The 55,110-nt window shown below is 65.8% G+C and carries 53 protein-coding genes, 1 tRNA gene and 1 pseudogene (1 of these 55 only partly in view); 30 read left to right on the forward strand and 25 right to left on the reverse strand.

Translation table 11 applies throughout. From position 1 onward, the window contains the following. Positions 1–217: 217 nt before the first annotated feature. Entirely contained in the window at positions 218–1,261 is a 1,044-nt protein-coding gene (locus IOC82_RS04620) for an AI-2E family transporter (protein ID WP_290545007.1), read from the forward strand. 212 nt (positions 1,262–1,473) lie between these two features. Then, positions 1,474–2,241 carry a hypothetical protein gene (locus IOC82_RS04625; protein ID WP_290545008.1) on the forward strand — a complete coding sequence of 256 codons (768 nt, stop codon included), beginning with the start codon at positions 1,474–1,476 and terminating at the stop codon, positions 2,239–2,241. A gap of 7 nt (positions 2,242–2,248) precedes the next feature. On the opposite strand, the gene IOC82_RS04630 is transcribed toward IOC82_RS04625, so the two are convergent. Next, positions 2,249–2,965 (reverse strand): GntR family transcriptional regulator, encoded by a 717-nt coding sequence (locus tag IOC82_RS04630; protein WP_290545009.1) that lies wholly within the window; start codon positions 2,963–2,965, stop codon positions 2,249–2,251. 99 nt (positions 2,966–3,064) lie between these two features. Between IOC82_RS04630 and IOC82_RS04635 the strand changes: the two genes are divergently transcribed. The 16 genes from IOC82_RS04635 to IOC82_RS04710 all read left to right on the forward strand — a co-directional run bounded on the left by IOC82_RS04635 (position 3,065) and on the right by IOC82_RS04710 (position 17,812). Next, positions 3,065–3,655 carry an amino acid synthesis family protein gene (locus IOC82_RS04635; RefSeq protein WP_290545010.1) on the forward strand — a complete coding sequence of 197 codons (591 nt, stop codon included), beginning with the start codon at positions 3,065–3,067 and terminating at the stop codon, positions 3,653–3,655. Continuing rightward, positions 3,648–4,472, forward strand: a complete 825-nt coding sequence (locus IOC82_RS04640) for an alpha/beta fold hydrolase (RefSeq protein ID WP_290545011.1) — start codon at positions 3,648–3,650, stop codon at positions 4,470–4,472. Before IOC82_RS04635 ends, IOC82_RS04640 begins: the two co-directional genes overlap by 8 nt. Positions 4,473–4,475: 3 nt before the next feature. Next, on the forward strand, positions 4,476–5,513 hold the full coding sequence (locus IOC82_RS04645) for an LLM class flavin-dependent oxidoreductase (protein WP_290545012.1): 1,038 nt from the start codon (positions 4,476–4,478) through the stop codon (positions 5,511–5,513). Between the two features lie 5 nt (positions 5,514–5,518). Continuing rightward, positions 5,519–6,985 carry an aldehyde dehydrogenase gene (locus IOC82_RS04650; RefSeq protein WP_290545013.1) on the forward strand — a complete coding sequence of 489 codons (1,467 nt, stop codon included), beginning with the start codon at positions 5,519–5,521 and terminating at the stop codon, positions 6,983–6,985. Between the two features lie 180 nt (positions 6,986–7,165). After that, entirely contained in the window at positions 7,166–8,950 is a 1,785-nt protein-coding gene (ade, locus tag IOC82_RS04655) for an adenine deaminase (protein ID WP_290545014.1), read from the forward strand. 223 nt (positions 8,951–9,173) lie between these two features. Continuing rightward, entirely contained in the window at positions 9,174–9,821 is a 648-nt protein-coding gene (locus tag IOC82_RS04660) for a DapH/DapD/GlmU-related protein (protein ID WP_290545015.1), read from the forward strand. Between the two features lie 7 nt (positions 9,822–9,828). Then, the gene (phnG, locus tag IOC82_RS04665; RefSeq protein ID WP_290545016.1) at positions 9,829–10,284 is read left to right on the forward strand and encodes a phosphonate C-P lyase system protein PhnG; all 456 of its coding nucleotides are present in this window, start codon (positions 9,829–9,831) and stop codon (positions 10,282–10,284) included. Continuing rightward, positions 10,277–10,867 (forward strand): phosphonate C-P lyase system protein PhnH, encoded by a 591-nt coding sequence (phnH, locus tag IOC82_RS04670; protein WP_290545017.1) that lies wholly within the window; start codon positions 10,277–10,279, stop codon positions 10,865–10,867. The genes phnG and phnH overlap by 8 nt, the downstream gene beginning before the upstream one ends. Next, positions 10,867–11,958 (forward strand): carbon-phosphorus lyase complex subunit PhnI, encoded by a 1,092-nt coding sequence (locus tag IOC82_RS04675; RefSeq protein WP_290545018.1) that lies wholly within the window; start codon positions 10,867–10,869, stop codon positions 11,956–11,958. Before phnH ends, IOC82_RS04675 begins: the two co-directional genes overlap by 1 nt. Beyond that, entirely contained in the window at positions 11,955–12,791 is an 837-nt protein-coding gene (locus IOC82_RS04680; protein ID WP_290545019.1) for an alpha-D-ribose 1-methylphosphonate 5-phosphate C-P-lyase PhnJ, read from the forward strand. Before IOC82_RS04675 ends, IOC82_RS04680 begins: the two co-directional genes overlap by 4 nt. Next, on the forward strand, positions 12,788–13,558 hold the full coding sequence (gene phnK, locus IOC82_RS04685) for a phosphonate C-P lyase system protein PhnK (protein ID WP_290545020.1): 771 nt from the start codon (positions 12,788–12,790) through the stop codon (positions 13,556–13,558). Before IOC82_RS04680 ends, phnK begins: the two co-directional genes overlap by 4 nt. Positions 13,559–13,560: 2 nt before the next feature. Next, on the forward strand, positions 13,561–14,241 hold the full coding sequence (phnL, locus tag IOC82_RS04690; protein ID WP_290545021.1) for a phosphonate C-P lyase system protein PhnL: 681 nt from the start codon (positions 13,561–13,563) through the stop codon (positions 14,239–14,241). A 1-nt stretch (position 14,242) separates the two neighbouring features. Next, the gene (locus IOC82_RS04695; protein ID WP_290545022.1) at positions 14,243–14,935 is read left to right on the forward strand and encodes a DUF1045 domain-containing protein; all 693 of its coding nucleotides are present in this window, start codon (positions 14,243–14,245) and stop codon (positions 14,933–14,935) included. Then, positions 14,932–16,071 (forward strand): alpha-D-ribose 1-methylphosphonate 5-triphosphate diphosphatase, encoded by a 1,140-nt coding sequence (locus IOC82_RS04700; RefSeq protein ID WP_290545023.1) that lies wholly within the window; start codon positions 14,932–14,934, stop codon positions 16,069–16,071. The genes IOC82_RS04695 and IOC82_RS04700 overlap by 4 nt, the downstream gene beginning before the upstream one ends. Continuing rightward, positions 16,071–16,676 (forward strand): phosphonate metabolism protein/1,5-bisphosphokinase (PRPP-forming) PhnN, encoded by a 606-nt coding sequence (phnN, locus tag IOC82_RS04705; protein ID WP_290545024.1) that lies wholly within the window; start codon positions 16,071–16,073, stop codon positions 16,674–16,676. The genes IOC82_RS04700 and phnN overlap by 1 nt, the downstream gene beginning before the upstream one ends. Then, positions 16,673–17,812, forward strand: coding sequence for an alpha-D-ribose 1-methylphosphonate 5-triphosphate diphosphatase (locus IOC82_RS04710; RefSeq protein WP_290545025.1), 1,140 nt, complete (start codon positions 16,673–16,675; stop codon positions 17,810–17,812). Before phnN ends, IOC82_RS04710 begins: the two co-directional genes overlap by 4 nt. On the opposite strand, the gene phnE (IOC82_RS04715) is transcribed toward IOC82_RS04710, so the two are convergent. The 7 genes from phnE (IOC82_RS04715) to IOC82_RS04745 form a co-directional block, all read right to left on the reverse strand. Further along, the gene (gene phnE, locus IOC82_RS04715; protein WP_290545026.1) at positions 17,809–18,627 is read right to left on the reverse strand and encodes a phosphonate ABC transporter, permease protein PhnE; all 819 of its coding nucleotides are present in this window, start codon (positions 18,625–18,627) and stop codon (positions 17,809–17,811) included. The genes IOC82_RS04710 and phnE (IOC82_RS04715) overlap by 4 nt on opposite strands. 1 nt (position 18,628) lies before the next feature. Beyond that, positions 18,629–19,519, reverse strand: a complete 891-nt coding sequence (gene phnE, locus IOC82_RS04720; RefSeq protein WP_290545027.1) for a phosphonate ABC transporter, permease protein PhnE — start codon at positions 19,517–19,519, stop codon at positions 18,629–18,631. A gap of 62 nt (positions 19,520–19,581) precedes the next feature. Next, positions 19,582–20,490, reverse strand: coding sequence for a phosphonate ABC transporter substrate-binding protein (gene phnD / locus IOC82_RS04725; RefSeq protein WP_290545028.1), 909 nt, complete (start codon positions 20,488–20,490; stop codon positions 19,582–19,584). Between the two features lie 41 nt (positions 20,491–20,531). Next, entirely contained in the window at positions 20,532–21,341 is an 810-nt protein-coding gene (gene phnC, locus IOC82_RS04730; protein ID WP_290545029.1) for a phosphonate ABC transporter ATP-binding protein, read from the reverse strand. A 98-nt stretch (positions 21,342–21,439) separates the two neighbouring features. Continuing rightward, on the reverse strand, positions 21,440–22,621 hold the full coding sequence (locus IOC82_RS04735; RefSeq protein ID WP_290545030.1) for a ceramide glucosyltransferase: 1,182 nt from the start codon (positions 22,619–22,621) through the stop codon (positions 21,440–21,442). A 54-nt stretch (positions 22,622–22,675) separates the two neighbouring features. Further along, positions 22,676–23,731 carry a glycosyltransferase family 1 protein gene (locus IOC82_RS04740; RefSeq protein WP_290545031.1) on the reverse strand — a complete coding sequence of 352 codons (1,056 nt, stop codon included), beginning with the start codon at positions 23,729–23,731 and terminating at the stop codon, positions 22,676–22,678. Beyond that, a complete protein-coding gene (locus IOC82_RS04745) occupies positions 23,688–24,512 on the reverse strand; it encodes a UDP-2,3-diacylglucosamine diphosphatase (protein WP_290545032.1) in 825 nt (274 codons plus the stop codon). The genes IOC82_RS04740 and IOC82_RS04745 overlap by 44 nt, the downstream gene beginning before the upstream one ends. 164 nt (positions 24,513–24,676) lie before the next feature. Between IOC82_RS04745 and IOC82_RS04750 the strand changes: the two genes are divergently transcribed. Next, the gene (locus tag IOC82_RS04750) at positions 24,677–25,111 is read left to right on the forward strand and encodes a hypothetical protein (RefSeq protein ID WP_290545033.1); all 435 of its coding nucleotides are present in this window, start codon (positions 24,677–24,679) and stop codon (positions 25,109–25,111) included. Positions 25,112–25,315: 204 nt separating this feature from the next. Here the strand turns inward: IOC82_RS04750 and ppk2 are convergent, their stop codons facing one another. The 7 genes and pseudogenes from ppk2 to IOC82_RS04785 all read right to left on the reverse strand — a co-directional run bounded on the left by ppk2 (position 25,316) and on the right by IOC82_RS04785 (position 33,399). Continuing rightward, positions 25,316–26,221 carry a polyphosphate kinase 2 gene (gene ppk2, locus IOC82_RS04755; protein WP_290545034.1) on the reverse strand — a complete coding sequence of 302 codons (906 nt, stop codon included), beginning with the start codon at positions 26,219–26,221 and terminating at the stop codon, positions 25,316–25,318. Between the two features lie 24 nt (positions 26,222–26,245). After that, the gene (locus IOC82_RS04760) at positions 26,246–27,844 is read right to left on the reverse strand and encodes a CYTH and CHAD domain-containing protein (RefSeq protein WP_290545035.1); all 1,599 of its coding nucleotides are present in this window, start codon (positions 27,842–27,844) and stop codon (positions 26,246–26,248) included. Between the two features lie 250 nt (positions 27,845–28,094). Then, positions 28,095–28,171: transfer RNA gene (locus tag IOC82_RS04765), tRNA-Arg, on the reverse strand. 105 nt (positions 28,172–28,276) lie between these two features. Beyond that, positions 28,277–29,194, reverse strand: coding sequence for a CarD family transcriptional regulator (locus tag IOC82_RS04770; RefSeq protein ID WP_290545036.1), 918 nt, complete (start codon positions 29,192–29,194; stop codon positions 28,277–28,279). A gap of 424 nt (positions 29,195–29,618) precedes the next feature. Next, entirely contained in the window at positions 29,619–29,957 is a 339-nt protein-coding gene (gene fdxA / locus IOC82_RS04775; RefSeq protein ID WP_290545037.1) for a ferredoxin FdxA, read from the reverse strand. Between the two features lie 117 nt (positions 29,958–30,074). Further along, positions 30,075–30,338, reverse strand: a pseudogene (locus IOC82_RS04780) (RNA-binding S4 domain-containing protein); the annotation flags it as partial. After that, the gene (locus tag IOC82_RS04785) at positions 30,325–33,399 is read right to left on the reverse strand and encodes a helicase-related protein (RefSeq protein ID WP_290545038.1); all 3,075 of its coding nucleotides are present in this window, start codon (positions 33,397–33,399) and stop codon (positions 30,325–30,327) included. The pseudogene IOC82_RS04780 and the gene IOC82_RS04785, both read right to left, overlap by 14 nt. Before the next feature lie 665 nt (positions 33,400–34,064). On the opposite strand from IOC82_RS04785, the gene rpmB reads away from it, so the two are divergent. Both rpmB and IOC82_RS04795 read left to right on the forward strand, forming a co-directional pair. Further along, on the forward strand, positions 34,065–34,361 hold the full coding sequence (gene rpmB, locus IOC82_RS04790; RefSeq protein WP_290545039.1) for a 50S ribosomal protein L28: 297 nt from the start codon (positions 34,065–34,067) through the stop codon (positions 34,359–34,361). 67 nt (positions 34,362–34,428) lie between these two features. Further along, complete coding sequence (locus IOC82_RS04795) at positions 34,429–35,070, forward strand: DapH/DapD/GlmU-related protein (protein ID WP_290545040.1); 642 nt, start codon at positions 34,429–34,431, stop codon at positions 35,068–35,070. 5 nt (positions 35,071–35,075) lie between these two features. Here IOC82_RS04795 and cobT read toward each other — a convergent pair whose 3' ends face one another. The 3 genes from cobT to IOC82_RS04810 form a co-directional block, all read right to left on the reverse strand. Next, entirely contained in the window at positions 35,076–36,962 is a 1,887-nt protein-coding gene (cobT, locus tag IOC82_RS04800; RefSeq protein WP_290545041.1) for a cobaltochelatase subunit CobT, read from the reverse strand. Between the two features lie 10 nt (positions 36,963–36,972). Then, the gene (gene cobS, locus IOC82_RS04805) at positions 36,973–37,962 is read right to left on the reverse strand and encodes a cobaltochelatase subunit CobS (protein WP_290545042.1); all 990 of its coding nucleotides are present in this window, start codon (positions 37,960–37,962) and stop codon (positions 36,973–36,975) included. A gap of 79 nt (positions 37,963–38,041) precedes the next feature. Next, positions 38,042–38,644 carry a J domain-containing protein gene (locus IOC82_RS04810; RefSeq protein WP_290545043.1) on the reverse strand — a complete coding sequence of 201 codons (603 nt, stop codon included), beginning with the start codon at positions 38,642–38,644 and terminating at the stop codon, positions 38,042–38,044. A gap of 62 nt (positions 38,645–38,706) precedes the next feature. On the opposite strand from IOC82_RS04810, the gene IOC82_RS04815 reads away from it, so the two are divergent. Beyond that, positions 38,707–38,988 (forward strand): BolA family transcriptional regulator, encoded by a 282-nt coding sequence (locus IOC82_RS04815; RefSeq protein ID WP_290545044.1) that lies wholly within the window; start codon positions 38,707–38,709, stop codon positions 38,986–38,988. Here IOC82_RS04815 and IOC82_RS04820 read toward each other — a convergent pair. Genes IOC82_RS04820 through IOC82_RS04835 form a run of 4 tightly spaced genes read right to left on the reverse strand, consistent with a single transcriptional unit; the run spans position 38,970 to position 43,050 of the window. After that, the gene (locus tag IOC82_RS04820; RefSeq protein WP_366935646.1) at positions 38,970–40,058 is read right to left on the reverse strand and encodes an NAD(P)/FAD-dependent oxidoreductase; all 1,089 of its coding nucleotides are present in this window, start codon (positions 40,056–40,058) and stop codon (positions 38,970–38,972) included. The genes IOC82_RS04815 and IOC82_RS04820 overlap by 19 nt on opposite strands. Beyond that, positions 40,045–41,331, reverse strand: coding sequence for a CNNM domain-containing protein (locus IOC82_RS04825; protein WP_290545045.1), 1,287 nt, complete (start codon positions 41,329–41,331; stop codon positions 40,045–40,047). Before IOC82_RS04825 ends, IOC82_RS04820 begins: the two co-directional genes overlap by 14 nt. Further along, positions 41,328–42,464, reverse strand: a complete 1,137-nt coding sequence (aroB, locus tag IOC82_RS04830) for a 3-dehydroquinate synthase (protein WP_290545046.1) — start codon at positions 42,462–42,464, stop codon at positions 41,328–41,330. Before aroB ends, IOC82_RS04825 begins: the two co-directional genes overlap by 4 nt. After that, positions 42,457–43,050, reverse strand: a complete 594-nt coding sequence (locus IOC82_RS04835; protein ID WP_290545047.1) for a shikimate kinase — start codon at positions 43,048–43,050, stop codon at positions 42,457–42,459. The genes aroB and IOC82_RS04835 overlap by 8 nt, the downstream gene beginning before the upstream one ends. A 105-nt stretch (positions 43,051–43,155) precedes the next feature. Between IOC82_RS04835 and IOC82_RS04840 the strand changes: the two genes are divergently transcribed. From IOC82_RS04840 to IOC82_RS04855, 4 genes are all read left to right on the forward strand, one after another. Then, a complete protein-coding gene (locus IOC82_RS04840) occupies positions 43,156–43,299 on the forward strand; it encodes a histidine kinase (RefSeq protein WP_290545048.1) in 144 nt (47 codons plus the stop codon). Continuing rightward, positions 43,289–44,209, forward strand: coding sequence for a site-specific tyrosine recombinase XerD (locus tag IOC82_RS04845; RefSeq protein ID WP_290545049.1), 921 nt, complete (start codon positions 43,289–43,291; stop codon positions 44,207–44,209). The genes IOC82_RS04840 and IOC82_RS04845 overlap by 11 nt, the downstream gene beginning before the upstream one ends. Positions 44,210–44,265: 56 nt before the next feature. After that, the gene (locus IOC82_RS04850) at positions 44,266–45,219 is read left to right on the forward strand and encodes an acetyl-CoA carboxylase carboxyltransferase subunit alpha (protein ID WP_290545050.1); all 954 of its coding nucleotides are present in this window, start codon (positions 44,266–44,268) and stop codon (positions 45,217–45,219) included. 69 nt (positions 45,220–45,288) lie between these two features. Next, positions 45,289–46,770 carry a multicopper oxidase family protein gene (locus IOC82_RS04855; protein ID WP_290545051.1) on the forward strand — a complete coding sequence of 494 codons (1,482 nt, stop codon included), beginning with the start codon at positions 45,289–45,291 and terminating at the stop codon, positions 46,768–46,770. Positions 46,771–46,837: 67 nt separating this feature from the next. Here the strand turns inward: IOC82_RS04855 and secA are convergent, their stop codons facing one another. Then, positions 46,838–49,570 (reverse strand): preprotein translocase subunit SecA, encoded by a 2,733-nt coding sequence (gene secA, locus IOC82_RS04860; RefSeq protein WP_290545052.1) that lies wholly within the window; start codon positions 49,568–49,570, stop codon positions 46,838–46,840. A gap of 341 nt (positions 49,571–49,911) precedes the next feature. Here secA and IOC82_RS04865 point away from each other — a divergent pair, with 341 nt between their 5' ends. The 3 genes from IOC82_RS04865 to IOC82_RS04875 are packed head-to-tail and all read left to right on the forward strand — an operon-like array spanning position 49,912 to position 52,622. Next, positions 49,912–50,922, forward strand: a complete 1,011-nt coding sequence (locus tag IOC82_RS04865; protein ID WP_290545053.1) for a peptidylprolyl isomerase — start codon at positions 49,912–49,914, stop codon at positions 50,920–50,922. A 40-nt stretch (positions 50,923–50,962) separates the two neighbouring features. Next, positions 50,963–52,222, forward strand: a complete 1,260-nt coding sequence (gene argJ / locus IOC82_RS04870; protein ID WP_290545054.1) for a bifunctional glutamate N-acetyltransferase/amino-acid acetyltransferase ArgJ — start codon at positions 50,963–50,965, stop codon at positions 52,220–52,222. A 1-nt stretch (position 52,223) separates the two neighbouring features. Next, positions 52,224–52,622: a (deoxy)nucleoside triphosphate pyrophosphohydrolase gene (locus tag IOC82_RS04875; RefSeq protein WP_290545055.1), complete on the forward strand. Its 399-nt coding sequence runs from the start codon at positions 52,224–52,226 to the stop codon at positions 52,620–52,622. Between the two features lie 49 nt (positions 52,623–52,671). Here IOC82_RS04875 and IOC82_RS04880 read toward each other — a convergent pair whose 3' ends face one another. Further along, the gene (locus tag IOC82_RS04880; protein WP_290545056.1) at positions 52,672–53,514 is read right to left on the reverse strand and encodes a methyltransferase domain-containing protein; all 843 of its coding nucleotides are present in this window, start codon (positions 53,512–53,514) and stop codon (positions 52,672–52,674) included. Then, positions 53,514–54,338 carry an inositol monophosphatase family protein gene (locus IOC82_RS04885; protein ID WP_290545057.1) on the reverse strand — a complete coding sequence of 275 codons (825 nt, stop codon included), beginning with the start codon at positions 54,336–54,338 and terminating at the stop codon, positions 53,514–53,516. The genes IOC82_RS04880 and IOC82_RS04885 overlap by 1 nt, the downstream gene beginning before the upstream one ends. A 149-nt stretch (positions 54,339–54,487) precedes the next feature. Between IOC82_RS04885 and IOC82_RS04890 the strand changes: the two genes are divergently transcribed. After that, positions 54,488–55,110 carry the 5' portion of a ComF family protein gene (locus IOC82_RS04890; protein ID WP_290545058.1) on the forward strand. The gene runs 82 nt beyond the window's last position, so 623 of the gene's 705 nt are visible here — the first part of the coding sequence; it begins with the start codon at positions 54,488–54,490; the stop codon falls past the right edge of the window.

Raw genomic sequence — 55,110 nt, forward strand, 5'->3', positions numbered from 1 at the left:
CGGCCAAAAACGCTCATGAACTTCATCATTCGCACAACCCTTCGGGCTTCCGTCCGGCTCATGCTGACCCCCAAAAAAGGGCCAGCCTACCGGACAGATCGTGTGCTACTTAAACCGGTCATATCGTGTGCTACCGACAGACCCGCCCCGCCGGCCTTGCCAAAGCGGGGAATGTGTCCTCTCATGCGGCCCGTTGCACAATAACGGGAGCAGCGGCATGGGAGAGGGCGGCAGCGGGACGGCGGGGCGTTCCGCCATCGGGGGCATGCTTCTCGTATGCACCGTCATCATCGTGCTCGCCGCGCTGTCCTGGGGCGAGATGGTGTTTGCGCCCGCCGCCTTCGCGGTGTTCATCGTGATGGTGGTTTGGCCGGTGCAGGCCTGGCTGCAGCAGCGCATGCCGCGCATGCTGGCGATGCCGATCACCATCGTGGCGACGCTGGTTTGCATCGCTTTCCTGCTCCTGCTCTTCGCCTGGGGCATCAGCGTGATCGGGCAGTGGCTGGTGGGCAATGCGGCGCGATTCCAGGCGATCTACCAGGCCGCCACAGACTGGCTCGAAGGCCATGGCGTGGTGCTGGCGGGGGCCCTGTCCGACAGCTTCAACATGGGCTGGGTGGTGCGCTTCGTGCAGTCGCTGGCGGCGCGGCTCAACGGGCTCGCCGGCTTCGCGACGCTTGTCTTCGCCTTCGCGGTGCTGGGGCTTCTCGAGGCCGAGGACCTCGCCAGCCGCCTCACCAAAGCGGGCCGCCGCTTCGGCGGGGTGGACGTGGTGGCGGCGGGGCGCGAGACAGCGCGGCATTTCGGCAAATACATGCTGGTGCGCAGCATCGCCAGCGTGACCACGGGGGCCGCCGTGTGGCTGGTGGCCTGGGGCGTGGGGCTGGAGCACCCCGCGGCCTGGGCGGCGATCGCCTTCACACTCAACTACATTCCCTTCCTCGGGCCGCTGGTGGCCACACTGCTGCCCACCGTCTTCGCGCTGCTGCAGTTCGAATCGCTGCAGGTGGCGGCGGTCGTGCTGGTATCGCTGACCGCGGTGCAGTTCGTGATCGGCAGCTACCTCGAGCCGGTGTTCACCGGCTCCACCCTGTCGATCTCGCCCTTCGCGGTGATGTTCGTGGTCTTCCTGTGGAGCATGCTGTGGGGGCTGACGGGCGCCTTCATCGGCGTTCCTGTGCTGGTGGCGGCGATGACGGTGTGCAAGCAGATACCGGCGATGCGCTGGCTCATTGTCATGCTGTCCGGCGGCAAGGGTTAGCGCCGCCCGGTCCGGGCGCTTACGCGGTGACTTCGCGGCGAGGTTGCACCAGCGGATGTTCCGATCAGGCGGAATCACCTAATCGGTTAGAACATGCGCAAGATCAAGAGCTTGAGCATGATCCGCGAGAGTGGGTTCCACTTTTGCGGATCATGCGTTAGGATTGGGCGGGTTTTCGATCTTCCGGACGGGAGAGGGCCATGGGACCTGCAATGACGATCGGACGCCGGAAGTTCGGCGGTTTGCTGGCGGGGGCGGCCACTGCCGCGTTCGGCGGTGCGGGCCCGGCGCGCGCCGCGGGGCCTGACGCCGCCGGCGCCATCAACGGCATGCTGGACGCATTGCAAACCGCCGGGGCGCTGTCCTTCACCGCCGCCATGAGCCGGGACCGGTGCCGGCGGTGCCTCGCCGCCGACGCGAAGTTCGGCGCCTCGGTGGCGAAGTACGGGCTGAAGACGCTGGGCAGCCGGGCGAGCGTGGCGTTCCAGCGCTCCGGCAGTCTGTTCGCTGTCTTCGGCGCGGGCGGCGAGCCCGACGTGCAATTGTCGATCGCGGGCGGCGAGGCAACGCTGTTCCGCCCTTCGCTGGCCGCCAAGACGGTGCTGAAACTGGCGCCGGAAAAGGGCGCTGCCTTTATGGTGCCCGGCCTATTCATTCCCTTCCTCGGCCTGCTGGCGGATGACCCGGCGGCGGCCTTGTTCGGCGGCGTCGATTCGGTGACGCCGATCGCCCGGTTCCAGCCGGAACAGACGACGATTGCCGCCGTCATGGGCGGCCGCTTCACTGGCGAAGTTTGGGTGGACGCGAGCACGGGCCTGCCGGCGCGCATCCTCGGAACCTGGTTCGCCGCCGGCGGCGTGGCGGCCAGCGCGGCGGTGTTCCTCTCCGGCTGGTCGCGCGAGGTTCCCGCGGCCGGCGCCGTCGCGGTGAAGCCGCTCGACGGCGCGAAGAGCGTGGAGTTGGAGGCGCTGGGCCTCTGAGCCCTCCTCAGCCGGATGGCGGCGGGCCTGCCGCCTGTTCGCGCAGCAGCGCGCGGGCGATGGCGGCGGCCATGGTGACGTGGCCGCGGCTGGCGGCTGCCGCGGCCTCAGGCTTTCGTTGCTCGATGGCGGCGAAAATCTTCTGCATCTGGCCGAGCCCGGTGGTGGCGCGGCCTGGGGAGGCAATGGTCATGGCGCGCAGCCAGCTGATGCGGCTGTTGAGGCGCTTTACCACCTCCCACGCCACGCGCTTGCCGCCGGCGGCGAACATTGCCTCGTAAAAGCGCGTGGTGGAGAGAATGACGCCGTGATGGTCGCCTGCCGCATAGCCGGCCGCGATGGCGGACAGCGCATCGCGCATCGCGGCAAGCTGCTCAGGCGTGGCGCTTTGTGCTGCATCATGGGCGGCGGTCGATTCCAGAAGGGCACGGATTTCATAGATCTGTTCGGCCGCCTCCGGCTCGAGCCTCGCCACGATGGGGCCGTGGTGGGGGATGGAGGTGACCAAGCCCTCCGCCTCAAGATGGCGGATCACCTCGCGCACCACAGAGCGGCTGACGCCCAGCTGCCCGCACAGGTCACGCTCGGTGAGGCGGCTGCCGGGCGGGAAATGATGTTCGACAATGGCCGTGCGCAGCCGCTCCAGCGCCAGTTCGCGCAGGGTGGGCGGCGCTTCGGCGATGCGCAGGCCCGGACGGCGCGAGGGCGGGTTCGCAAGAGTCACGATATTACCAAGCTATTGAAAAAATTGGAATTTTTTAGTTGACCTGTATTGTGTACGATCTTACAATGTTCATTCAAGAGCTTTTCGGGCCCCGCGCACATGGCACTTCAGCTTCGCAAGACCTTCAGCCTCACCGAGCGCACTTTCATCGAGGGGGGCAAGGCGGCGCCGAAGCCGCTGACCTTTTTTGCCGCCGCGGCGGTGTTGACCAACCCCTGGGCGGGGCGCGGCTTCGTCGACGATCTTAAGCCGGAGATCCTGGAGATCGCTCCCAAGCTGGGCCAGCTGCTGACCGGCATGATCCTCGAGATGGCAGGTTCGGGCGACTCAGTGGAAGGATACGGCAAGGCCGCCGTGGTGGGCGCGGACGGCGAGGTGGAACACGCCTCCGCACTGATTCACACGCTGCGCTTCGGCAATCATTTCCGCAAGGCGGTGGGCGCCAAGAGCTATCTCGCCTTTACCAACACGCGGGGGCCGCCCAATGCGCCGGTCATGATCCCCCTGATGCACAAGGCGGATGAGGGCATGCGCTCGCATTACCTCACAATCCAGTTCGCTATCCCCGATGCGCCGGCCGCCGGCGAGATCGTGGTGGCGCTCGGCGCGTCTATCGGCGGGCGTCCGCACCACCGCATCGGCGACCGCTATCAGGACCTGAAGGAGCTGGACGGCACCAGCAATGCCTGAGCCTGCCCTCCGCCAGATCCGCAACGGCATCGCCTGGCTCGAGAAGGGGCAGGGCGAGCCGCTGCTGCTGATCCATGGTGTGGGACTGAATGCGGAGGCCTGGGAGCCGCAGATCGCGGCTCTATCCAAAACCTGCCGGGTGATCGCACTCGACATGCCGGGCCATGGCGCCAGCGCGCTCCGTGGGGCTGAACTCGCGGACTATGTGGCGCAGGCCGCCGGCCTGCTCGACGAGCTGGGCATTGCGCAGGCCAATGTGGTGGGCCACTCCATGGGCGGGCTGGTGGCCATCGGGCTGGCCCTGGCGCAGCCTGAACGCGTGCTGCGGCTTGGCGTGCTCAATTCGGTCTATGAGAGGCCGCCGGACGCCCGCCGCGCGGTGGAGGCGCGCGCCGCCGAAATCGCGCTGAGCGGCACTTGCGGCGACATCGAACAGCCGGTCCGCCGCTGGCTGGGCGAGGGTGACACGCCACTGCACCGGCAATTGCGCGCCTGGCTCTCCGCCATGGACCCTGCCGCCTATGCGCAGGCCTACAAGATCTTCGCCGCGGGCGACCGGCTGTTTTCCGGCCGGCTGGGCGCGCTGACCATGCCCGCGCTGTTCGCCGCCGGATCGGACGATCCCAACTCGACGCCGGAGATGGCGGAGGCCATGGCCGCCGCGGCGCCGCGCGGCACGGCGGCGGTGCTTGCCGGCCAGCGCCATATGATGACTCTGGTGGACGCTGAAGGCGCCACACGGCTGATCCGCGATCTGCTGAGCCAGCCGCTTGAATCCGTCCAAGCGAGGCGGCGGTTCCTGGATGAAAGGCGGTGACCGATGAAATTCTCACTCTTCGTGCACATGGAGCGCATCAGCCCGGAGCAGAGCCACAGGGAGCTTTACCGGCAGATGGTGGAGCTCTGCGAGATGGCCGACACCGGCGGCTTCCACGCCATCTGGACCGGCGAGCACCACGGCATGGATTTCACCATCGCGCCCAACCCGCTGATCAACATCGCCGACCTGGCACGGCGCACCAAGAACGTGCGGCTCGGCACCGGCACGGTGGTGGCGCCCTTCTGGCACCCCATCAAGCTTGCGGGCGAGGCGGCGATGACCGACATCATCTGCGATGGCCGGCTCGACCTCGGGATCGCGCGCGGCGCCTACAGTTTCGAATATCAGCGCATGGGCAAGGACCTGACCCCGATGAGTGCGGGCGAGCAGATGCGCGAGATGGTGCCCATGCTGCGCAAGCTGTGGGAGGGCGACTACACGCATGACGGCAAGTATTGGCAGTTTCCCAGGACAACCGCCTCGCCCAAGCCCCTGCAGAAGGGCGGCGTGCCCATCTGGGTGGCGGCGCGCGATCCCATGTCGCATGATTTCGCGGTGGCCAACCACTGCGGCGTGCAGGTCACGCCGCTGCACTTGGGGGACGCGGAGGTCGAAGTGCTGATGGGCCGCTTCAAGGCCGCCTGCAAGGCGCACCCGGAGGTGACGCGCCCGAAGATCATGCTGCTGATGCATGGCTACTGCGGCGCGGACGACGCCGATGTGCGGCAGGGTGCGGAAGACCTTCGGCGATTCTATTGCTACTTTGCGGCCTGGTTCAAGAACGAGAAGCCGGTCAGCCAGGCCCTGATCGAGGCGCTGAGCCCCGATGAGATGGACGCGATGGAGCAATACGCCACGGACAAGATGCTGGCCAACACGGTGACCGGCACGCCCGATCAGGTGATCGCGCGGCTAAAGACATATGAGGCGATGGGTTATGACGAGTTCAGCCTGTGGATCGACTCGATGATGCCGGCGGAGCGCAAGAAGGCCTCGCTGCAGCGCTTCATCGACCATGTGCTTCCGGCCTTCCGGTGAACGGCATGCGGCGCTTCCAGCACTTGATCGGCGGCCAATTCGAGGATGGCGCGGAGAGCTTCGCGAGCATCAACCCCGCAACGGGCGCGGCATGGGCGCTGATGCCGCGCGCCGGCGCAGCGGATGTGGACCGCGCCGTCACCGCCGCGCACCGTGCGCTGAATGACCAGGCCTGGCGCGGGCTCACTGCCACGCAGCGCGGCAAGTTGCTCTACCGGCTCGCCGATCTCGTGGCGGAGAATGCCCAGGCGCTCGCGGAACTCGAGACCGCCGACACCGGCAAGATCATCCGCGAGACCTCCGCCCAGATCGCCTATGTGGCCGAATACTACCGTTACTTCGCGGGGCTGGCCGACAAGCTGCAGGGCGCGCACTTGCCCATCGACAAGCCCGGCATGGACGTGTGGCTGAGGCGCGAGCCGATCGGCGTGGTCGCGGCCGTCGTGCCGTGGAACTCGCAGCTCTTCCTGTCCGCGGTGAAGCTGGGCCCCGCGCTCGCCGCGGGCTGCACCGTGGTGCTGAAGGCTTCGGAAGACGGGCCGGCGCCTCTGCTTGAATTCGCCAGGCTCGTTCAGCAGGCGGGCTTCCCGCCGGGCGTGGTCAATGTCATCACCGGCTTCGGCCCCGATTGCGGCCAGGTGCTGACGTCGCACCCGCTCGTCGCGCGCATTGCCTTCACCGGCGGGCCCGGGACGGCGCGCCACGTGATGCGCAATGCGGCAGAGAACCTCGCCCACGTCACGCTGGAGCTGGGCGGCAAGTCGCCCGTCGTCGTGTTCGAAGATGCCGATCTTGGCTCGACGGCCAATGCCGTGGTGGCGGGTATTTTCGCGGCCACCGGACAGTCCTGCGTGGCAGGCTCGCGCCTCATCGTGCAGCACGCCATCAAGGACGCGCTGCTGGCGGCGCTGAAAGCCAAGGCCGAGGCCATCGTCATCGGCGCCCCGCAGGAGCGCGCCACCGAAATGGGGCCGCTCGCCACGCAGCGGCAGCGGAACCACATCGAGAAGGTGGTGACGGAAAGCCTCTCGGCGGGCGCCAGGCTCGTCACCGGCGGCAGCGCGCCCCAGGGGATGCAAGGCTTCTACTATCGCCCCACCATCCTGGACTGCAGCGGCACGGAGGCTCAAGCCATCTCGACCGAACTCTTCGGGCCAGTTCTTGCCGTGCTCGGCTTCGAGACGGAGGACGACGCGGTGCGGCTTGCCAATGCCACGCCTTATGGTCTGGCCGCGGGCGTGTTCACCCGCAACCTGGCGCGCGCCCATCGCCTGACGCGCGACATCCGCGCCGGTGTTGTCTGGATCAATACCTATCGCGCCGTGTCGCCCATGGCGCCCTTCGGCGGCTTCGGACTTTCCGGTTCGGGCCGCGAGGGCGGGCTCGAGTCGGTCCTCGATTATACGCGGGCGAAGACCGTGTGGCTGCGGACCTCCGACGACCCGATCCCCGACCCTTTCGTGATGCGCTGAGGGGCACCTCAGTTCTCGCCGCCGGCCTGCTTCAGCACGGTGAGGAGGCCGGTGTCCGGCGCGATGCTATTGGCGGCGTTGCACCGCCGGCCGCGCCGATCGCGGGCTTGGCGGGTTCCGGTTTTCCGCTAAAGTCGAACGCCGGACATCGGGACGCGGTGCAGAGAGGAAAGCGTGATCATGAAACCCTGGCCGGACACAGCCCATCGCCTCATCGCCACCGCCATGGGGCGGGAAAAGGCCGACATGGTCATCCGCGGCGGGCGCTGGGTGAACGTGCACTCGGGCGAGATCATTCCGGCAACCGGCATCGCCATCGCGGCGGGCCGCTTCGCCTATGTGGGGCCCGATGCCAGCCACTGCATCGGCAAGGACACGCAGGTGATCGAGGCCGAGGGCCGCTACCTTGTGCCCGGCCTGTGCGATGCGCATATGCATGTGGAAAGCGGCATGGTGACGGTGACCGAATTCTGCCGCGCCGTCATTCCGCATGGCACCACCTCGATGTTCATCGACCCGCATGAGATCGCCAATGTTCTGGGGCTTCCGGGCGTCAGGCTGATGCATGACGAGGCGATGGCGATGCCCGTCAACGTCTTCGTGCAGATGCCATCCTGCGTGCCGAGTGCCCCCGGGCTCGAGAACCCCGGCGCCACGCTCGGCCCCGACGAGGTGCGCGAGGCGATGGGCTGGCCCAACATCATCGGGCTGGGCGAGATGATGAATTTCCCGGGCGTGATCGCGGGCGACGGCAAGATGCTGGCCGAGATCGCGGCCACGCAGCGCGCCGGCAAGGTGGTGGGCGGCCATTATGCCTCGCCCGACCTTGGGCTGCCCTTCCATGCCTATGCGGCGGGCGGACCGGCGGACGACCATGAGGGCACGCGCGCCGAGGATGCGATTGCGCGCGTCCGCCAGGGCATGCGCGCCATGCTGCGGCTGGGCTCCGCCTGGTATGACGTGGCCGCGCAGGTCAAGGCCGTCACCGAGCATGGGCTGGACCCGCGCAATTTCATTCTGTGTACGGATGATTCGCATTCCGGCACGCTGGTGAACGAGGGCCACATGAACCGCGTGGTGCGCCACGCCATCGCTCAAGGGTTGAAGCCCGTCGCCGCCATCCAGATGGCCACGCTCAACACGGCGCAGCATTTTGGCCTCGAGCGCGAGCTGGGCTCGATCGCGCCCGGCCGCCGGGCGGACCTGATCCTCACCTCCGACATCGCGTCGCTCCCCATCGAGCTGGTCATCGCCAGGGGCCGCGTGCTTGCGGAAGACGGCAAACTCACGGCTGATATACCTGCCTATGCCTATCCGGAGGACGCGCGCCGGACGATGCACATGAAGCGCGCCCTGACGGCAAAGGACTTCGATATCGCCGCGCCTGCGGGCCGCAACCAGGTGGACGTGCGGGTGATCGGCGTGATCGAGAACCAGGCGCCCACCCGTGCGCTGCAGAAGACGCTGAAGGTCCAGTCCGGCCTGGTCGAGATGGACCGCGCCAATGACGTTGCCCAGATCGCGCTGGTCGAACGCCACAAGGCGACGGGCAAGGTGGTGAACGCCTTCGTGTCCGGCTTCGGCTATAGCAGGGACTGCGCACTCGCCTCCACCGTGGCGCATGACAGCCACCATATGATCGTCGTCGGCACCAACAAGCAGGACATGGCGCAGGCTGCGAACATCCTCAAAGACATCGGCGGCGGCCTGGCGCTGGTCTCGGAGGGCAAGGAGCTGGCTCGCGTCGAAATGCCGATCGCCGGCCTGATGTCCGACGAGCGCGCCGAGATTGTGGCGGAGAAGGCCGGAAAGCTGGTCGCCGCCATGAAGGCCTGCGGCTGCAACCTCAACAACGCCAACATGCAGCACTCGCTGCTGGCGCTCGTCGTCATCCCCGAGCTGCGCATTTCGGACGAGGGGCTGATCGACGTGACAAGTTTTCGGAAGGTAGACCTCTTCGTTTAGCGCCATAGGCCACGGGCCGGAGCGGATATGTCACCGGGCTGTCACGCAGGCGGCGTAGCGCGGCCCCGTGACCGGTGCGCCCTGGGGTTTCTGGGCGGCGGCAGGGCTCTGCGCGCTCTCCTCCGGGGCGGTGATCCTCTATCTCAGGCTGATGGACCGCGGCCGAGATCCTTCATCTTGATGTCACCGAACGCGCCGATGAGGGGGGCTTCGGAGAATCAGCATGCCGCAACTCGGACCAGAGCCCTTCCTTCACCCCAACGCCAATGTGCGCAACAGCCGGCTTGGCGCTTTCGTCGAGATCGGCGAAGGGAGCAACATCCTCGAATCGGCGATGGGCGATTACAGCTACACCGCGCGCTATGCCGACATTGCCTACTCTATGCTCGGCAAGTTCGTGAATGTCGCGGCCTTCACCCGGCTCAACCCCGGCGAACATCCCTATCACCGCGCTTCGTTGCACCACTTCATGTATCGCTCCAGCTATTTCTGGCCGGACGAGCCCGATGAGCAGGCGGTTTTCGACTGGCGCCGCTCGCGCCCCGTGCGGGTGGGGCATGACACGTGGATCGGTCATGGCGCCATCGTCATGAAGGGTGTGACCATCGGCAATGGCGCTATCATCGGCGCGCAGTCGGTGGTGACCAAGGACGTGCCGCCCTATGCAGTGGTGGCGGGTGCGCCGGCCCGGCTCATCAAATGGCGCCATCCGCGCGCCGTGGCGGACCGGCTGCAGGCGCTCGCCTGGTGGGACTGGAGCCATGAGGAGATGCGCGCCGCGCTGCCGGATTTCCGCGCTCTCTCTGCGGAAGCCTTCCTCGAGAAATATGAGCGGGGGCCCGTCATGCAACCGTTACATTCGGTTGGTTAGAGGCGGCATGCCGTCACAAGCTCCAACAACCGGCGAAGCTGCGCGCGCGGCCTGGATGCGCGTCTTGGCGCTCTCCGCGCCGGACGATCTGGCGGCCTGCGCGAAGGACTATGCTTCAACCGCCCATGACCTGCTGCGGGCGCCCGAGACCGGCCTCGTGATGCTGCGCGGGCGCATGGGCGCCACCGGGGCCGCCTTCAACCTCGGCGAGGCGACGGTGACGCGCTGCGCGGTGCGGCTTGTCGACGGCACGCAGGGGCACGCCTATGTGATGGGCCGCAGCGCCGCGCACGCCAAGCTGGCGGCGATCTGCGATGCCCTGCTGCAGCGGGACGCCGACGGACTGTCCGGGACGGTGATCGCGCCGCTGGCGGCGAAGCTCGATGCGCGGCAGGCCGAGGCCTCCAGCAAGGCGGCGGCCACCAGGGTCGACTTCTTCACCATGGTGCGAGGCGATGACTGAGCGGGGCTTTGCCGATGTGGCCATCGAAGCGGCGCATGCCTTCCGGGTCATCATGCAGGCCATGGCGCGGCCCGGCCGCGTGCTGGACATCGGCGCCGATGTGAGGGCGCCTGCGCCGCTGCTGCCGAGTGCGGCTGCCGTGGCGCTGACGCTGTGCGATTTCCAGACGCCGGTTTGGCTCAGCCCCCAGCTCGATGATGAAAGGATCGTCCATTACCTGCGCTTTCATGCCGGCGCGCCGCTGGTGGCGGAACCGCAGGCGGCGCAGTTTATCTTTGCCACGTCAGCCGATCTGCCGCCGCAGCTGGGGCTTCTGCAGCAGGGCACGCATGACTATCCTGACCGTTCCGCCACGCTGGTGATCCAGGTGGCGGGCTTCGTCCCCGGAGCCGTCGAGCTCTCCGGACCCGGAATCCGTGGCCGCGAAAGCTTCGGCGTGGTTGGGCTCGATGGAGCGTTCTGGATGGCCATGGCGGAGAACCATGCCCGCTTTCCGGTGGGCATCGACGTGATCTTCGCCGCGCCCGGCCAGCTGGCCGCAGTGCCGCGCTCCACCGCCATTCGCATGCTGGAGTCCGCCTGATGTATGTGGCCGTCAAAGGGGGCGAACAGGCGATCGATGCCGCGCACCGGCTGCTCGACGAAGAGCGCCGCGGTGACCGCAGCGTGCCTTCGATCACGCTCGAGCAGATCGCCGGGCAGCTGACGCTGGCGGTCGACCGCGTGATGAACGAGGGCTCGCTCTATGACCGCGAGCTCGCCGCGCTCGCCATCAAGCAGGCGCGCGGCGACCTGATCGAGGCGATCTTCCTGATCCGCGCGGCGCGCACCACGCTCGCCCGCTTCGGCTATGCCGAGCCGCTGGACACGCAAGCCATGCGCGTGAAGCGCCGCGTCTCCGCCGCCTTCAAGGACATTCCGGGCGGGCAGATTCTCGGCCCCACTTTCGATTATACACACCGCTTGCTCGACTTCTCGCTGGCAGGCGAGAGCGAACCCGCGGAGGCGGCGCGTGCAGCCAGCGCGTTGCGCAGCGGCATGCCACGCGTACTGGAAATGCTCGGCAGCGAAGGCCTGATGGAGCAGCCGCCGCCCGAGACAGGCGAGCCCGCCGACCTGACGCAGGACCCGCTGAACTTTCCCGCAGGCCGCGACCTTCGCCTGCAGAATCTCGCACGCGGCGACGAGGGCTTCCTGCTGGCGCTCGCCTATTCGACGCAGCGCGGCTATGGCCGCACGCACCCCTTCGCCGGCGAGATCCGGCTCGGCACCGTCGAAGTGAGCTTCACGCCGGAGGAGCTGGGATTTTCGATCGTCATCGGCGAAATCGCCGTCACCGAATGCGAGATGATCAACCAGTTCAAGGGTTCGGCGACCGTCAAGCCGCAGTTCACCCGCGGCTATGGCCTGGGCTTCGGCCAGTGCGAGCGCAAGGTCATGTCCATGGCGCTGGTCGACCGTTCGCTGCGCGCCGGCGAACTGGGCGAAGAGCGCGTGGCGCCGGCCCAGGACGAGGAGTTTGTTCTGTCGCATTCCGACAATGTGCAGGCCACGGGCTTCGTCGAGCATCTGAAGCTGCCGCATTACGTCGATTTCCAGGCGGAGCTCGTGCTGCTGCGCCGCCTGCGGGCCGGGATCGAGAGCGCCGGTGACAGGCTGGAGGCCGCGGAATGAACGCGCCCGCCTATAACTTCGCTTATCTCAACGAGCAGACCAAGCGGATGATCCGCCGGGCCATCCTCAAGGCCATCGCCATTCCCGGTTATCAGGCGCCCTTCGCCAGCCGCGAGATGCCCATGCCCTATGGCTGGGGCACCGGCGGCGTGCAGGTGACAGCCTCGGTGCTGACGCCGGAGGATACGCTCAAGGTCATCGACCAGGGGGCCGACGACACCACCAATGCCGTCTCCATCCGCAAGTTCTTCGTCAAGACCGCGGGCGTGGCCACCACCGAGAAGACGGAGGAGGCGAGCGTCATCCAGACGCGCCACCGCATCCCTGAAACGCCGCTGACCGAGGACCAGATCCTGGTCTTCCAGGTTCCCATCCCCGAGCCCTTGCGCTTCCTCGAACCGCGCGAGACCGAGACCCGCACCATGCACGCGCTGGAGGAATATGGCGTGATGCATGTGAAGCTCTATGAAGACATCGCGCAATATGGCGAGATCGCCACCACCTATGCCTATCCGGCCAGGGTGGCGGAGCGCTATGTCTTCGATCCCTCGCCCATCCCCAAATTCGACAATCCGAAGCTTGATGGCTGCCCGGCGCTTCAGCTGTTCGGCGCGGGGCGCGAGAAGCGCATCTATGCGGTGCCGCCCTACACACGCGTGAAGAGCCTCGATTTCGAGGACCATCCGTTCGAAGTGCAGCGCTGGGACCAGTCCTGCGCCCTGTGCGGCACGCGGGAGAGCTTCCTCGACGAGATCGTGATGGATGACCACGGCACGCGCATGTTCGTGTGCTCCGACACCGACTTCTGCGCCAAGACGCGGGGTGAGCGATGAGCCCGCTGCTGGCCGTCGACAATCTCAGCAAGCTCTATGGCGCGCGCGTGGGCTGCCGCGAGGTGTCCTTCGCGCTGTGGCCGGGCGAGGTACTGGCGATCGCCGGCGAATCGGGATCGGGCAAGACGACGCTGCTGCGCTGCCTCTCGGGTCATGTTCCGGCGAGTTCGGGCAAGGTGCATTACACGCTGCGCGACGGCCGTTCGGTTGCGCTCGATGAGATGAGCGAGGCGGAACGCCGGCTGCTGATGCGCACCGACTGGGGCTTCGTGCACCAGGATGCGCGCGATGGTTTGCGCATGGGCGTTTCCGCCGGGGCCAATGTCGGCGAGCGCATGATGGCGGTGGGCGAGCGGCACTATGGCCGCATCCGCGCCACGGCAACCGACTGGCTGAAGCGCGTCGAGATTGCGGAAGACCGGATCGACGACAGCCCGTGGTCCTATTCCGGCGGCATGCGGCAGCGGCTGCAGATCGCCCGCAATCTTGTCACCTCGCCGCGGCTCGTCTTCATGGACGAGCCGACGGGGGGCCTCGATGTCTCGGTGCAGGCGCGGCTTCTCGACTTGATCCGCGGTCTCGTCAAACGGCTCGACCTGGCGGCCATCGTGGTGACGCATGATCTCGCCGTGGCGCGGCTGCTGTCGTCCCGCATGATGGTGATGCAGCAGGGCCAGGTGATCGAGGAGGGGCTGACCGACCAGATCCTCGAAGACCCGCAGGCGCCCTATACCCAGCTTCTCGTCTCCTCCGTGCTGCAGGTGTGACGATGAGTACTGTTCTGAAGATCGAGAACCTCTCCAAGTCCTTCCTGCTGCACCAGCAGGCGGGAGCGCGCATTCAGGTGTTCGAGGGTCTCACTGCCGAGGTTAAGGCGGGCGAGGCCGTGGCGGTGACGGGCCCTTCGGGCCGCGGCAAGAGTTCGCTGCTGAAGCTGGTCTATGGCGTCTATCGTGCGAGTGCTGGGTCGATCCGTGTGCTGTCGGACGGCGCATGGACGGATGTGGTGACGGCGCCGCCGCGCGGCGTGATCGGCCTCAGGCGCGACGTCATCGGCTATGTGACGCAGTTCCTGCGCGTGATCCCGCGCGTGCCCGCCGAGATGGTGGTGGCCGAACCGATGATCGACCGCGGCATAGCGCCCGAGCAGGCGCTGGCCCGCGCCCGCATGCTGCTGGAGCGGCTCAACATCCCCAAGCGGCTGTGGCATCTCTCGCCCATGACGTTTTCGGGCGGCGAGCAGCAGCGCGTCAACATCGCGCGCGGCTTTGCGGCGCATTTCCCGATCCTGCTGCTCGACGAACCCACCGCCTCGCTCGACGAAGACAACCGCAACCGCGTGCTGGAGCTGGTGGCCGGGGCGCGGGAGGAGGGGAGCGCGATTCTCGCCGTGTTCCACGACGAGCAGGAGCGCCGCCGCGCCTGCTCGCGCAGCATCGCGTTGGGCTGAGGTGAGCATCCGCCACGCCATCTATTTCGCGCCCGCGCCCGGCACGCATTTGCACGAGCTGGGGTCGCGCTGGATCGGCCGTGACGCCTTCACGGGCGAGACCCGCGAACAGCCCGGCGTGACCGGCATCGGCGTCGTCACCGGCGATCCGCGGCGTTACGGGTTCCATGCCACGCTGAAGCCGCCCTTTGCGCTGCGTGGCACGGTGACTGCCGAGGCGCTGCCGCGTGCGGTGGCGGCGCTCGCCGCCGGGCAGCAGCGTTTCAGCGTCGCGCTGAAAGTGGGTGTGCTCGGCCAATTCCTGGCGCTTGTGCCGCGGGAGCCAAGCGAGGCGTTGCAGCGGCTCGCCGAGCGCGCCGTGCGCGATCTCGATGGTTTCCGCCAGCCGCCATCGGAGGACGAGCTGGCGCGGCGCAGGCTGGCCGATCTCACGCCAAGCCAGGAACGCCACCTTGCCGAATGGGGATACCCTTACGTGTTGGACGATTTCCGCTTCCACATGACGCTCACCGGGCGCCTGCCGCCCGCCGTCATCGAGCGCTTCAAGTCTGCCGCGGAGGCGCATTTTGCGCCGGCCCTGGCGGAGCCTGTCGCCATCGACGGTCTCACGCTGTTCACCGAAGCCCAGCGCGGCGCCGCCTTCATGGCCACGCGCCATTTTCCCTTTTTCAGCCCTTCCGAGGTTGCCGCATGACCGAGACAGTCTTCACCAACGCCCGTGTCATGCTGCCGGACGGGGTTCTGGAGGGCAGCGTGGTGGTGCGTGACGGCAAGATCTTCGAGGTGATCGAAGGCCGTGTCGCCGGGCCTGCCGAGGATCTCGATGGCGATTATCTGATCCCGGGCCTCGTCGAGCTCCACACGGATCATCTGGAAAGCCACTTTCTGCCGCGCCCCGGCGTGGCCTGGCCTGCCATCCCCGCCGTCATGGCGCACGATGCGCAGGTCGCGGCGGCGGGCATCACCACCGTCTTCGATGCCCTGCGCGCGGGGAGCTTCGAGCCGGGCGATCGCTCGGCGCGCGAGGCCATGTCGCTGAGCGCCGCCATCGTCGAAGCTCAGGACAGCGGGCGGCTCCGCGCGCAGCACTTCATCCACCTGCGCTGCGAGCTGCCCTGCGCCGATACGGCCGAGTCGGCGGAGATGACGGCGCAGGCAGGGCCGCTTCACCTGATCTCCATCATGGACCACACGCCAGGTGCGCGGCAGTTCGTATCGATCGATAAGTTCCGCGAATATTACATCGGCAAGAAGCTGATCCTGCCCGAACACATGGATGGCTACATTGCCGTCCGCCAGGAGATGCAGGCAAAGCATGCCTCAGCCAACAAGCAGGCGGTTCTCGCGCTGGCGTCACGGCTCGGCGTGCGTCTGGCGAGCCATGATGACGCCACCGAGCTGCATGTCGAGGAAGCGATCGCCGACGGGGTGACCATTGCCGAATTCCCGACCACGCGGGAAGCGGCCCAGGCCGCCCACCGCAATGGTCTTGCGGTTCTCATGGGTGCTCCCAACGTGGTGCGTGGCGGGTCGCATTCCGGCAATATCCCGGCGGCGGATGTGGCGGCGGGCGGGCACCTCGATGTGCTGTCGTCCGACTATGTGCCGTCGAGCCTGCTGCCCGCCGCCTTCCGGCTGGCGGAGACGGTGCCGGGCATGAGCCTCGCGGCCGCCATGCGGACCATCACCATCAATCCTGCGCGGGCCGCCGGCCTCGACGACCGCGGCGCCATCGAACCGCATCGCCGGGCCGATATGATTCAGGTGCGCGTCAGGGATGGCATTCCCGCCGTGCGCCGGGTGTGGCGCGAAGGCCGGCGGGTGATGTGATGGCGGTTGCCAACGGCCATCTCATCCTCGTGGTCGGGCCCAGCGGCGCGGGCAAGGACGCCGTGATGACGGGCGCGCGAGCCGCTCTGAAGCCGGAGGATAATGTCGTCTTCCCGCGCCGCTTCGTCACCCGCCTCAGCAACCCCGATACCGAGGACCATGTGTCGATGACCGAGATGGAGTTTGCCGTGGCGGTGGCCGATGGCGCCTTCGCGCTGTGGTGGCGGGCGCACGGCAATTCCTATGGCATCGGCCGTTTCGTCGAGAGCCACCTCGACTCCGGCGCGACGGTGGTGGTGAACTGCTCGCGCGCCTCCGTCGCCGATGCGCGCGACCGCTTCGCCGATATGACAGTGATCGAGATCACCGCGCCCGAGGACGTGCTCGTGAGCCGCATCGTGGCGCGCGGGCGCGAAACGGCTGGGCAGGCGCGCGAGCGCGTCACGCGCAAGGCGCCGGATTATCCGCCGGGCGTGCGGGTCGAACGCATCGTCAACGACCGTACGCTCGGCGAGGCGGTTGCGGAGTTCTGCGCCATCCTGCGCAGCCTCAAGGGCGCTGAACCGCGCCCCGGCGGCAGCGCGATCTCGCTGCGGGCGTCGTGACCTCCGGGGAGCTGATCATTTCCGGGGGCCTCTGTCTGTTGCCGGGGCGGGGCCTCGTTGCAGCCGACGTCGTGTGCGGCGGGGGCAGCATTGCGGCGATCAGGGCGCCGGGCAGCGGTGGCGCGGGCGGCATCGACGCGGCGGGATGCCTGGTCCTGCCGGGCATCGTGGACATCCATGGCGACGCTTTCGAGCGCCAGATCATGCCGCGGCCAGGGACCATGTTTCCGCTCGATATCGCGATGCTCGACACCGACCGCCAACTCGTCGCCAACGGCATCACCACGGCCTATCACGGCATCACCATCTCCTGGGAGCCGGGGCTCAGGAGCCTCGCGCAGTCGCTGCAGATCATCGGCGCGCTCGACCGGCTGGAGCCGGATCTCCTCGCCGACAACCGGCTCCACATCCGCTGGGAAACCTATGCGCTCGATGAAATGGACGCCGTGCTTGATCTGCTGGCGCGGCCGAAGACGCCGCTGCTTGCCTTCAACGATCACACCTCGCCGCTGCCGAAGTTGAAGGACCCGCAAACCGCCTATCGGCGCCATGCCGAGCGCGCCATGGTGGAGACCGGCCTCTACATCGCCCAGTGCGGGCGGATGCTGTCGCGCGCGGACGAGGTTCCGGCGGCGGTTGCCGCCATGGCCGCGGCGGCGCGAAGCCATGGCGTGCCGATGCTCTCGCACGACGACCGGTCGCCGGACGAGCGCGGCTTCTTCCGAGGATTAGGCGTGCGCATTGCCGAATTTCCCGTGACAGCCGGCACGCTGGCCGCCAGCGCCGCCGGGGGCGACCTTGTGGTGCTGGGCTCTCCCAACGTGGTGCGGGGCGGCAGCCACACCGGCGCCATCGGCGCCGAGCAGGCAGTGCGCGAGGGGACATGCGCGATCCTCGCCTCGGACTATTACTACCCCGCGATGTTGCGCGCGGCCCTGCTGCTGGCGGCGCGGGGCGTGCTGCCGCTGGAACGCGCCTGGGGCATGATCAGCGCCGTTCCCGCCGAAGCTGCGGGTCTTGCCGACCGCGGGCGCATTGCGGAAGGCTTGCGGGCGGACATCGTGGTGCTGGATGAGAAATCTCAGTTGCCGGTGGCGACGGTTGCCGCCGGCAAGCCGGTCTACCGCAGCCGCTAGTTCGGCGTGGCCTTGCTGCCCGCAATGGCGGTTCGCAGTTGGGTGGAGAGGCGGTCAATGACCGAGACGGTGATCAGGATCATGATGATCAGGAAGGCGACCTTTTGCCATTCCAGCGTGCGGATCATCTCCGAGAGTTCGAGGCCGATGCCGCCGGCTCCCACGATGCCGATGATGGTGGCCGAGCGTGTGTTCGATTCGAAATAATATAGATACTGGCTGATCAGCACCGGGGCCACTTGTGGCAGGATGCCGAAGCGGATGGCGTGAAGGCGCGATCCGCCCGATGCGATCACACCCTCGACGGGCCGCTTGTCGGAAGCCTCGATCGCCTCCGAGAATAGCTTGCCGAAGGACCCGATGTCGGAGATCGCGATGGCGAATACGCCGGCGAAGGGGCCGAGCCCCACCACATTCACCCAGATCAGGGCCCAGACGAGAGTATCGACGCCGCGCAGCGTATCGAACCCGCGGCGCGCGAAGAAGCGAAGGATCTGCGACACCGTGGTGTTGCGCGCCGCGATGAGGCTCAGCGGAAAGGCGATGACGGCGGCGAGCGTGGTGCCGAGCAGTGCGATTGCAACCGTTTCGGCAAGCGCCTTGATGTAGCGCCAGAGGCTTGCATTGTCGCCCCAGTCCGGCGGGAACATGAGCACGACGAACTTGCCGAGGCTGCCCAGGCCGACCAGGAACTTGGTGAGCGAGAAGCCAAGATGCCACAGCCCGAAGACGAGCACGGCGATAGCCCCGAGTGTCAGGAGCCAGCCGCCCCAGGCCGGAGCCGCATGCGCCGTCTTCGGTGAGGCGTTGGCCATGTCAGTGCGTCTCCGCGATGAAGCGCCGCCGCACGCGTTCCGTAATCAGGTCGATCAACGCGACGGTGATGATGATGAGCACCAAGATGGCGGAGACATCCGGATAGTAGAATTTGCGGATCGCTTCCATCAGATCCTGGCCGATGCCGCCTGCGCCGACGAAGCCCATGACCGAGGCGCCGCGCACATTGATCTCGAAACGGAGCAGGGCGTAGCTCACGAAGTTGGAGAGAACCTGCGGCAGCACGGCGAAGCGCATCGTCTTGGTCCAGGACGCGCCGCTGGCGATGAGGCCTTCGACGGGCTTCTGATCGATGTTCTCCAGCACTTCATAGAAGAGTTTGCCGAGAGCGCCGGTCGTGTGCACGATGATGGCGAGAACGCCAGCGATTGGCCCGAGCCCAAAAGCGATGACGAAGACCAGCGCGAAGACGAGTTCCGGCACAGTGCGGCAAAACTCGAGGATGCGCCGCACGCCAAAGCGCACCGGCGCCGAGACCCCGAGATTGCCGGCGGCGAGGAAGCACAGAAGAAAGCCGAAGAGTGCGCCCAGAACGGTGGCGACATAGGCAATGAGCAGCGTATCGGCGAGAAGCCTCAGCCATTTGCCGAGGCCCCAGAACCAGCCCGGAATATCGAACAGGACGAAGCTTCCGGCATAGGGTCCCGAGTCGAGGATGAAGATACGGCCGATGTAGTTCGGGAATTTGTGGATGTTGGAGAAGAACAGCCCCAGATCCACCTCGGCAAGCCAGCCCGCGGCCAGTACGGCCAGCGCCACGCCCGTGGCGAAGACGAGAAACCGCCGGCGCTTGCGGGCCACTTCCGCCGCATAGGACGCTGCAAGCTGCGCGATGGTGGGCGGTGCGGGTGAGTAGGCGGAACGTGTCATGTGGGGGGCGCGAGACGGATGGAACCCGCGCCGGGCCAAGCCCCGCACGGGTTCCGGATCGGTCAGGACTTGCGCAGCGAGTCAACGAACTTGTTCAGCTCAACGATGCCCTGATAGGCAGTGTTGTCGGTGGGGACCCAAATTTGTTGCTGGCCGTCAGTCATCACCTGGAAGGCCTCTGCGTCGTTCTTGTCGATGGCGAACATGGCGTCCTTGATGGCGGTCTGGAGTTCGGCCGGCAGTGTCGTCAGCATGGCGAAGGGCGAGTTCACGATCTGGTCCGACTTGAAGATGATGCGGAAGTCACCATACTTCGCCATGTTCTTGCGCTCCATGCGCATCAGCATCGACTCGTTCTCGTCGTTCCACCAATTGAAGGCGCCGTCGACCTGGCCCTGCTGCAGGGCGATGATCGCGTTCTCATGGCTGCCGGTGTAGACGACATTGGCGAAAAACTCTTCCGGCTTGATGCCCATCTTGTTGAGCGCGAAGCGCGGCACGTTGTTACCCGAGGTGGAATTCGGGTCGACGAGGCCGAGGTTCTTGCCCTTGAGATCCTCGATCTTCTGGTAAGGTGAGTCCTTCTTCACGTAGAGCACCGAATAGTAGCCCTTGGTGCCGTCCTTGTTCACTTCCATCGCGAAAGCGTCGATCTTGGCGCCGTTCATGAGGGCACGGGCGAAGGCCGAGGGACCATATTTGGCAACATGGATATTGCCGGCGATCTGACCTTCGACGACCGCAGCATAGTCATTGGCGATGCGCAGCTTCACCGGCACGCCGAGCTGCTTGGACATGTACTGGATGAAGGGCTCATAGCGCTGCTCGACGCCGGTCGCATTCTCATCGGGAACGACGGCGAAGGTAAGCTCGGGGACCTCCGCCTTCCAGTCGGCAAGGGCGGCGGTGCCGCTGACCGAGAGGGTGGCAAGGCCGGCGGCGGCCTGCAGAAGGTGACGGCGATTCATCATGGGTAGGGCTCCTGTTTGGATGGTCGATGAGGGAGGCTCAATCAGGCCGCGCTGGGTAACGCCGCGGACCCGTTCAACTGCCGTGCTGCCGCCTCCTCTAGGTCCAGCACGTCGTTCGCTTCAAGACCGTAGAGGTCGATGACGATGTCGTCCGTCAGCATCTCGGGCGTGCCGTCGAAGACCACGCGGCCCGCCTTCATGCCGATGAGGCGCGTGCAGTATTCGCGCGCCAGTTCGAGGGAGTGGAGATTGCACATCACCGTGATGCCCGCCTCGCGGTGGAGGTCCCTGAGCGAGTCCATCACGATCTTGGTGTTGCGCGGGTCGAGCGAGGCGACAGGCTCGTCGGCGAGGATGATGCGCGGGTCCTGCACCAGGGTGCGGGCGATGGCGACGCGTTGCTGCTGGCCGCCCGACAGGCTTTCGGCGCGCTGGTCCGCCAGATCGGCGAGGTCGAGGCGGTCGAGCGCGCGCAGCGCCCGGAGCTTCTCGTCATCGGGCCAGGCCTTGAGCAGGGCGGGAACCAGCGACATGTGATTGATCCGGCCCATGAGCACGTTGGTGAGCACGTCGAGGCGGCCCGTCAGGTTGAACTGCTGGAAGATCATGCCGCAGGACGACCGCCAGTCGCGCAGCGCCTTGCCGCGCAGGCCGGTGACGTCCTTGCCGTGGAACGCGATGCGGCCCTCGGACGGGTCGACGAGGCGGTTGATGCAGCGGAGCAGCGTCGACTTGCCCGCTCCCGAGCGGCCGATTACGCCGACGAAGGAGCCATCGGCGATGCCGGCGGTAACGCCCGCAAGGGCTGGCTTGCCGCCGAAACGTTTGCCGAGATTCTCGATGCTGAGCATGTGCGCCTTCCTTCAGATGTTTCCGTTAAGACCCACGCAACAACAGCTGCGTGACAGCGAGATTGCAGCTTTGTGACAGCTGGGGGCGCGCCTCCGGTTCAGGCGAAGGGATTGCGGCTGGCGAGCCGGGCCCACACCAGCTTCGGATGCAGCCTGGAGAAGCGTGGCGCGCGCTTGGCCGCGGACGCCGCGGTCATGTGTTTTCCGTGCCACTCAAAGCGAGACCCGGCGCAGCCAGCAATGAAGACGAGCGGCAGCATTGCGTCGCGAAGCAGAATGGCAGTGAGCGAACAGGGCCAGCCGGCAGACCGCAAGAGCAGCAATTCGGGTATGTACCAAGCCGCCAAGTATGCCGCGGCATGAACCGGCAGGGAAAGCCCGAGGTCGTAAAGGCCGATGAGCAGCATCACGAGCGGCGGCAGGCTTCCCGCCAGAACCTCGGGCGCGAAAAGCATCGGGAAGCTGGCGCGGCGAAGCCTGGCCCAGCGCACTTGCCGTTTCCAGACCTGCGCCGCGTTGCGCGGCCCCACCAGCTGCGGAAACGGTCCGGCAAGACGGATGCGTTGTCCCCGGCCGCGCATCATCTTGGTTGCCGCGGCGTCCTCCGCGGGCTCGGATGCGAGCTGTGCGAAGCCGCCGTTATCGAGATCGGCGCGGCGGAAGAACAGCGTCTTGCCCTGCGCAAAGCCGCGCCCCAGCATGTCGACCGCATATTGCATGCGCGCCTGATAGGAGTTGAGGAAGGCGCATTCCAGCCCGGCCCAGAAGCCCTCGGGCAGGAGGCCAACCGGCGGCGCGCTGACCATGCCTGCCCCTGTCTCCATCGCCTGCATCAGCCGGTCCAGATAATCCGGCGGGGTGAAGACATTGCTGTCGACGAAGACGATATAGTCGTGACTCGACTGGCGGAAGCCCTTGGCCATGTTGTTCAGCTTCGGATTAGCACCAATTGCGTCTGCGCCGGTCAGCAGACGCGCGTTGCGGCCCGGGTGCCGCGCCAGCACGCTGCGCACCAGCGGAATGACGGGATCTGCCGCGTCCTCGACGCAGAACAGAATTTCGTAATCGGGATAGCGGATCGCGAAGGTCGACTGGAGTGTTTCATTGGAAAACGGCTCAAGGCCGCAGAGCGGGCGAACAAGCGTTATGGGCGGCCGTTGCCGGGGCGGCGTTCCGGTGCGGCCCCGGCGGCAACGCCACAGGGCCAGTCCATTGGCTGCGATCTGGACGGAGAGGGCGGCGGCGCAGAAGCCAAGGCAGGCAAGTCCCAATATCGACATGGAGATTCCGCTACAAGCTGCGAACGGAGGTGCGATGGGGAGGCGGCGCCGCCGTCATCGCGGCAGCGCGAAGGACGCATCCTGCGGGTCACGGCGCGATGTCATGCGCCCGCAGGGAACGAGCCACGACTCGAACATGTCAGCGCAGGTCCGCCAGCTGAACTTCCTCGAACCTTCCTCCACCGCCTTGCGGTCGAGGGTGAGGGCCCGTTCCACGGCATCCTCAAGACGATCGGCGATGATGCCGGTGATGCCGTTGTCGACGACATCGAGAGGGCTTGGCGCATTGTACGCGGCCACCGGAGTGCCGCAGGCCATGGCCTCGAGCATGACAAGGCCGAAGGTGTCTGTCCGGCTCGGAAACACCATCACGTCCGCAGCGGCGTGGGTGCGGGCATAGTCTTCGCCATGCCGGAAGCCGAGGAAATAGGCATCGGGTGCGAGCTTCTGCAGCCGCCCGCGTTCGGGGCCATCGCCAACCAGCACCTTGCTGCCCTTCACCTTCAGCGCGATGAAATCGTCGATGCCCTTTTCCACCGCCAGCCGGCCGGCATAAAGAATGATCGGGCGCGGCAGGCCGAGGTGGTCGGGCGGATAGGGTTTGAATAGCGCGCGATCGACGCCGCGCGTCCAGATTTTCACGTTCCGGAACTTCCGGCGGCCGAGTTCGGCGCCGATCGATTTGGTCGGCACCATCACCGCCTGGCTCGGTGCATGAAAGCGCCGCAGTACCTCCCAGCCGAGGCTCAGCACCCCGGGGAGCGGAATGCGCGCGGCGGCATATTCGGCAAAGCGCGTGTGGAAACCGGTGGTGAACTTCAGGCCCTCGCGCAGGCAGACGCGCCGCGCGGTCCAGCCGAGGGGGCCTTCGGTGGCGATGTGGATCACGTCCGGAGCGATGGCGGCGATCTCGGAGCGCATCGCCGCGGTGGAGGTGAGGGTCAGCGTGATCTCGCGGTAAAACGGCAGCGGCCGCGACGGGCGTCCCTCCGGATCGATGGTGCGGACGTCGTGGCCCTTGGCCCGGAGTTCCGCGATGAGGGCATTGAGGGTGCGGACAACCCCGTTAACCTGCGGGGACCAGGCGTCGGTCACGATCAGAATGCGCATAGGTCTGTTCCGTGGTCTGGACGAAGCGGGGACTGTTCCAGTGCAGGATTTCAAAGTTTCCGTCGGGGTGTTCGACGAGGGCCGTGCAGCTTTCCACCCAGTCGCCATCATTCAGATAGTGGATGCCGTCGATCATCCGGTCGTCGGGCGTGTGGATATGGCCGCAGATGACGCCCTGGCAATCGCGCGCCCTGGCATCGCGCACCACCGCCTCCTCGAAATGCGAGATGAATTCGACGGCTTTCTTGACCCGGTTCTTGAGATAGGCCGAGAGTGACCAATAGGGCAGGCGGAAAAAGCGCCGCACCGTGTTGAGGCCCTTGTTGATCTCCATCGACAGCTCGTAGGCCGTGTCGCCCAGCTTCGCGAGCCAGGGGGCGAAGCGCACAACGCCGTCGAACTTGTCGCCATGAAGAACGAGGTATCGCTTGCCTTTCGCCGTGATGTGGACGGCCTCCTCGAGCACCGCGACGCGGCCGAAACGCAGATTGAGGAAGTTGCGGAAGTTTTCGTCGTGATTGCCGGGTATGTAAATGAGCTTGGTGCCCTTGCGCGCCTTGCGCAGGAGCTTCTGGATCACGTCATTGTGCAGCTGGTCCCAGTGCCATGTCTTGCGCAGCGACCAGTTGTCGATGAAGTCGCCCACGATGTAGAGCTGATCGGATTCGGTTACCCGGAGAAAATCGAGAAGGGCCGCGGTCTGTGCCCGCTTTGTGCCGAGGTGAAGGTCCGAGATGAAGATGGCGCGATAGTGCCGGGGCGGAATGGGGATGGTCAGCATTTCTCTGCCTTCTGGCCTCTCCGCCCCCTTACGCCTGATTTGTGCAAAGCTTTCGTGACAATCCAGCCTCCAGCCTCGAAGGCACTATTCCGGTTGATTGTGACAATGCCTTCGGTTCTAGAAATATGAGTGTAGGCAGTCAGGCGAACCGCGCGGGGTGAGTGATGACCGAGAACGAGACGATCGCAACCGTCGAAGTTGCGGCAGAAACGCCGGCCAAGAAGGCCAAGACGAAAGACAAGAGCAAGGCAGAGGACGGGGCCAAACCCAAAGTGAAGGCAAAAGCCCAGCGCGCCAAGGCTGAAAAGCCCGCCAGGCCGGACCGGGAGTTCGACTTTGTGGGCAAGGTCGAGAGTCTGCGGGTCAAGAGCGGAGCAGGGGCTGAAGGCTTCGAGTTTGGCCTCAGGGGCCGGCGCGGCAAGCGGCGGGGTTTCCGTTTCGATTCCGCCGATAGCTTTGCGGCCAACGCCATGGCGCTTCTGGTGCTTGCGGCCCATGCCAGCGGCAGCAGGATCGGCGTGCGCACGGCGGGAGAGCTTGAGGGCGTGCTGATCGTGCGCGAACTCGAAAGCCGGCCCAAGATGGGCAAGGGCGGCTGAGGGAGCTCAAGCATCCTGAGGGTGCGGCAGCGGCAAGCCGTTGACCGCCCGGATGGGGCCGGACCGCTTGGTCAGGCCATCGAGACAGAGGAATATCGTCAGCGCTGGGCACTCGCATACAAGGCAAGGCGGGTGGCGGGCGCGCCGTACTGAAATGCCGCCGCCGGAGCTTGAGTTCCGTCGGCCGCGCCGCATCAGCTTCGATTAATACTTCGCCGGAACATACATCTCCCGTGGGATCGGCCCGCGTATGTAATCCGGGTTGTGCACGCGGGCCGGCAGCACAACTTCGGGCCTGACGATCTCCTCATAGGGAAACTGGCTGAGGAGATGCGCGATGCAATTGAGGCGCGCCCGCTTCTTGTCCACCGCCTCGACGACCCACCACGGCGCTTCGGGGATGTTGGTGTTTTCCAGCATCGCCTCCTTGGCCTTGGTATAGGCCTCCCAGCGCACGCGCGACTGCAGGTCCATTGGGCTCAGCTTCCACTGCTTGAGCGGATCGCGGATGCGCATGAGAAAGCGCTTGTGCTGCTCCTCGTCGGTGATCGAGAACCAGTACTTCACCAGCTTGATGCCGGAGCGCACCAGCATCCGCTCGAACTCGGGGCAGCTGCGGAAGAACTCGGCAACGTCATCCTCAGTGCAGAAGCCCATCACCCGCTCGACGCCGGCCCGGTTGTACCAGGAGCGGTCGAACAGCACGATCTCGCCCTTGCCGGGCAGATGCGGCGCGTAGCGCTGGAAATACCATTGGCCGCGCTCGCGCTCGGAGGGCGCGGGGAGGGCGACGACGCGGCAGACGCGCGGGTTCAGCCGCTGGGTGATGCGCTTGATGACGCCGCCCTTGCCGGCGGCATCGCGGCCCTCGAAGATGACCACGACCTTCTGGCCGGTGGTGGCCACCCAGTCCTGCAGCTTGATGAGTTCGCGCTGCAGGCGGAACAGTTCCTCGTAATAGAAGCGCCGGCCGAGGCCGGCGCTTGCGCCCTCCTCGATGCCGGCCAGCGCATCCAGCCTTCCGTCATCGAGTTCCTGCTCGAGTTCCTCGTCGAGGCTGTCGAGCCAGTCCTGCCGGATGTATTCCTCTTCCAGAAGCCGCGAGTTCATGTGCGCTCTCCCTAAGATGACCGCTCACGCCCAGAAGGCGCCGGCGCGGCGGAAATTCTTCCATTTCCCTGTCAGATGCGTGCCGGCAACGAGCGTGGCGTGGCGGTAGAAGCCGAGCAGGTAACCCGCCGCAAACTGCGCCTGGGCATCGGCTGCAAGCTCCAGCGTGCCGATGAAGGCTTCTGCCGTGGCGGCATCGTTGTGCGCGCCCAGGTCCTCCTGCAGGTCTGCCACCAGGCTCAGGAAATTCTGCTGCTCCTTGTCTTCGCCGAAGAGGGGGCCGAAGAACTCAACCGCATAGCGTAGGTTTTTAAGCGCGATGCGCAGCTCGTGCCGCTCCCCGTCCGGCATCTCCTGCAGGCGCTTGCCGCGCTTCAACACCCGCCGCCTGAGGCGGTCCAGAACCTCGCCCGCGAAATCGCGTGCTGGCGAGGTAAGAAGGCCCAGATCCTGGGGCCCAAGCGCCGTGCGCCAGCTGCGCTTCAGGAGGAATGACTGGACGTCGATGACAAAAAGCGAGGCCGCGGTGTCGTCGATCGTCCGGCGCGCCGCGGCATAGTTCTCCACGCGGCGGCGTTCCACCGCCTCCAGAAGCGGCGCGGCCGCGGCGAGACGCTTCGGCTGGCCGTGAAGCGGTCCGGCCAGGGCGTTTTGGCGGAAAGCGTCGCACTCGCGCGCCGGCCCGAGGGCCGAGGCAATATTGCGTGCCCGGGCGCGGAGGTCCTCCAGTTCCGGCAGGACAATGCGTTTGCGGAAGATGCCCAGCGCGCTGCGCAGGCGGCGCAGGGCAACCCGCAGTTGGTGAACCGACTCCGGTGCATCCGAGTCGCGCAGCGACGCCCAGTTGGCGGTGAAATGCGTCAGGCAGCCGGCAATCACCGCCGCGATGACATCGTCGAAGCTGGCCGACGGCGCAAGCAGCAGGGGCCTTGCCTTTTGCGGGCGCGCCGCAGCCTGCCCGGCAAGCCGGTAGCCCTTGCCGGACTTCGGCTCGAAGGCGAGGCTCAGCCCGCAATCCTGAGCCAGTTCACGTGCGAGGCTCAGCAGGTCGGCCGCATTGCCGCGCTTCAGCTCCAGCTCAACCTCGGTCAATGGCCGGCTCTGGTCATTGGCGAGGACAGCGCCATCGTCGAGCGCGAGTTCGATCTCCGAACGGCCATGGCGGATCATGGCGGTGCGCCGCTTCACATGGGTCTTGAACACCGGGCCGAGCGGCTGGCCGCCAAGCACGTCTCTCAGCCGGTCGCGAAGGGCAGGCTCGAAAAGCTCGATATTCGCTTCGCCGTCCGGCGAGCGGATTTCGACCTCGCCGCGCGCGAACAGGTCTTCGGCGGCCTCGCGCCGCCACTTGACGCCGAGCACCGGGATGGACCGCCCCTTGCGGCGCAGGCGGAGGGTGAGGCCGGCCTGTAGCAGGTCGCGGCGGGGCGTATCAAAATAGATGGACTGCAGCTCACGCTCCGGCGCGAGGGCGGCGCCCTGCAACTGGCGGGCTGCGAGAACGCGCTCCAACGCCGGCCGGTCTGCCTGGAACTTGACCTCGATTTCGGTGGGAGTGGGCTTGGGCGGCGCATCGGGGGAAGCCGGGGAGGGCGCAGCCTGCTCCGCCTTTTCGACGCTCATGATCTCTGACCCTTCCTCATGCGCATCCCTTCCATCGTCCCAACGCCCGATATGTGCCGGGTGTGTGACGCTGGCGCAACGGGCCTTCGAGTGCATCCGCACTCGAGGGCGTAAAGTTGCGCCAGCTTTTGACTCTGGAGCATCTTTCGCTTCGCAAGCGATTCCACTTGCTCGCACGATGCTCAAGCGCAACGGGCCTTCGAGCAGAGCAGTCCCGGCCAGCGGATAGAGCCGGTTTTGGCCGATCGACTGGCGGCCCCGGCAGGATTCGAACCTGCGACCCTCAGTTTAGGAAACTGATGCTCTATCCAGCTGAGCTACGGGACCTCGCCAAACGTCTTTGTACCTGTCCGGGGGCGCTTTGGGAAGCCATCGCGGCCATGGAAAAGGCCCGGCGCCTGGCCGGGCCTTTCCGAACGCGATAAAGATGGATCAGGCGGCCTCGTCGGTGGCCACGTCCTCTTCGGGCTTTTCTCCAGCGGCAGGGCGCTTGGCGTTCCTGGCGAGGAACTCCTCAAGCTCCTTTACCGCCTGGTCGTCATCGATCTTCTTCACGGCGGCGATTTCGCGGGCCATGCGGTCCAGCGCCTGCTCGAAAAGCTGGCGTTCGGAATAGGACTGCTCGGGCTGGCGCTCGGAGCGGTACAGGTCGCGCACCACCTCGGCTACGGCCATGATGTCGCCCGAGTTGATCTTCGCATCGTACTCCTGGGCGCGGCGAGACCACATGGTGCGCTTGATGCGGGCGCGGCCCCTCAGCACCTTCAGTGCCGCCTCGATCTGCGGCTTGTCGGACAGGCGGCGCATGCCCTTCTGTTCGGCACGGCTGGTCGGCACCTTCAGGCGGAGCTTTTCCTTCGCGAACTCGACGATGTAGAGCTCGAGCTTCACGCCGGCAATTTCCTGCTCCTCGATCATCGAGATCTTGCCCACACCATGGGCGGGATAGACCACCAGTTCGTTGACCTTGAAGACCAGCTTGCGGGCCACCGGGGTGGCCACCACCGGGGCGGCGGCCGGCTTGTGGGCTGGAGCCGGGGCAGCCTGGGGTGCTGCGGACTTGGCCGGAGCCGCGGGGGCAGCCGCCTTGGCGGGCCTCCTGGCCTCCGGCGCGGGCTTCGCCGCAGCAGCAGGCTTCACGGCCGCAGCCGGCTTGGCCGGTGCCTTGGCGGCGGGCTTCACGGCAGCGGGTTTGGCCACAGGCTTGGCGGCGGGCTTCACGGCCTTGGCGTGGGCGGTGGGCTTCTTGGCGGTTGCAGCCGGCTTCGAAGCCTTCTTGGGGACCGGCTTGGTCTTGGCCTTGGCGGCAGGCTTCTTGGGGGCTGCTGCCTTCGTTTTGCTCTTCGTCATGTCTCGTCCTTCGCCCTTTGCCCAATTTTGTTATCGAGTATGCGGTCCGTTGGCGGCGAACGGTGGCACATGCCGCGCGGTCCTTGCGGGCAGCGCAACTTGCCTCTTCGTCCAGTTCCCATAACCGGTGCCTGTCCGCTCTCCCACCCGAAGGGTGCCCTCAGGCCCCGTTCGCTGTCTGTGGATTGCCGGCACTCGCATAAGAAAACCCAAGCCCCTGGCCCGGTTTCCTGCATCCAAGTCGAATTACACACTCATGATGGCTTAAATATCACAAGTTTAAGTATTTTTAAAGAGGCAGACGTCCGTGTACGGCAGAATCTTGCGCGGCATACGGAGGAATCTTGAGGAAAACGGTTAACGGCCAGGCACCGCGCATGCCGGGCCTGCGCCCAAGGCATCGGAAGGGGCATTCAAGAAGGGCTCAGCCGCCCTCGCCGGGATTGGGGGAGAAATACTTATCGAGCTTCCCCTCCACCCCGTCGAACTCCTTGGCGTCCGCCGGAGCTTCCCGCTTGGTGGTGATGTTGGGCCACTGGGCCGCATATTCGGTGTTGAGCTTCAGCCAGGCTTCGAGGCCGGGCTCGGTATCGGGCTTGATCGCCTCGGCAGGGCACTCCGGCTCGCAGACGCCGCAATCGATGCATTCGTCCGGGTGGATGACGAGCATGTTCTCGCCCTCGTAGAAGCAGTCCACGGGGCAAACTTCGACGCAATCCATATACTTGCATTTGATGCAGTTGTCGGTGACGATATAGGTCATAGGCTCAACCGTTCTTTATTCCGAACGTTTTCTAGCAATTTCCGGCTGTGCTTGCACCAAATTTTGCGGCGTTTCCTCATCCGGAGCGGACATGCCTGATAGGTGGCCCGGCTCGCGGTAGAGCAGGCGGGCCGCTTCGGCGGGTCCGCGCCGCTCGGCCAGCCCCGCGACGCGCAGAACGCGCACCCTGGAATTGAGCACGATGGTCAGAACGTTGCCGGGCTTCACCCCATGGCCGGGCTTCAGCGTCTTCTGGCCGTTGAGGCGGACGTGGCCCGACTCGACCAAGCTGGCTGCGGCCTCCCGCGTCTTCACCACCCGGGCGAACCACAGCCACTTGTCGAGGCGCTGGCGCGCCTGCTGCTTGTCACTTGCCGGCAAGCTTGGCCTTCAGCGCACCCAGCACCGCAAAGGGCGAATCGGGGTCCACCGGCTTCTCCGGGCGGGGTTTCCGCTCCTGGACCTCCGGCTTGCGGTCCTCCCGGCGGGGCTTCCGGTCCTGACGGCCCTCTTGACGCGCTTCCAGGCCTTCCGCGCGGTCCTCGCGCGGCTTGCTGCCCTTGCCGTGGTGACGGTGGGGGCGTTCCTCGCGCGGCTTCTGCTCGCCCGCGGGCTTCTCAGCGCCTTCGGCAGGCTTGGCTGGGCCGCGGTGCGGGCGGCGGTTGTGCTGCTGGCGCTCCGGCCGGTGCCGGAAAGGGCCGGTGTCCCGCGGCCACCAGATTTCGGCCTCTACCTCTTCCATGGCGGCATCGGGGGCGGCTTCGGTCCCCGCGTCCGGCACGGGCTGGGCCTCGCCCTCCACTGCCGGGGTGCCGGGGATGGCGTCAGACTCGAGAGCGTTGTCCGGAATTTCGGCCGATGCGATGGGCTGCGCCAACGGTTCTGCATGCTCCGGCGTTACCGGCTCAGCAGAGACGGGCGTCGCGCTGAGGGCAACATCCGCCGGCGTCTCCGAGGTGGCGGCAACAGCGGCGGTTGCAGCAACGGCAGCGGCCACGGGGCGCTTCACCATCTTCTTCTGCATGCGGTAGTCAAGGCTGCGCAGAATGCCGAGGAAGTCTTCGCCGGAGCAGCCGACGAGCGACATCATGTCCGGCACCACGGTGAAGCCGCCTCCCTCGACGGAACCCGAGGGGCGGGTCTCCCCGGGGAAGCGCGGGCGCCAGAACACGCGCTCGCGGATCACGTCCGCCAGGCGCTCCAGCATGTCGATGCGGACGACGCGCGAGCCGCAGATGCGATAGCCGCACACACGGTAGAAGCCCTTGGGCGTCGACCGGTCGAAGCTCGCCGAGGTGAGGCCCTGGCCCGGCGGTTGCGGAAGTGCGGCGAGCTCGAGCTTGCCTTCCTTCTGCAGGCCGAGCGCCCAGAGCAACAGGCGGACCTCGGTGGGCGCAGGCTTCAGGAGTGCCGGCACATAGACGTTGAAGGCGCCGAAGCGGGCACCGAGGGCCCGCAGCTTGGCGCGGTCGTCCTGACTCAGGCCCTTTACTTCCTCGGCCACGGTGTCACGCGGGAGAACGCCGAGGGTCTCGACAAGGCGATAGGCCAGCCCACGCGAGATGCCTTCGAGGCCCTCACCCTCCTCGAGCTTGACGAGCGGCTCGAGCACCGTGGCAATATGGCGATCGGTGAATTTCTGGAGGCGCGCCTGCACCTCCTCACGCGCGGAGCCCGAGAGCTGGTCGCCGGCGACGACGGCGGCGCGCGGCTTCAGCAGCGCGGCGCCCGGTTCGAGCTTGCCGACGGGCGCGTGGTTCCAGATGATCTGGCCATCGCGGATGAGCTTCAGGTCGGTATCGGCTGAGGCGGCGACGGCCTTGGCGCGGGCCGCGATCTCGGTGGCGACGGCGGACATGGCGGCGGCCTTGAGGGCGCGGGCTTCCGCCCCTTCGGTCGCGCCATCGGGCACGAACAGGAAACCCTTGATCCTGCCAATATACTCGCCCTCGACGTGGATGGCGCCATCTTCTTCAACAGTCGACATCAATTCTTCCTTCTGGGCCAGGCGCTTCATCAGCACGCTGGTACGGCGGTCGATAAAACGCTTTGTCAGCCGCTCATGCAAGGCATCCGACAGCTTGTCCTCTATCTCTCTCGCGTAGGATTGCCAATAGAGAGGCGCCTTGAGCCAATCCGGACGGTTGGCCACGAAAGTCCACGTGCGGATGTGGCTGATGCGGTTCGACAGCGTGTCGAGGTCGCCCGCCGTGTTCTCGCAGAACTTCAGCTGCCGCACAAACCAGTCTTCGTCGATGAAGCCATCCCCCGTCTGGAGATACTGGTAGATCTTCGAGACGATCGAGGCATGCTCGGAGTTCGATATGTTTCGGTAATCGGGGATCTGGCAGACCTCCCACAGCCGCTCCACGTCCTTCTTCGACCTGGCGAGGTCGCGCGTCGCGGGGTCGCGGGCGAGGGCTTCGAGCGCGAGGAGATCGGCATTGGGCTGGGCGCGGGTGAGGCCCTGGGCTTGCGGCAGCAGATTCAGCGACTGCCGGAGGCGTTCGAGCGAGCCGAAGTCGAGATCGCGGTTGCGCCACTGCAGCATGCGCACAGCATCGAAGTTATGGGACTCGAGGCGCTCCACCACCTCCTGCTCGAAAGGGTCGGCCTCGCCCGTGACGCCGAAGGTGCCGTCATTCATATAGCGGCCGGCACGGCCGGCCACTTGCCCCAGTTCGGAGGGGTTGAGATGGCGGTACTGGAAGCCGTCGAACTTGCGCGTCGAGGCAAAGGCCACATGGTCCACATCCATGTTGAGGCCCATGCCAATGGCATCGGTGGCGACGATGTAGTCAACGTCGCCGGATTGATAGAGCGCCACCTGCGCATTGCGGGTGCGTGGGCTGAGCGCGCCCAGAACGACGGCGGCGCCGCCGCGCTGGCGGCGGATCAGCTCGGCTGTCGCATAGACCATGTCAGCTGAGAAGGCGACAATGGCGGAGCGGCGCGGCAGGCGGGTGATCTTCTTCTGGCCCGCATAGAGCAGCTGCGAGAAGCGCGGGCGCGCGACGAAGCTGGCGCCGGGCAGCAGGCGCTCGAGCAGCGGGCGCATGGTGGCGGCGCCCAGCAGCATCGTCTCGTCGCGTCCGCGGCGGTCGAGCACCCGGTCCGTGAAGATATGGCCGCGCTCGAAATCGGCACAGAGCTGCACCTCGTCGATGGCGAGGAAGGGCACATCCACATCGCTCGGCATGGCCTCGACGGTGCAGATCCAGTAGCGCGCGGCGGCGGGGATGATCTTCTCTTCGCCGGTGACCAGCGCCACGGCGGCATCGCCGGCACGTGCCCGCACCTTGTCGAAAATTTCGCGCGCGAGGAGGCGGAGCGGCAGGCCGATCATGCCGCCGCCGTGCCCCAGCATGCGCTCCACCGCAAGGTGGGTCTTGCCGGTGTTGGTTGGGCCAAGCACGGCAGTGACGGGTTTCTGGGAGGGCATCTAAGGCGGCTTCACCGGACTTTCCTGAGCCTCAGACTTGGGGCGCGGGTCCCCTACGGTCAAGGACTATTGCTCCGTTCTGAAACACCCCGTTAAACAATGGATTCAAACCCGAACGAACCCGGCCCGAATCGTTACCGCCTGGATTTTCCAAGTTTGTTCTCAAATGCTTGTGCTGGATTTGCAGGGGTTTCGCAAGGCGGTGTTTGATGTAATTGGGCATATGCCCCGGCAATCGGCGGCGGGGATGGACCCGCGAGTCTTAAACCCCCGCTCGCCATGGTTGACGAATTCCGGCGCGCTCCGGGAGTGGCGCCCCGCCGTTCTTAACGGAGTGGACCATCCCCGGAACGGATCGCGCCCGAATCGCTCGAGGGCAGATTTTCGCTCTTTGTTCTCGCAAGATGTTGTGGCCGGTGTGGCTTAAGCCTACAAGAGCCCGGGAGAATCTTGCGCGCTGCGGATGGATGGGCGGCGGCGGCGTTAACCATACTGTGCCAGATTGGGACATCGCGTTTCCTGAGACCTGCAAGGGTGCATCAGAAGGGCCCACTAAGGAACCCTGCCTTCCAGCTTGACCCCGCGCGCCGCTCACACTATAGACCCGTCATCCGAACTGGGGCACCGTGCCGACCGGCGGTAATTTCTGTGTTGGAGTTAAGCCCATGGCCCGCCGTTGTGAGTTGACGGGAAAGAACGCGCTGGTTGGCAACAAGGTCAGCCATGCAAACAACAAGACCAAGACCCGCTTCATGCCGAACCTGTGCGACGTGAGCCTGATGAGCGATGCAATGGGCCTGACCTATCGTCTGCGCATCTCGGCCATCGCGCTGAAATCGGTGGAGCATGCCGGCGGCCTAGATGCCTTCCTGCTGAAGGCCGACAGCGCCACGCTCTCGGAGAAGGCGCTGCGCCTTAAACGTTCCATTTCCAAGAAGCTGGACGCCGCCAAGGCCGCCTGATCTTCCGATCCGCCGGGATTGCGAAAGCCGCTCCAACCGGAGCGGCTTTTGCTTTATGGGTCAGGCCATGAGCGAAGAGAAAGTAAGCAACCGCGGCAACGGCCCGCGCGACGGGTCCCCGCGCATCCACGGTTCGGCCGTCACCCGCAACGCCAGGCTGGGGCGCTTCACCGAGTTGAAGGAGCGCGTGCACTTCTTCGATTCGACGCTTGGCGACTATTCCTACATAGAGCGGGACTCGGAGGCGATCTACAGCGAGATCGGAAGGTTCTGCGCCATTGCCGCGCAGGTGCGCCTTAATGCGCTGAACCACCCGATGGAGCGCATCAGCCAGCACAAGATCACCTATCGGCCCAATGAGTATTTCGCCCATGCCAAGCTCGACAAGGCGTTCCGCGAACAGCGCATCGCCAAGAGCGTGGTGATCGGCCATGACGTGTGGATCGGCCATGGCGCCATCATCCTGCCGGGCGCCACCATCGGCCACGGCGCGGTGGTTGCCGCAGGCGCCGTGGTGAAGAAGGACGTGGCGCCCTATGCCATCGTGGGCGGCGTGCCGGCGCGCTTCCTAAAGTGGAGATTTGCGCCGGAAGTTGCCGCGCGCATCCAACGGCTTGCTTGGTGGGACTGGGCGCATGAGCGGCTGGGCAAGGTGGTGGAGGACATGCGGGCTCTGCCGGTGGAGGATTTTCTCGCGAAATATGAGTAGGGCTCTCAAGCCCTCGCCCGCTTCTTCGGAGCCGGCTTGGCGATGGCCTTGGGCCTGGCGTTTTCGGAGAACAGCTCGGCCAGCTTCTCGGTCATCGCGCCGCCCAGTTCCTCGGCGTCCACGATGGTCACCGCGCGCTTGTAATAGCGCGTCACGTCATGGCCGATTCCGATGGCGATGAGTTCCACCGGCGAGCGCTGCTCGATGTCGTGGATCACCTGGCGGAGATGCTTTTCGAGGTAGTTGCCGGAGTTCACCGACAGAGTTGAATCATCGACTGGCGCACCGTCCGAGATCACCATCAGGATTCGGCGCTGCTCGCGCCGCGCCAGCAGGCGGTTATGTGCCCAGATCAGCGCCTCGCCGTCGATGTTTTCCTTCAGCAGCCCCTCGCGCATCATCAGCCCGAGGCTCTTGCGTGCCCGGCGCCACGGCGTGTCGGCCGGCTTGTAGATGATGTGCCGGAGGTCGTTGAGGCGGCCGGGGTTTGCCGGCTTGTTGGAGGCGAGCCACTTCTCGCGTGCCTGACCGCCCTTCCACGCACGCGTGGTGAAGCCCAGGATCTCCACTTTCACGCCGCAGCGCTCCAGCGTGCGGGCGAGGATGTCGGCGCAGGTGGCGGCCACCGTGATGGGGCGGCCGCGCATCGAGCCCGAATTGTCGAGCAGCAGGCTCACCACCGTGTCGCGGAATTCGGTGTCCTGCTCCTCCTTGAAGGAGAGCGGGTGCATGGGGTCGATGATGACGCGCATCAGGCGCGAGGCATCCAGCACGCCTTCCTCGAGGTCGAAGTCCCAGGAGCGGTTCTGCTGCGCCATGAGGCGGCGCTGCAGGCGGTTGGCAAGACGCGCCACGACGCCCTGAAGGTTCGAGAGCTGCTTGTCGAGATAGTTGCGAAGCCTCGTCAGCTCCTCGGCGTCGCACAGGTCCTCGGCCGCGATCACCTCGTCGAACTGGTTGGTGAAGACACTGTAGAAATCCTCGTTGGAGAGCGAGGAGAAGGGAAGCTGCGGCTTCCACGGCTCTTCGCCCTCTTGCTCTTCCTCGCCGTCCCGGTCTTCCGCATGGTCTTCGACGTCGATCTGCTGGGCGTCCATTTCGGCGGCTTCGGATTCGCCTTCGGCGTCCTGCATCTCCTCCATGGACTGCTGGGAGCTGTCCTGCTCTTCGCTGTCAGGCGTCTCTTGGCGCTCGCCGGAATCCTCGTCCGGCTCGTTCGACTCGTCGTTCTCGTCCGATTGGTCGGGGTCCTCGCCCAGCTCTTCGCCCATGTCGAGGGCGGCGATGATGTCGCGCGACATGCGGGCGAAGGCCGCCTGGTCGTGGACGTTCTCCATCAGCTGCGAAAGCTGCTCGTGCGCCTTGTCCTCGATCCACGGCCGCCACAGATCGACCATGGTGCGGGCGCCTTCGGGCGGCGCTTCGCCCGTCAGCTTCTCTCGCACCAGCAGGGCCACGGCCTCGTCGAGCGGCGCATCCTTGCGGTCGGTGTAGCGGGCGGCGTCTTTCTTGCGGTAGCGGTCGTCCAGCATGGCCGCGAGGTTGGTCTTCATGCCCTGCATGGCGTTGGCGCCCAGCGCCTCGATGCGGGCCTGCTCGACGGCCTCAAACACGGCGCGCGCATTCTTGCCCTGCGGCTGGTAGCGGGCGTGGACCTTGTCGTTGTGGTTGGCGAGGCGGAGCGCGAAACTGTCGGACAGGCCGCGCACGATGGCGATGTCGGAGGCCTTCAGCTCATTCGCCACCTGCGGCAGCTTGGCGCGGTTGCCGGCGAGCGACGGCGCCTCGTTGCCGAAGGCCACGGAAAGCTCCGGGTCCTCGGCAATGGTCTTCATCGCGACGGTGAGGACGCGCTTGAACTCGTTCGAAGGTGTGTCCTTCTCCTTCGCCACCTGAAGGACCTCAGGCGATGGCGATGTGGGCGGAGGATTCCGGCAGTTCCTCGCCGAAGCAGCGCTGGTAGAACTCGGCCACCACGCTGCGCTCCAGCTCGTCGCACTTGTTGAGGAAGGTAACGCGGAAGGCGAAACCCACATCGCCGAATATCTCGGCGTTCTGCGCCCAGGTAATCACCGTGCGTGGGCTCATGACGGTCGAGAGATCGCCCTGCATGAAGGCGTTGCGGGTCAGGTCCGCCACGCGCACCATGTTGGAGATGGTCTTTCGGCCCTTCTCGGTGTCGAAGTGCTTCGACTTTGCCGCCACGATGCCCACCTCCTGCGCATGGGGCAAGTAGTTGAGCGCGGTGATGATCGACCAGCGGTCCATCTGCGCCTGGTTGATCTGCTGCGTGCCGTGATAGAGGCCGGTGGTGTCGCCCAGGCCGATGGTGTTGGCCGTGGCGAAGAGCCGGAAGGCGGCGTGCGGACGGATGACGCGCGACTGGTCGAGAAGCGTTAGCTTGCCCGAGCTTTCGAGAATGCGCTGGATCACGAACATCACGTCCGGGCGGCCGGCGTCATATTCGTCGAACACGAGGGCCACATTGTGCTGGTAGGCCCAGGGCAGGATGCCTTCGCGGAACTCGGTGACCTGCTTTCCCTCCTGCAGCACGATCGCATCCTTGCCGATGAGGTCGATGCGGGAGATGTGGCTGTCGAGGTTGATGCGGATGCAGGGCCATTTGAGGCGGGCGGCCACCTGCTCGATATGAGTCGACTTGCCGGTGCCGTGATAGCCCGTCACCATAACGCGGCGGTTGAAGGCGAAGCCCGCGAGGATGGCGAGCGTTGTCTCGCGGTTGAAGAGGTAGTCCGGGTCGAGGTCCGGAACATGTTCCGAGGCCCTGGAATAGGCGGGAACTTCCATATTCGTGTCGAAGCCGAAAAGCTGCTTCACCGACGCCTTGGCGTCGGGCATGCCATTTGCCTCTGCAGGGGCCTTCGCAATCATGTCAGGAAATCTTTATGTTCCGGGGTTACGCGGACGGGTTTTAGACGGTCAGGCTCTGCCGGGCAAGGCTTTGCGCCGCTTAGCAGAATCCACTTGAACGCAGGTGGTCATAGGCCTGGATCACCGCCTTCAGCGTGTCCTCGTTGGCGCGGCTGCCGCCATTGGCGTCGGGGTGGAGCCGCTTCACCAGAGTCTTGTACTGGGTCTTCACCTGCTCCGGCGTGGCGCTGTCGTCCAGATTCAGCGTTTGCAGGGCCTTGAGTTCCGTCGAGCGCAGGGCGCGGCCGGAGGGATGGCGGCCGGGCTGCTTTCCAGTCCCGTTGAGGCCGAAGGGGCCGGCGCGCATCTGGGCGCCGCGGCGGCGCACGCTGGACGCATTGGGGGTGGCATTCTGGCCCAGTTTCCAGGTCGGACGCTCGCCGAGGCGGGCGTTCTTCTGGAACTCCTGCATCTCGTCGTCCTTCATGCCGGAGAAATAATTGTAGGATTTGTTGTACTCCTGCACATGCTCGGTGCAGTAGTTATAGAACTTGCCCTCGTGGCCGCGGCCCATCGGCGCCTTGTGGCGTGCGGGGCGCGGGCAATCCGGCCAGTCACACTGGGGAATGGTCTCGGCCGCCTTCTTCTTGTCGGCCGAAGGCTTCACGCGGATCTTGTCGAAGTATTTTGAATCGAGCTTCATCGACTCCGATTATGGTGATAGAGGCCCGCGCAAGCAAGCGCTAGCCGGTGGATAGAGACAGAATGACACTGAACGCCAATCTCGGCCCCGTCGGCCAAAGAATCACCAAGAAGCTCAGGAACAGTTTCGCGCCTTCAGCGCTTGAGGTGATCGACGAGTCCCACCACCATGCCGGCCACTCCGGCTCAAGGTCCGATGGGGAAAGCCACTTCCGGGTGGTCATCGTGGCGGAGGCCTTCAGAGCCAAGTCGCGCGTCGAACAGCACCGCATGGTCAATGCCGCGCTGGCGGACGAACTGAAGGAGCGCGTGCACGCGCTGGCGATTCAATCCTCGGCGCCCTGAGATTGGGGTTGCGGATTGCGGTGGTGGAAATAGACTTTGCGCGCGAACCATCGCATCGCCGATGTTCCGATGATCAGGTCATAAAGCCAATTGGGCGGTCCGGCATCCATCACGGCGCGCAGCGCCAGTTTCTTGCCGAATGACGGAAGCTCGCGCGCAATGACCGTCTCAGGCGGTGGGCCATTTCGCAGAAGGTGATCGGCCACCAGCTGCCCGGCGCGCCGGCCATAGCGGAAGGCCAACCTTATGCCGCCGCCGGTCAAGGGCGAGACATGACCGGCGGCATCGCCAATCAGCATGACGCCCGGCGCGGCGAGAGGCGTCACGGGGCCACCGCAGGGAATGAGGCCGGAGCGGCGTTCCTTCACCGCGGCCTGCGAGAACCCGAACAGATGTTCCGTGTGCGCCAGAAAGGCCTTGAGGTCCGGCTTCACCTTGTCATTGGTGGCGAGGCCCGCCTGGAAAAAGCCCGGCGCCGGCGCCACCCACGCCAGGTAGCCATGCGCCAGCCTGGTGTCGAGGAAGCAGTGCAGAAGGTCCGGGTCCGCCTGCGGCAAGCTTTCGTATTCGATCTCGAGTCCGGTCAGGAATCGCTCATTGCGGCCCAGCTTGAACAGCCGTGCCACCGTCGAACGGGCGCCATCAGCACCGATGATGTAGCGGGCCTGCACATCGAACTGCGGCAGTTCGAAGCCGCCTTCCACGCGATTGGCTGCCTCGAACTTCCGGCCACAGATAACCTCCGCCCCGGCGCGGCGTGCCTCGTCGGCGAACCACCTGATGAGCCCTGCAGTATCGGTGGTGAGAAAATAATAGTCGCGCGAGGCAAGATCGATGTAGCGCAGCGACGGCGCATAGAGACGCACGCCATGAATGGTGCGTGAGAACCGCGGCGGCGTGTCCACTTCGTCAGCCGCCTCCTTGACGAGGATGCCCGTGGTGTGAATGCGGGCGCCCGGCTCGTCCTTGGCCTCAATGACGAGGGTGCGCAAACCTCGCAGAGCGGCGGTCCTTGCGCAAAGGAGCCCCGCGAAACTGGCGCCGACGATGACGAGGTCAACCTGTCTCAGCGTCGCTGCCCTCCCGCTTCACCGGGCTCATTCTGAGCGCCGTGATCTGGTGGTGGCGCTTCTTCAGGATTTCGAAGCGGAAGCCGTGGAAGACGAAGGCCTGGCCCACGTCGGGGATCATGCGCGCCTCGTGGATGACGAGGCCGGCGATGGTGTTGGCTTCCTCGTCGGGCAGCTCCCAGTCGAAGGCGCGGTTGAGGTCGCGGATCGCCACGGAACCATCGACCAGATACGAGCCGTCGGGCTTGGGGCGGACGCCCGAGGCCACCGCATCGTGCTCGTCCTTGATGTCGCCGACGATCTCCTCGATGATATCCTCGAGTGTCACAAGGCCCTGCACCTCGCCATATTCGTCGACGACGATGGCGAAGTGGCTCTTGCGCTTGAGGAAGGCATTGAGCTGGTCGGGGATTGCCCGCGTATCGGGCACGAACCACGGCGGCAGCAGGATATCCTCGATGTCGATCTTGGCCGCATCGCCATTGTGTTTCTGCAGCGCCGCGAAAAGATTCTTCGCATGCAGCACGCCGATGATGTTGTCGGGGTTGTCCTTCCACACAGGAATGCGCGTGTGGCCGCTCTTCAGCACGGTGTTGACGATGTCCTTCGGGTCCTCCTCGATGTCGAGCATGGTCATCTTGGTGCGGTGGACCATGATGTCAGCCACTTCGAGGTCCTGCATGGCGAGTATGCCGGAGAGCATGTCGCGGTCGTTCTTCACCACGGTGCCGTCTTTCACGTGAAGGTCGATGGCCTCGCGCAGCTCCTCGTGCATGGTGTGGGTCTCATCAACACCGCTGTTGCCGGTGAGCGTGAGGATGCCGCGCGCCAGTTCCTCCAGCGCTGCCGCGACCGGGCCCAGAACGGCGACCAGCAGCCGCGCCGGCCCGGACAGGATAACGGCCACCCGGTCGGCGCGGCGTGTGGCATAGGCGTCCGGCAGCACGAGGCCAAACAAGGCATAAGAGAAGACCAGCGCAATGGCGGCGAGGCCCGCCTGCAGCGGGGCCAGATCGTGGAACAGCTGGAGGGCGGCAAGGCCGCCGGCCAATGCCACGGCCAGCAGCTTGGCGAGTGCCAGCGCGCCCATGGTGCGGTCTTCGTCGGCCAGCAGGCGCAGGGCGGTTCCGGCCCCGTGAAAGCCGCGCTTCTGCAACTCGCCGAGCCTGGTGCGCGAGGCGTTCCACAGGCTGGCGCGCCCGGCGGCCGCGAAGGCGGAAAGGAAGAGCAGGGCGAGGATCGCGGCGCTGGTTACTTCGGGGTCGGGGCTCATCGCTGGCGGAGGTCCTCCGTCAGGAAGTTCAGGACATCATGCTCGCTGACGTCCTTCGCGACGAAGGCTTCGCCGATGCCGCGCGCCAGGATGAAGGTGAGCTTGCCGCCCTGGGCCTTCTTGTCCTGCCGCATGATCTCCACCAGCGTTGCCGGCGGCGGAAGCTCGCCGGGGATTTGCGAGGCATGCACCGGAAGGCCGGCGGACCTCAGGTGCTTGGCCACGCGCTCCGCCGTGCCGGGCGGGCAGAGCTTCTGGCGTTCGGAGAAGCGGAAGGCCTGCACCATGCCGATCGACACGCCCTCGCCATGCAGCAGGCGCTGCGAATAGCCGGTGGCGGATTCGAGCGCGTGGCCGAAGGTGTGGCCGAGGTTGAGGAGCGCCCGCACACCCGTCTCGTGTTCGTCTTCCGCGACGATCCGGGCTTTCGCCTCGCAGGACCTGCGGATGGCTTGGATGCGCGCCTGGGAATCGCCGCGCATGATGGCGGGGGCGGCGCCCTCGAGCCATTCGAAGAAGTCCGGATCGCCCAGCAGGCCGTATTTCGCCACTTCCGCATAGCCCGCCGCCAGTTCACGCTTGTTCAGCGTGTCGAGCAGCGCGATATCGGCGATGACGGCGAGCGGCTGGTGGAAGGCGCCGATCAGGTTCTTGCCATGGGGCGAGTTGATGCCGGTCTTGCCGCCGACGGATGAGTCCACTTGCGACAATAGCGTCGTGGGGATCTGGATGAAATCCACGCCCCTGCGCAGGATCGCCGCCGCGAAGCCCGCAAGGTCGCCGATGACGCCGCCGCCGAAGGCGATGATGCGGTCGCGCCGCTCGATGCCGGCCGCCAGCAGCTTGTCGCAGAGTTCGGCCAAATGCTGGTAGCTCTTGGTCTTCTCGCCCGGCGGCATGACGATGGCGGTGGAGCGGATGCCCTTGCCGGCGAGCGCGCGCTCGAGTGTGGCGAGATGGACGGCGGCGACGTTCTCGTCAGTGACGATGGCGGTGAGCGGACGCTTCAGGAAGGGCGCAACCACCTCGCCAGCCCGGGCCAAAAGGCCCTCGCCGATGTGGATGTCATAGCTGCGGTCGCCCAACGAGACAGGCACGGTGTCGCGCCGCCCGGCGGCGTTAAGGTCACTCATCTGCCGTCTTCTTCTTGTCCCATCCATCCCATTGCGCCAGCGCGCGGACTACGTCATTCACCATCTGCCCGTGCTGCACGTCGCGGCTTTCGACCGTCACGTCCGCCAGCGCATAGACCGGGTATCGCTTGTCGATCAGCCCGCGCATCACCGCCTCGGGGTCCTCGTTCTGCAGGAGCGGCCGGTCCTGCCGCTTCAGCACCCGCTTCATCAGAATAGGCAGCGTCGCTCTGAGCCAGACCGAAATGCCGCTCTCCCGAATGCGCTGGCGCGTCTCGTCGTTCATGTAGGCGCCGCCGCCCGTTGCCAGCACCTGCGCGCCATTTCCGATGAGGCGCTGGATAACACGGCGCTCGCCCTCGCGGAAATAGGGCTCGCCATGGTCGGCGAAGATGTCCTTGATGGATTTTCCCGCCGCCGCCTCGATCTCCTGGTCGGCGTCGACGAAGGGAATGCCAAGCTTTTCGGCGAGCCTCCGTCCCACGCTCGTCTTGCCGGCGCCCATCAGCCCGACGAGCACGATGGGGCGCTGCCCAAGCCACTGCCGGACCAATTCGGCCTCCTTTGCAATCGAACGGCGCGCCATCAGGTTTCCTCAATTCCGGCCGGTTCTATCGTGCAAGATGTTCCGCCGCAAAGCCTTTCCGAAGCGGAATCGAACCGCTACACTCGTCCTCTCTGGTGGTGACAGATGCCCGATACGGTGAAATTCGTTCTGGTGGTTGGGTCTCTCGTGGGCGCGGTCTATGGCAGCGCCTGGATGCTGTCTCACTTCCCGCCGCAGCAGACCGAAATCGTGAAGCCGCTGCCCAGCGAGAAGCTGCGTGCCAAGTAGCGTCTCCCAGCGCCTGATCGACCGCTTCCTCGAAATGATGGCGGCCGAGCGCGGCGCATCGCAGAACACCCTGGCCGCTTACCGCCGGGACCTCGCGGCCTATGCCGGGGGCATCGCCGATCTCAAGGCGGCGGGTCCGGACGACATCCGCCGCCACCTCGAAATGCTGGAGAGCCTTGGCCTCGCCCGCTCCTCGGCGGCGCGCAAGCTCTCCGCCATCCGGCAGTTCCACCGCTTCCTCCACGGCGACGGGCTGGCCAAGGACAATCCGGCCACCGCCATCGACAGCCCGCGCACTGCCAGGCCACTGCCTAAAATGATCTCGCATGCGGATGTCGAGGCACTTGCACAGGCTGCCCGTGCCCGGGTGACGCGGTCGGAAGGCAAGCAGTTTCTCAAGGCGCTGCGGCTCCTCTGCCTCATCGAGATGCTCTACGCGACGGGCCTGCGCGTGTCCGAGCTCGTCGGCCTCACCGCCCAGGCGGCAGAAGCGGAGAAGGACTTCATCCTGGTCAAGGGCAAGGGCGGGCGGGAGCGGCTGGCGCCGGTGTCCCAAACCGCCCGCGCGGCCCTCAACGTTTACTTGGCCGAACTGCGGACATCCGGCCAGGCGGGGTCAAAGTGGCTGTTCCCGTCTTCGGGGGCTGCCGGGCATCTGACGCGGCAGCATTTCGCGCTGGAACTGAAGGCGCTGGGCCGGGAGGCGGGGCTCGACGCGGCAAAACTCTCCCCTCATGTGCTGCGCCACGGCTTCGCCAGCCATTTGCTGGAAGGCGGCGCCGACCTCCGGGCCGTCCAGCAAATGCTTGGCCATGCTGACATTTCGACAACGCAGATCTATACCCATGTGCAGGCCGGGCGGCTGCGTGAGGTGGTGGAGACCCACCATCCGCTTGCCAAGAAAAGTTGACTTCCGGCCGCCGCGCAGCCAGTTTCCGCGCCACTCCTGACCCGTTTCGAGGCCCAATGCCCACCTATCTCGATTTCGAAGCCCCGCTCGCCGAACTGGAAGGCAAGATCGCGGAACTCCGCGCGCTGGCATCTGGCGACAAGACCCTGTCGATCGCGGACGAGGTGAAGGGGCTGGAGAAGAAGGCGGCAAAGCAACTGACCGACCTCTATGCCAGCCTCGAACCCTGGCAGAAGGCGCAAGTCGCCCGCCACCCGGAGCGGCCGCATGCGGTGGACTATATCGGCCAGCTCATCACCGAATTCACCCCGATGGCCGGCGACCGCAAGTTCGCAGAGGATTTTGCCGTGGTGGGAGGCTTGGGCCGCTTCCAGGGCCAGGCCGTGATGGTGCTGGGCCAGGAGAAGGGCAATGACACGGCGTCCCGCCTCAAGCGCAATTTCGGCATGGCGAGGCCCGAGGGCTATCGCAAGGCGGTGCGGCTGATGGAAATGGCCGGCCGCTTCGGACTTCCCGTCATCTCCTTCGTTGACACGGCAGGCGCCTATCCCGGCATCGATGCCGAGGAGCGCGGCCAGGCGGAGGCCATCGCGCGCTCGACCGACTGCTGCTTGTCTCTTGGCGTTCCCACCATCTCGGTGGTGATCGGCGAGGGCGGCTCCGGCGGCGCAATCGCCATTGCCACGGCCAACGCCGTGATGATGCTCGAACACGCCATCTACAGCGTGATTTCCCCGGAAGGCGCGGCCTCGATCCTGTGGCGCGATGCCGCGCGCGCCAAGGATGCGGCTGCGGCGATGAAGATCACCGCGCAGGACCTGAAGAAGCTGGGCGTGATCGACGAGATCATCCCGGAACCCAAGGGGGGCGCCCATCGCGCGTCTTCCGAGGCCATCGCGGCCACCGGGGAGGCCATCAGCAAGGCGCTGAAAAGCCTCAATGGCCTGTCGCCCGAGGCCCTCCGCGCCCAGCGCCGCGACAAGTTCCTCGGCATCGGACGCAACCTCTAGCAGCCTGGAGTCTGCCCGGTTCCTGCCGCAAATCGCATCCACATAGGGGTGATGAACGTGGAGGGAAGAATGATGAACCGCCGTGAACTTCTGCTGACCGGCCTTGCCGGCGCGTCCCTCATGAGTCTGCCGCGTCTCGCTTTCGCGGAGCCCGAACCACAGCTCCTCACTGTGTCGAAGCGCGTGCTGGAGGTGAAGGGCAAACCCGCGAGCGTCTATGGCATCACGGGGCCCGGCGGGAAGCCCGGGCTCTCCATGATGTTCGGCGAGCATTTCCGGGTGCGCGTCAAGAACGATACGGACAGCGAGACCATCGTCCATTGGCACGGCCTCACTCCGCCCTTCGGGCAGGATGGAGTGGCGATGTATGGCCAGCCCGCGATCGCGCCGGGTGCTGCGCAGGACTATGATTTCGCCAACACGCGCTCCGGCACGCATTGGATGCATTCCCACATGGGCCTGCAGGAACAGCAGATGCTGGCCGCGCCGCTGATCGTCAACGAGGTGAAGCAGCCGGTGTTCGACGACCAGGAACACGTTGTGATGCTGCATGACTTCACCTTCCGCAATCCGCAGGAGATACTGGCCGAGCTCACCGGAGGTGGCGGAGCCCATGCCGGCCACATGATGCAGGGCATGAACATGCAGGGCATGGATCATTCGCGGATGGACCATTCCGGATCCGGCGGCATGATGCAGGGCATGACCGGCATGATGTCCGGCATGATGGGTGGCGCAGGCATGCTGAACGACATCGTGTTCGACGCCTATCTCGCCAATGACCGCACGCTGGAGGACCCCGAAATCGTACCGGTCGACAAGAACAGCACGGTCAGGCTCCGCATCATCAATGGCGCGGCGGCGTCCAACATGTGGATCGACCTCGGCGCCATGGAGGGCGAACTCATCGCGGTCGACGGCAACGCCATCTATCCGATGAAGGGCAGCCTATTCCCGCTCGCCATGGCGCAGCGCGCCGACATCCGGATCAAGATCCCGGCGGAGGGCGGGGCCTTCCCGGTGCTGTTCCGCCCCGAAGGTGTGGGGGAGCGCACCGGCATCATCCTCGCCACTGCGGGGGCCACGGTGCCCAGGATCGCGAGCAAAGGCGAGCAGACGCCTGCCTTGGACCTGGCGCAGGAACTGCTCTACCGGCCTGTCGCCAAGCTGCCGCAGGAGCCCGTCAACCGCACCCATATGCTGATGCTGACGGGGTGCGACACCGATTACCTCTGGGGCCTCAATGGCGAGGCGAACCCGGTGCAGCCGCTGTTCACCATGCGCCAGGGCGAGCGCATCGCGGTCATGATGCACAACATGACCGGCATGGCGCATCCGATGCATCTCCACGGCCATTATTTCAAGGTTGTGGCGCTCGGCAACAGGGTCATCGACGGCGCGCTGCGCGACGTTGTGCTGGTGCCTCCCATGGAGTCGGTGACCATCATGTTCGATGCCGACAATCCAGGCTCCTGGCCTTTCCACTGCCACCATGCCTATCACATGAACTCCGGCATGATGGGCTCCGTCGGCTACACCAGCGCGGCGTAGCGCTCCCGGCGCCATCGGCAAATGGGCAGCTCACGCTGCCCATTTTCATTTCGGACCGGGATTGTTTTCACGCAAAGGACCCGTGGCAGTGCTTGTAGCGCTTGCCGGAGCCGCAGGGGCAGGGGTCGTTGCGGGCGACCTTGCCCCAGGTCTTGGGGTTCTTGGGGTCGAAGCCGGCCGCTGTCACGGTGGCGTTGCGGGCCAGCGTCAGGGCGGCCTGCGACAGCTCGTCCTCGCCGGTGACGGGGTCGATGTGGTGGGCGGCCATCGTTGGCAGCTCGTCCTCGCCGGGCAGCTCCATCAGCCCGGAGGGATCGCGCATCTGCACCTCGACGCGCATCAATTGCGCGGTGACGTTCTCGCGCAGCTGGTTGATCATGCTTTCGAAAAGATTGTAGCCCTCGGTCTTGTATTCGTTGAGCGGGTCGCGCTGGCCGTAGCCGCGCAGGTGGATGACCTGGCGCAGCTGCTCCACTGTGATGATGTGGTCGCGCCACAGCTGGTCCAGCGTGCGCAGCAGGAAGGTCTTCTCGACCTGGCCCATGATGTCCTGGCCGTAGCGGCCGCGCTTTTCGGCATAGTGCTGGCCGGCGGCCTTGGTCACGCGCTCGAGGATCTCCTCCTCGGCAATGCCCTCTTCCTTGGCCCAGGCGGCCACGGGGAAATCGATGCCCACCACTTCGAGCAGGCGCTCGCGCAGGCCGTCGGCGTCCCACTGCTCGGCATAGGTATTGGGCGGTATGTGCTTGTGGACGAGGTCCTCGATCGTGTGGTGGCGCATGTCGTCGACGGTCGCGGCCACCTCCTCGCCCTTCATGATGCTGATGCGCTGGTCGAAGATCACCTTGCGCTGGTCGTTCATCACATTGTCGAACTTCAAGAGGTTCTTTCGGATATCGAAGTTGCGCGCCTCGACCTTCTGCTGCGCCTTTTCCAGCGCCTTGTTGATCCACGGATGGACGATGGCCTCTCCCTCCTTCAGCCCTGAGATGGTGAGCATCGAATTCAGCCGCTCGGAGCCGAAGATGCGCATCAGATCGTCCTCGAGGGACAGATAGAACAGCGACCGGCCGGGATCTCCCTGGCGGCCGGAACGGCCGCGCAGCTGGTTGTCGATGCGGCGGCTCTCGTGGCGCTCGGTGCCGATGACGAAGAGGCCGCCAGCTTCCAGCACCTTCTGCCTGTTGGCCTCGATCTCCTGCCTGATGGCGGCGATGCGCTGGTCGCGCTCGGGGCCCGGCGGCAGTTCGGCCAGTTCGGTCGCGACCCGCATGTCGAGGTTGCCGCCCAGCTTTATGTCGGTGCCGCGGCCGGCCATGTTGGTGGCGATGGTGACAGCACCGGGAACGCCGGCCTGCGCCACGATCGCTGCTTCCTGCTCATGGTAGCGCGCGTTCAGCACGTTGTGGGGCACGTTGCGCCGCTTCATCATCTCGGAGAGCAACTCGGACTTTTCGATCGAGGTGGTGCCCACCAGCACGGGCTGGCCGTTGGCGCGGGCCTCCTCGATGGTGTCGATGATCGCCCCGTACTTTTCCTTCGCCGTGCGGAACACCTGGTCGTCCTCGTCCCTGCGGGCGACAGGCACGTTGGTCGGGATGTCGAGCACGTCGAGGCTGTAGATGTCCATGAACTCCTCGGCCTCGGTCAGTGCCGTGCCGGTCATGCCGGCGAGCCTGGCATAGAGGCGGAAGTAGTTCTGGAAGGTGATCGAGGCGAGAGTGACGTTTTCCGGCTGGATCGCCACGCGTTCCTTGGCCTCCAGCGCCTGGTGCAGGCCTTCGGAGTAGCGGCGGCCCGGCATCATGCGGCCGGTAAACTCGTCGATGATGACGATCTGACCATCTTTGACGATGTAGTCCTTGTCGCGCTGGAACAGCTTGTGGGCCCTCAGCGCCTGCTGCACGTGGTGCACGATGGTCACGTTCTCGGCGTCATAGAGGTTGGTGCCGCGGAGAAGGCCGGCGCCCCCCAGCGCCTGCTCCAGGTGCTCGTTGCCCTGCTCGGTGAGCGTCACCGAGCGCTGCTTCTCGTCGAGATCGTAGTCTTGCGCGGTGAGCGCGGGGATGAACTGGTTCACTGCGTTGTAGAGGTCCGACTTGTCGTCGACGGGCCCCGAAATGATAAGCGGCGTCCTCGCCTCGTCGATGAGGATCGAGTCCACTTCGTCGACAATGGCATAGTTGTGCCCGCGCTGGACCATCTCATCGAGGTGGTATTTCATGTTGTCGCGCAGGTAGTCGAAGCCCAGCTCGTTGTTGGTGGCGTAGGTCACGTCGCAGGCATAGGCCTGGCGGCGCTCTTCGTCGGAGAGGCCATGCACGATTACGCCCGTGCTGAGGCCGAGGAAGCCATAGATCTGGCTCATCCAGCCGGCGTCGCGCTTAGCGAGGTAGTCGTTGACGGTGACGACGTGCACGCCCTTGCCTGCCAGCGCGTTGAGATAAACGGGAAGCGTGGCGACGAGGGTCTTGCCTTCGCCCGTCTTCATTTCCGCGATGCGGCCCTCATGCAGCACCATGCCGCCGATCAGCTGCACGTCGAAATGGCGCTGGCCCAGCGTGCGCTTGGCGGCCTCGCGTACCGTCGCGAAGGCGGGCACCAGCAGGCCGTCGAGGTCCTTGCCGCCCGCCAGCTGCTCCCTGAACTTGGCGGTGCGGGCCTTCAGCTCCTCGTCGGACAGTGCGGCAAGCTCGGGCTCCAAGGCGTTGATCGCGTCTACCCGGCCACGGTATTTGGCGATCTGGCGCTCATTGCTGGAACCGAAAATCCTAGCGGCGATGCCGCGCAATCCGAACATTGATTCGTATCCTTCAGGAGGGGGCGGTCCGCCCCCGGGTCGAGGCGCTTTCTAGTCAAGTTGCCGGGCCGGAGCAATGCGCCGCCCCCGGGAAAATCGCGCCGCCCGGCAGATGGGACCAAGCCTCCGCAATTTCAATGTGTTGCATAGGCGCAACAGGGGTTTCATCTGTGGCCCGGCCACTTGCCAGCAACCGCCAACCCGACCAATGTGCGCTCAAATTGCGGCGGCCCGGACGGAACGGCGCCGGGGGCTTATTCTTGCCTTCTTTGAGGGACATGGAGCGGCACCCGCCCGATGGCATCCGGGGCGGTCAATGGCCTCTTGAACGGTGGACTTGAATGTCTTTTTTCCGAAATTTACTAACCTCTTGCGCGGCAGCCGCGCTGCTGGGCCTCTGTGTCGCCATGCCGGCCCTGGCACAGGAGGACGCAGCGCCAAAGGATGACAAGGTCATCGCCATTGTCAACGGCCACGAGATCCGGGTGTCGGAAGTTCAGATGGCCACCGACGACATCATCGGCCAGCTGCCGGACATGCCGCCGAAGCTGCGCTACCCCTTCGTGGTGGAATACCTGATCGAGCGCCACCTGCTTGCCCAGTATGCCGTGCAGGAAGGCATCGCGGAGACCGAGGAATACAAGCGCCGCCTCGCCCTCTACCAGGCCAAAGCCCTGCGTGACGCCTATTTCTTTCAGAAGATCCGCCCGATGGTGACGGAGGACATGATCCGCAAGGCCTATGACGAGGAGGCCGCCAAGCTCCAGCAGACGGAGCGGGTGCGCGCCCGCATGATCCTGGTGGCCAGCGAGAAGGAAGCCCAGGATATCGAGAAGATGCTGGCCGACGGCCAGAAGTTCGAGGACCTCGCCAAGAAGTACAGCCTTGACGGTTCGAAAGATTATGGCGGCGACCTCGGCTATTTCACCGCCGCCGAAATGGTGCCGGAATTCTCCAAGGCCACCTTCGCGCTCAAGGTGGGCGAAACCTCGCAGCCGGTGAAGACCGATTTCGGCTGGCACATCATCCGCCTCGAGGACAGGAAGCAGGGTGCGGCCCAGCCCTATGACCAAGTGAAGCAGGCCATCCGCAATGTGCTGCTGCGCCAAAAGGTCGGCGAGGTCATGGCCAAGATCCGCGAGAAATCGAAGGTCGAAATCCTTGACGATGACCTGAAGAAATATGCCGAGGAGGCCGCCAAGGCCGCCAAGAACTTCCAGGAGAACAAGCCGGCGCTGGACGAGTCCGGCGGCGCTGCTCCTGCCGCAGGCGGCGATGCCATGGGCGGCGACAATGCCGCGGGCGATGCCGCGTCCGGCAAGGGTGACCTGCAGATCCAGACTCCGCAATAAGTCACGTGACCATATCCACGCCGATCTGAGGGAGCTCGTCATGGCGCAGCAAGGGGCGGTTCAAGGCGCACATCAGGTTTCGCCGCTGGCGCCGGCGGATTTTCCTGATCTGCCGCCCATCGCCGGCGTGACGCTGGCGGCGGCCGAAACCGGGATACGCTACAAGAACAGGCCTGACGTGCTGCTGGCCGTCATGGAACCGGGCACTGCCGTGGCGGGCTGTTTCACTCGCTCCAAGTCGCGCTCGGCCCCGGTCGACTGGTGCGCCGTCAGCCTCGCTGGCGGCACGGCGCGTGCCGTGGTCGTCAATGCCGGCAACGCCAATGCCTTCACCGGCAAGGCAGGCGTTGCCACCGTCACGGCGGTGGCCAAGGCGGCGGCCAAGCAGTTGGGCTGCAAGCCGCATGAGATCTTCCAGTCCTCGACCGGCGTCATCGGCGAGCCGCTGGCCCCCGGTTTCATCACCGATGCGCTGCCGCAGCTCGTGGCGGCTGCGAAGCCCGACCAGTGGGCCATGGCCGCCAGGGCCATCATGACCACCGACACCTTCCCCAAGGCGGCCACTGCAAAGGTGAAGCTTGGCGTCAAGACCGTCACCATCAACGGCATCGCCAAGGGCTCGGGCATGATCGCGCCGGACATGGCGACCATGCTGGTCTTCCTCTTCACCGATGCCGCCATTCCCGCCAAGGCGCTGCAGAAGTTGCTGTCGAAGGCAGTGGACAAGAGCTTCAACTGTATCACGGTCGATGGCGACACTTCGACGTCCGACACTGTGCTGCTCTTCGCAACCGGCCATGCCGGCAACGCCATCAAGGGTCTCAAGGCCGGCGGCGGCGAACTCAAGGCCTTCGCTAGGGCGCTGAATGGCCTCTGCATGGACCTCGCCCACCAGGTGGCGAAGGACGGCGAAGGGGCGGAGAAGTTCATAGAGATCGCCATTACCGGCGCTGAGAACGACAAGGCCGCGCACAGGATCGCCATGTCGATCGCCAATTCGCCGCTGGTGAAGACGGCAGTGGCCGGCGAGGACGCCAACTGGGGCCGCGTCGTCATGGCTATCGGCAAGGCTGGCGAGAAGGCGGTCCGCGACAAGCTGAGGATCAGGATCGGCGGCATCACGGTGGCGAAGAACGGCATGCGCGATCCCGCCTACAAGGAAGCGGAGATCATGCCGCACATGAAGGGCCGCCATATCGTGATCGAGGCGGATGTGGGCGTCGCCAGGGGCAAGGCCCGGGTCTGGACGTGCGACCTCACGCATCGCTACATCGACATCAACGGCTCCTACCGCAGCTAGCATGAAGATCGTCCTCGTCGCCGCCGTGGCGCTGGTCGACAAGGAAGGCCGCGTGCTCCTCTCCCAGCGGCCCATGGGCAAGCAGCTCGGCGGCTTGTGGGAATTTCCCGGCGGCAAGGTGGAGCTAAGCGAGCGGCCGGAAGCTGCATTGATTCGTGAGCTGAAGGAAGAGCTCGGCATCGACGTGGCCGAATCCTGCCTGGCGCCGTTGACCTTCGCCAGCCACGCCTATGAGGACTTCCACCTGCTCATGCCGCTCTATGTCTGCCGCCGCTGGAAGGGCCAGGTGGTGGGGGCGGAGGGCCAGGCCATCGCCTGGGTGCGGCCGCAAAAGCTGAAGGACTATCCCATGCCGCCGGCGGACATTCCGCTGATCCCGCATCTGGCGGATCTGCTGTAGCCACGAGTCCTTCTCCTGTTTGCGAAGGGATTGGAGAAGGACTCGCTGGTCAACGCAGCTTCTTCTCATCCACCTTCAGCGCATCGGCCAGGCGTGCCTTGGCACTTCCGGGCTTCAATGGCTGCTGCTGGCTCTCATGCGGGGCCCAGCCGGTGAGCCAGGCAATTTCGATGGTGGCGCGCACGCGGTCGTCGGGGTCGGCGAAATTCTGCTGGTAGTGGTTGATGGCCGCACCCATCAGCCTGCGGCTCACGGGAACACGCGAGCGGCCCACGAGATTATTGGAGAGACCCAGCTCGCGGATTTCATGGATCAGCGCCACGGCATCGGAATAGCGCACCATTGTGCGGTCGAGGTCGGCAACGGGCAACGCCAGGCCCGCGCGCTGGAGGAGTGCCCCCAGCTCGCGCACGTCGATCATCGGGGCGACGCGGGGCGTGACGCCGCCGGAGATGGCCACCTCCGCCGCGAGCCAGGACTGGCGGAGTTCGGTGAGCGTATCTCCCGCGAAAAGGCAGACGAGCAGCAGCCCGTCAGGCTTCAGCGCATGGCGCATCTGGATCAGCGCGCCCGGCACATCGTTGAAGGTCTGGAGATCGAGGACGCTGAACACGGCGTCGAACTGTTCTTGCGGCAAACCAAGACGATCGCCGGATGAGGGCAGGCGCATCTCCACCTCCTTCACCTGTCCGCCTTCCTTCAGGCGCCCGGCAATGGCCTCGGGCTCCGCCGCAATCAGCAGCACCCGCTCGAAGCGGCGGTTGACGAAGGCCACGCGCTCCACCAGCTCCTCGGCAATTGTGCGCGTCAGGATGTTTGGCTCAGGGCCGCGCCGGCGCGCGGCGCGAGTGGCGGCGAGCGCGCGGTCGAAGAGGTGAGGGGCTCCCGCCATCAGCCGGCGAGCTCGCGGCGGATCAGATCATAAGTGGCGCGGTCGGGGGCGGAAACGATGCCGCCCTCGTGCTTCGTGGCGTCATAGGGCGTACCGTCGAGCAGCGCCGAGAAGCCGCCGGCTTCCTGGTGGATCAGCACGCCTGCCGCATGATCCCAGGGCATCAGCGTGTAGTGCAGCGAGAAGTGAACGAGGCCGTCGGCGATCAGGCGGTACTCATAGGCGGCGCAGCGATAGTTGAAGCAGGCCTTGGTCTTGGCGAGGTTCGCCACCGTGCGCGAGCGCTGCGGCTCCGGCATCAGGTACCAGGAGGAGAGGCCCGTCATCTCCGACAGCGTGCCGGGCTTGGCCACCGCCAAGTCACGGGTGCGGCCGGTTGCGCTCTCGGCCCAGGCGCCCGCGCCCTTCAGTCCCTTGCGCCAGTCGCGGCCGACCGGGTCATAGATCAGCCCCGCCACCGTCTCGCCCTTGGCCGCCACGGCGGCCATCACGCCGAACAGCGGCAGGCCCCAGGCGAAGTTGGACGTGCCATCGACGGGATCGACGATGATCGCAAGGTCTGCGCCGCCGATCCTCGCGAGCAGCCCCTTGTCGCGCGCCACCGATTCCTCGCCCACGAACAGGGCCTGCGGGAAGGCCTTTGCGCAGAGGTCGCGGATGCGCCACTCGCCCTGCTCGTCGGCGTCGGTCACGAGGTCCAGCGCACCGGTCTTCTCGCGGATGCCGCCATCCTCAAGGCTCCTGAAGCGCGGCATGATCTCGGCCTCGGCGGCGTCGGCCAGAATGGCGGCAAGGCGGTCGAGATCGGCGCGGGAGAAGGACATGGGGGTGAGGCTCCAAGGATGGGTTTGCGCCGCTGTTAGACCAATCGCGCAAGGGAATCCACGGGTCCGGCGTCCCATGCTAACGTGGCGCGATGGAGATTGCGGTTTCCCACCTCCCAGCCCGCCTCTGGCGGGGTTTCGTCGATCTGGTGACTCCCAGCCTGTGCCTCTCCTGCGGCACGCCGGTGGGCGAGCCCGCGAGCCTTTGCGCCGCTTGCTGGGGCAAGCTGAAGCTGCTGGAGGAGCCGGTCTGCGATGTGCTGGGCACGCCCTTCGCCTATGACCAGGGCGAGGGCGCATTGTCCGGCGCCGCTCTGGCGGACCCGCCCGCCTGGGAGCGTTCGCGCGCTGCCGTGCTGTTCGAGGACGAGGCGGCGAAACTCGTCCACGCGCTGAAATACCGGGACAGGCCTGAGGCGGGCCTGCTCATGGCCCGCCTGACGGCGCGGGCAGGGCGCAGGCTCCTCGCCCAGTCGGACGTGATGCTGCCCGTGCCGCTGCACTGGCTGCGGCTGTGGCGGCGGCGTTTCAACCAGTCTGCCCTGCTGGCGCAGCGCGTGTCCGCCCTCGCGGGCACGCCGTGGCGGCCTGACGTGCTGGTCCGGGCCCGGTCCACCCGCGCCCAGGTGGGTCTCGACCAGGAGGCGCGGCGCAGAAACGTGCGCAATGCCTTCACGGTGAGGCCTGACCGCCTCGCCGAGGTGGCTGGCAGGTCCGTGCTGCTGGTCGACGACGTGCGCACCACGGGGGCCACGGCCGAGGCCTGCGCCCT

The organism is Aestuariivirga sp. (assembly GCF_020252395.1).
Taxonomy (GTDB): Bacteria; Pseudomonadota; Alphaproteobacteria; order Rhizobiales; family Aestuariivirgaceae; genus Aestuariivirga.

Bases quoted from the DNA above. Each gene is read 5' to 3' on its own strand.
- IOC82_RS04620 (WP_290545007.1), top strand. From the start codon at position 218: ATGGGAGAGGGCGGCAGCGGGACGGCGGGGCGTTCCGCCATCGGGGGC.
- IOC82_RS04625 (WP_290545008.1), top strand. From the start codon at position 1,474: ATGACGATCGGACGCCGGAAGTTCGGCGGTTTGCTGGCGGGGGCGGCC.
- IOC82_RS04635 (WP_290545010.1), top strand. From the start codon at position 3,065: ATGGCACTTCAGCTTCGCAAGACCTTCAGCCTCACCGAGCGCACTTTC.
- IOC82_RS04640 (WP_290545011.1), top strand. From the start codon at position 3,648: ATGCCTGAGCCTGCCCTCCGCCAGATCCGCAACGGCATCGCCTGGCTC.
- IOC82_RS04645 (WP_290545012.1), top strand. From the start codon at position 4,476: ATGAAATTCTCACTCTTCGTGCACATGGAGCGCATCAGCCCGGAGCAG.
- IOC82_RS04650 (WP_290545013.1), top strand. From the start codon at position 5,519: ATGCGGCGCTTCCAGCACTTGATCGGCGGCCAATTCGAGGATGGCGCG.
- ade (WP_290545014.1), top strand. From the start codon at position 7,166: ATGAAACCCTGGCCGGACACAGCCCATCGCCTCATCGCCACCGCCATG.
- IOC82_RS04660 (WP_290545015.1), top strand. From the start codon at position 9,174: ATGCCGCAACTCGGACCAGAGCCCTTCCTTCACCCCAACGCCAATGTG.
- phnG (WP_290545016.1), top strand. From the start codon at position 9,829: ATGCCGTCACAAGCTCCAACAACCGGCGAAGCTGCGCGCGCGGCCTGG.
- phnH (WP_290545017.1), top strand. From the start codon at position 10,277: ATGACTGAGCGGGGCTTTGCCGATGTGGCCATCGAAGCGGCGCATGCC.
- IOC82_RS04675 (WP_290545018.1), top strand. From the start codon at position 10,867: ATGTATGTGGCCGTCAAAGGGGGCGAACAGGCGATCGATGCCGCGCAC.
- IOC82_RS04680 (WP_290545019.1), top strand. From the start codon at position 11,955: ATGAACGCGCCCGCCTATAACTTCGCTTATCTCAACGAGCAGACCAAG.
- phnK (WP_290545020.1), top strand. From the start codon at position 12,788: ATGAGCCCGCTGCTGGCCGTCGACAATCTCAGCAAGCTCTATGGCGCG.
- phnL (WP_290545021.1), top strand. From the start codon at position 13,561: ATGAGTACTGTTCTGAAGATCGAGAACCTCTCCAAGTCCTTCCTGCTG.
- IOC82_RS04700 (WP_290545023.1), top strand. From the start codon at position 14,932: ATGACCGAGACAGTCTTCACCAACGCCCGTGTCATGCTGCCGGACGGG.
- phnN (WP_290545024.1), top strand. From the start codon at position 16,071: ATGGCGGTTGCCAACGGCCATCTCATCCTCGTGGTCGGGCCCAGCGGC.
- phnE (WP_290545026.1), bottom strand. From the start codon at position 18,627: ATGGCCAACGCCTCACCGAAGACGGCGCATGCGGCTCCGGCCTGGGGC.
- phnE (WP_290545027.1), bottom strand. From the start codon at position 19,519: ATGACACGTTCCGCCTACTCACCCGCACCGCCCACCATCGCGCAGCTT.
- phnD (WP_290545028.1), bottom strand. From the start codon at position 20,490: ATGATGAATCGCCGTCACCTTCTGCAGGCCGCCGCCGGCCTTGCCACC.
- phnC (WP_290545029.1), bottom strand. From the start codon at position 21,341: ATGCTCAGCATCGAGAATCTCGGCAAACGTTTCGGCGGCAAGCCAGCC.
- IOC82_RS04735 (WP_290545030.1), bottom strand. From the start codon at position 22,621: ATGTCGATATTGGGACTTGCCTGCCTTGGCTTCTGCGCCGCCGCCCTC.
- IOC82_RS04740 (WP_290545031.1), bottom strand. From the start codon at position 23,731: ATGCGCATTCTGATCGTGACCGACGCCTGGTCCCCGCAGGTTAACGGG.
- IOC82_RS04745 (WP_290545032.1), bottom strand. From the start codon at position 24,512: ATGCTGACCATCCCCATTCCGCCCCGGCACTATCGCGCCATCTTCATC.
- IOC82_RS04750 (WP_290545033.1), top strand. From the start codon at position 24,677: ATGACCGAGAACGAGACGATCGCAACCGTCGAAGTTGCGGCAGAAACG.
- ppk2 (WP_290545034.1), bottom strand. From the start codon at position 26,221: ATGAACTCGCGGCTTCTGGAAGAGGAATACATCCGGCAGGACTGGCTC.
- IOC82_RS04760 (WP_290545035.1), bottom strand. From the start codon at position 27,844: ATGAGCGTCGAAAAGGCGGAGCAGGCTGCGCCCTCCCCGGCTTCCCCC.
- IOC82_RS04770 (WP_290545036.1), bottom strand. From the start codon at position 29,194: ATGACGAAGAGCAAAACGAAGGCAGCAGCCCCCAAGAAGCCTGCCGCC.
- fdxA (WP_290545037.1), bottom strand. From the start codon at position 29,957: ATGACCTATATCGTCACCGACAACTGCATCAAATGCAAGTATATGGAT.
- IOC82_RS04785 (WP_290545038.1), bottom strand. From the start codon at position 33,399: ATGCCCTCCCAGAAACCCGTCACTGCCGTGCTTGGCCCAACCAACACC.
- rpmB (WP_290545039.1), top strand. From the start codon at position 34,065: ATGGCCCGCCGTTGTGAGTTGACGGGAAAGAACGCGCTGGTTGGCAAC.
- IOC82_RS04795 (WP_290545040.1), top strand. From the start codon at position 34,429: ATGAGCGAAGAGAAAGTAAGCAACCGCGGCAACGGCCCGCGCGACGGG.
- cobS (WP_290545042.1), bottom strand. From the start codon at position 37,962: ATGATTGCGAAGGCCCCTGCAGAGGCAAATGGCATGCCCGACGCCAAG.
- IOC82_RS04810 (WP_290545043.1), bottom strand. From the start codon at position 38,644: ATGAAGCTCGATTCAAAATACTTCGACAAGATCCGCGTGAAGCCTTCG.
- IOC82_RS04815 (WP_290545044.1), top strand. From the start codon at position 38,707: ATGACACTGAACGCCAATCTCGGCCCCGTCGGCCAAAGAATCACCAAG.
- IOC82_RS04825 (WP_290545045.1), bottom strand. From the start codon at position 41,331: ATGAGCCCCGACCCCGAAGTAACCAGCGCCGCGATCCTCGCCCTGCTC.
- aroB (WP_290545046.1), bottom strand. From the start codon at position 42,464: ATGAGTGACCTTAACGCCGCCGGGCGGCGCGACACCGTGCCTGTCTCG.
- IOC82_RS04835 (WP_290545047.1), bottom strand. From the start codon at position 43,050: ATGGCGCGCCGTTCGATTGCAAAGGAGGCCGAATTGGTCCGGCAGTGG.
- IOC82_RS04840 (WP_290545048.1), top strand. From the start codon at position 43,156: ATGCCCGATACGGTGAAATTCGTTCTGGTGGTTGGGTCTCTCGTGGGC.
- IOC82_RS04850 (WP_290545050.1), top strand. From the start codon at position 44,266: ATGCCCACCTATCTCGATTTCGAAGCCCCGCTCGCCGAACTGGAAGGC.
- IOC82_RS04855 (WP_290545051.1), top strand. From the start codon at position 45,289: ATGATGAACCGCCGTGAACTTCTGCTGACCGGCCTTGCCGGCGCGTCC.
- secA (WP_290545052.1), bottom strand. From the start codon at position 49,570: ATGTTCGGATTGCGCGGCATCGCCGCTAGGATTTTCGGTTCCAGCAAT.
- IOC82_RS04865 (WP_290545053.1), top strand. From the start codon at position 49,912: ATGTCTTTTTTCCGAAATTTACTAACCTCTTGCGCGGCAGCCGCGCTG.
- argJ (WP_290545054.1), top strand. From the start codon at position 50,963: ATGGCGCAGCAAGGGGCGGTTCAAGGCGCACATCAGGTTTCGCCGCTG.
- IOC82_RS04875 (WP_290545055.1), top strand. From the start codon at position 52,224: ATGAAGATCGTCCTCGTCGCCGCCGTGGCGCTGGTCGACAAGGAAGGC.
- IOC82_RS04880 (WP_290545056.1), bottom strand. From the start codon at position 53,514: ATGGCGGGAGCCCCTCACCTCTTCGACCGCGCGCTCGCCGCCACTCGC.
- IOC82_RS04885 (WP_290545057.1), bottom strand. From the start codon at position 54,338: ATGTCCTTCTCCCGCGCCGATCTCGACCGCCTTGCCGCCATTCTGGCC.